General features: G+C 57.4%; 38 protein-coding genes. 16 read left to right on the top strand and 22 right to left on the bottom strand.

Annotation, left to right across the window (positions count from 1 at the left end):
• Positions 1 to 167: 167 nt before the first annotated feature.
• From msrB to ABSE61_RS28680, 5 genes are all read right to left on the bottom strand, one after another.
• The gene (gene msrB / locus ABSE61_RS28700) at positions 168 to 668 is read right to left on the bottom strand and encodes a peptide-methionine (R)-S-oxide reductase MsrB (RefSeq protein WP_423874537.1); all 501 of its coding nucleotides are present in this window, start codon (positions 666 to 668) and stop codon (positions 168 to 170) included.
• 247 nt (positions 669 to 915) lie between these two features.
• Positions 916 to 2,442, bottom strand: coding sequence for an amidohydrolase family protein (locus tag ABSE61_RS28695; RefSeq protein WP_423874536.1), 1,527 nt, complete (start codon positions 2,440 to 2,442; stop codon positions 916 to 918).
• A 119-nt stretch (positions 2,443 to 2,561) separates the two neighbouring features.
• Positions 2,562 to 4,403 (bottom strand): TRAP transporter large permease, encoded by a 1,842-nt coding sequence (locus tag ABSE61_RS28690; RefSeq protein WP_423874535.1) that lies wholly within the window; start codon positions 4,401 to 4,403, stop codon positions 2,562 to 2,564.
• Positions 4,404 to 4,515: 112 nt separating this feature from the next.
• Positions 4,516 to 5,388, bottom strand: coding sequence for a polysaccharide deacetylase family protein (locus ABSE61_RS28685; protein ID WP_423874534.1), 873 nt, complete (start codon positions 5,386 to 5,388; stop codon positions 4,516 to 4,518).
• Positions 5,389 to 5,423: 35 nt separating this feature from the next.
• Positions 5,424 to 6,443 (bottom strand): TRAP transporter substrate-binding protein, encoded by a 1,020-nt coding sequence (locus ABSE61_RS28680; protein ID WP_423874533.1) that lies wholly within the window; start codon positions 6,441 to 6,443, stop codon positions 5,424 to 5,426.
• Between the two features lie 211 nt (positions 6,444 to 6,654).
• Between ABSE61_RS28680 and ABSE61_RS28675 the strand changes: the two genes are divergently transcribed.
• The 3 genes from ABSE61_RS28675 (at position 6,655) to ABSE61_RS28665 (ending at position 8,932) form a co-directional block, all read left to right on the top strand.
• Positions 6,655 to 7,275, top strand: a complete 621-nt coding sequence (locus ABSE61_RS28675) for a glutathione S-transferase family protein (protein ID WP_423874532.1) — start codon at positions 6,655 to 6,657, stop codon at positions 7,273 to 7,275.
• 47 nt (positions 7,276 to 7,322) lie between these two features.
• Positions 7,323 to 8,261, top strand: coding sequence for a glutathione S-transferase family protein (locus ABSE61_RS28670; protein ID WP_423874531.1), 939 nt, complete (start codon positions 7,323 to 7,325; stop codon positions 8,259 to 8,261).
• A gap of 128 nt (positions 8,262 to 8,389) precedes the next feature.
• Positions 8,390 to 8,932 carry a TetR/AcrR family transcriptional regulator gene (locus ABSE61_RS28665; RefSeq protein ID WP_423874530.1) on the top strand — a complete coding sequence of 181 codons (543 nt, stop codon included), beginning with the start codon at positions 8,390 to 8,392 and terminating at the stop codon, positions 8,930 to 8,932.
• Positions 8,933 to 9,088: 156 nt separating this feature from the next.
• On the opposite strand, the gene ABSE61_RS28660 is transcribed toward ABSE61_RS28665, so the two are convergent.
• The 7 genes from ABSE61_RS28660 to ABSE61_RS28630 form a co-directional block, all read right to left on the bottom strand.
• The gene (locus ABSE61_RS28660) at positions 9,089 to 10,753 is read right to left on the bottom strand and encodes an EAL domain-containing protein (protein WP_423874529.1); all 1,665 of its coding nucleotides are present in this window, start codon (positions 10,751 to 10,753) and stop codon (positions 9,089 to 9,091) included.
• A 483-nt stretch (positions 10,754 to 11,236) separates the two neighbouring features.
• Positions 11,237 to 13,378, bottom strand: a complete 2,142-nt coding sequence (locus ABSE61_RS28655) for a protein-disulfide reductase DsbD family protein (protein WP_423874528.1) — start codon at positions 13,376 to 13,378, stop codon at positions 11,237 to 11,239.
• Between the two features lie 52 nt (positions 13,379 to 13,430).
• On the bottom strand, positions 13,431 to 14,024 hold the full coding sequence (locus ABSE61_RS28650; protein WP_423874527.1) for a peroxiredoxin family protein: 594 nt from the start codon (positions 14,022 to 14,024) through the stop codon (positions 13,431 to 13,433).
• Between the two features lie 87 nt (positions 14,025 to 14,111).
• Positions 14,112 to 14,645, bottom strand: coding sequence for a DoxX family protein (locus ABSE61_RS28645; RefSeq protein ID WP_423874526.1), 534 nt, complete (start codon positions 14,643 to 14,645; stop codon positions 14,112 to 14,114).
• Complete coding sequence (locus ABSE61_RS28640; RefSeq protein WP_423874525.1) at positions 14,597 to 15,436, bottom strand: HvfC/BufC family peptide modification chaperone; 840 nt, start codon at positions 15,434 to 15,436, stop codon at positions 14,597 to 14,599. Before ABSE61_RS28640 ends, ABSE61_RS28645 begins: the two co-directional genes overlap by 49 nt.
• Positions 15,426 to 16,346 carry an MNIO family bufferin maturase gene (gene bufB / locus ABSE61_RS28635; RefSeq protein ID WP_423874524.1) on the bottom strand — a complete coding sequence of 307 codons (921 nt, stop codon included), beginning with the start codon at positions 16,344 to 16,346 and terminating at the stop codon, positions 15,426 to 15,428. Before bufB ends, ABSE61_RS28640 begins: the two co-directional genes overlap by 11 nt.
• 23 nt (positions 16,347 to 16,369) lie before the next feature.
• Positions 16,370 to 16,675, bottom strand: coding sequence for a BufA1 family periplasmic bufferin-type metallophore (locus ABSE61_RS28630; RefSeq protein ID WP_423874523.1), 306 nt, complete (start codon positions 16,673 to 16,675; stop codon positions 16,370 to 16,372).
• Positions 16,676 to 16,996: 321 nt separating this feature from the next.
• Here ABSE61_RS28630 and ABSE61_RS28625 point away from each other — a divergent pair, with 321 nt between their 5' ends.
• Complete coding sequence (locus ABSE61_RS28625) at positions 16,997 to 18,697, top strand: methyl-accepting chemotaxis protein (RefSeq protein ID WP_423874522.1); 1,701 nt, start codon at positions 16,997 to 16,999, stop codon at positions 18,695 to 18,697.
• 335 nt (positions 18,698 to 19,032) lie between these two features.
• Here the strand turns inward: ABSE61_RS28625 and ABSE61_RS28620 are convergent, their stop codons facing one another.
• The gene (locus tag ABSE61_RS28620) at positions 19,033 to 19,650 is read right to left on the bottom strand and encodes a TetR/AcrR family transcriptional regulator (RefSeq protein ID WP_423874521.1); all 618 of its coding nucleotides are present in this window, start codon (positions 19,648 to 19,650) and stop codon (positions 19,033 to 19,035) included.
• Between the two features lie 319 nt (positions 19,651 to 19,969).
• On the opposite strand from ABSE61_RS28620, the gene ABSE61_RS28615 reads away from it, so the two are divergent.
• From ABSE61_RS28615 to ABSE61_RS28585, 7 genes are all read left to right on the top strand, one after another.
• Positions 19,970 to 20,815, top strand: coding sequence for an alpha/beta fold hydrolase (locus ABSE61_RS28615; protein WP_423874520.1), 846 nt, complete (start codon positions 19,970 to 19,972; stop codon positions 20,813 to 20,815).
• Complete coding sequence (locus ABSE61_RS28610) at positions 20,812 to 21,213, top strand: hypothetical protein (RefSeq protein ID WP_423874519.1); 402 nt, start codon at positions 20,812 to 20,814, stop codon at positions 21,211 to 21,213. Before ABSE61_RS28615 ends, ABSE61_RS28610 begins: the two co-directional genes overlap by 4 nt.
• A gap of 186 nt (positions 21,214 to 21,399) precedes the next feature.
• Positions 21,400 to 22,152, top strand: coding sequence for an EamA family transporter (locus tag ABSE61_RS28605; RefSeq protein WP_490338378.1), 753 nt, complete (start codon positions 21,400 to 21,402; stop codon positions 22,150 to 22,152).
• Between the two features lie 133 nt (positions 22,153 to 22,285).
• On the top strand, positions 22,286 to 22,993 hold the full coding sequence (locus tag ABSE61_RS28600; RefSeq protein ID WP_423874517.1) for a glutathione S-transferase family protein: 708 nt from the start codon (positions 22,286 to 22,288) through the stop codon (positions 22,991 to 22,993).
• Positions 22,994 to 23,031: 38 nt separating this feature from the next.
• Complete coding sequence (locus ABSE61_RS28595; RefSeq protein WP_423874516.1) at positions 23,032 to 23,838, top strand: SDR family NAD(P)-dependent oxidoreductase; 807 nt, start codon at positions 23,032 to 23,034, stop codon at positions 23,836 to 23,838.
• A gap of 59 nt (positions 23,839 to 23,897) precedes the next feature.
• Positions 23,898 to 24,200 (top strand): putative quinol monooxygenase, encoded by a 303-nt coding sequence (locus ABSE61_RS28590; RefSeq protein WP_423874515.1) that lies wholly within the window; start codon positions 23,898 to 23,900, stop codon positions 24,198 to 24,200.
• Between the two features lie 60 nt (positions 24,201 to 24,260).
• On the top strand, positions 24,261 to 24,881 hold the full coding sequence (locus ABSE61_RS28585; RefSeq protein ID WP_423874514.1) for a glutathione S-transferase family protein: 621 nt from the start codon (positions 24,261 to 24,263) through the stop codon (positions 24,879 to 24,881).
• A 220-nt stretch (positions 24,882 to 25,101) separates the two neighbouring features.
• On the opposite strand, the gene ABSE61_RS28580 is transcribed toward ABSE61_RS28585, so the two are convergent.
• From ABSE61_RS28580 to ABSE61_RS28560, 5 genes are all read right to left on the bottom strand, one after another.
• Positions 25,102 to 25,872, bottom strand: a complete 771-nt coding sequence (locus tag ABSE61_RS28580) for a 2-keto-4-pentenoate hydratase (protein WP_423874513.1) — start codon at positions 25,870 to 25,872, stop codon at positions 25,102 to 25,104.
• A 2-nt stretch (positions 25,873 to 25,874) separates the two neighbouring features.
• A complete protein-coding gene (locus ABSE61_RS28575; RefSeq protein ID WP_423874512.1) occupies positions 25,875 to 26,912 on the bottom strand; it encodes an enolase C-terminal domain-like protein in 1,038 nt (345 codons plus the stop codon).
• A gap of 160 nt (positions 26,913 to 27,072) precedes the next feature.
• On the bottom strand, positions 27,073 to 27,840 hold the full coding sequence (locus ABSE61_RS28570; protein WP_423874511.1) for a haloacid dehalogenase type II: 768 nt from the start codon (positions 27,838 to 27,840) through the stop codon (positions 27,073 to 27,075).
• Positions 27,841 to 27,857: 17 nt separating this feature from the next.
• Positions 27,858 to 29,390, bottom strand: a complete 1,533-nt coding sequence (locus ABSE61_RS28565) for a solute symporter family protein (protein WP_423874510.1) — start codon at positions 29,388 to 29,390, stop codon at positions 27,858 to 27,860.
• Entirely contained in the window at positions 29,387 to 29,710 is a 324-nt protein-coding gene (locus ABSE61_RS28560; RefSeq protein ID WP_423874509.1) for a DUF485 domain-containing protein, read from the bottom strand. Before ABSE61_RS28560 ends, ABSE61_RS28565 begins: the two co-directional genes overlap by 4 nt.
• Positions 29,711 to 29,856: 146 nt before the next feature.
• Here ABSE61_RS28560 and ABSE61_RS28555 point away from each other — a divergent pair, with 146 nt between their 5' ends.
• Positions 29,857 to 30,717, top strand: coding sequence for a LysR substrate-binding domain-containing protein (locus tag ABSE61_RS28555; RefSeq protein ID WP_423874508.1), 861 nt, complete (start codon positions 29,857 to 29,859; stop codon positions 30,715 to 30,717).
• Positions 30,718 to 31,884: 1,167 nt separating this feature from the next.
• The gene (locus ABSE61_RS28550; RefSeq protein ID WP_423874507.1) at positions 31,885 to 33,456 is read left to right on the top strand and encodes an MBL fold metallo-hydrolase; all 1,572 of its coding nucleotides are present in this window, start codon (positions 31,885 to 31,887) and stop codon (positions 33,454 to 33,456) included.
• 346 nt (positions 33,457 to 33,802) lie between these two features.
• Here the strand turns inward: ABSE61_RS28550 and ABSE61_RS28545 are convergent, their stop codons facing one another.
• From ABSE61_RS28545 to ABSE61_RS28535, 3 genes are all read right to left on the bottom strand, one after another.
• Positions 33,803 to 34,660 carry a hypothetical protein gene (locus ABSE61_RS28545; protein WP_423874506.1) on the bottom strand — a complete coding sequence of 286 codons (858 nt, stop codon included), beginning with the start codon at positions 34,658 to 34,660 and terminating at the stop codon, positions 33,803 to 33,805.
• Positions 34,661 to 34,783: 123 nt separating this feature from the next.
• Positions 34,784 to 35,659 (bottom strand): glutathione-dependent disulfide-bond oxidoreductase, encoded by an 876-nt coding sequence (gene yghU / locus ABSE61_RS28540; RefSeq protein WP_423874505.1) that lies wholly within the window; start codon positions 35,657 to 35,659, stop codon positions 34,784 to 34,786.
• Between the two features lie 231 nt (positions 35,660 to 35,890).
• Complete coding sequence (locus tag ABSE61_RS28535) at positions 35,891 to 36,535, bottom strand: peroxiredoxin-like family protein (RefSeq protein WP_423874504.1); 645 nt, start codon at positions 36,533 to 36,535, stop codon at positions 35,891 to 35,893.
• A 183-nt stretch (positions 36,536 to 36,718) separates the two neighbouring features.
• Here ABSE61_RS28535 and ABSE61_RS28530 point away from each other — a divergent pair, with 183 nt between their 5' ends.
• From ABSE61_RS28530 to ABSE61_RS28520, 3 genes are all read left to right on the top strand, one after another.
• Complete coding sequence (locus tag ABSE61_RS28530) at positions 36,719 to 37,498, top strand: TetR/AcrR family transcriptional regulator (protein ID WP_423874503.1); 780 nt, start codon at positions 36,719 to 36,721, stop codon at positions 37,496 to 37,498.
• Positions 37,499 to 37,558: 60 nt separating this feature from the next.
• On the top strand, positions 37,559 to 37,930 hold the full coding sequence (locus ABSE61_RS28525) for a hypothetical protein (RefSeq protein WP_423874502.1): 372 nt from the start codon (positions 37,559 to 37,561) through the stop codon (positions 37,928 to 37,930).
• A 699-nt stretch (positions 37,931 to 38,629) separates the two neighbouring features.
• Positions 38,630 to 38,821 (top strand): hypothetical protein, encoded by a 192-nt coding sequence (locus ABSE61_RS28520; RefSeq protein ID WP_423874501.1) that lies wholly within the window; start codon positions 38,630 to 38,632, stop codon positions 38,819 to 38,821.
• 119 nt (positions 38,822 to 38,940) lie between these two features.
• Here ABSE61_RS28520 and ABSE61_RS28515 read toward each other — a convergent pair whose 3' ends face one another.
• The gene (locus tag ABSE61_RS28515; protein ID WP_423874500.1) at positions 38,941 to 40,836 is read right to left on the bottom strand and encodes a reverse transcriptase domain-containing protein; all 1,896 of its coding nucleotides are present in this window, start codon (positions 40,834 to 40,836) and stop codon (positions 38,941 to 38,943) included.
• Positions 40,837 to 41,583 lie beyond the last annotated feature (747 nt).

Genomic DNA, 41,583 nt, shown 5'->3' with positions numbered 1-41,583 from the left:
GGGGGGATCGAGGAAACGTCGGCATCATGCGAAGCCCGGTCCGCGCCTCGATCCTACCCGACCGGAGGCGGGTGACTGCCTCCGGCGACCCGGTGGGTGGCGTCGCGAGACGCCCCCCTATCCCGATCAATCCTGAATGTCGATCGGTCCTAGCGCGGACCGAAAGCTTAGCTCGCGGTCGACGCCGCCGGGCGGAATTGAAGCGCAAAACCATCCATGCAATAGCGCAGGCCGGTCGGCTTCGGACCGTCGTCGAACACGTGGCCGAGATGACCGCCGCAACGGCGGCAATGAATTTCGCTGCGCAGCATGCCGAAGGTGCGGTCTTCCCGCTTGCTTACGGCATTGTTCAGCGGCTGATAGAAGCTCGGCCACCCGGTGCCGCTCTCGTACTTCGTCTCCGACGAGAACAGCGGCAGGTCGCAGCCGGCGCAGGCGAAGGTGCCTTTGCGGTGCTCCTTGAGCAGCGGGCTCGTGAACGGGCGCTCGGTGCCTTCCTGGCGCAGGATTTCATATTGCTGTGGCGTGAGCTGGGCGCGCCATTCCGCGTCGGTCTTTTCGACCTCGAACTTTTCCGCGGCGTTCGCAGGTTCGCCGCGCAGCCAGCGCAGCGCCGCAAAGCCAAACAGACCGGCAGTGGTAGCAAGCAGAATACGGCGATCGATCATCTGGTATCTCCGTGCGAGGCGTAGCTCGTTTATATTCGCTTATCTTCCCAAATACGGGGGGCAGCCGTGAGAGTTACACTCGTCCGGTAGCTAATTTCTCACTTTCTTGCGACCAGATGAGCAATTCCTTGGTTTGACTCGTATTGGGCAGCCGCGGCGAACTTCCAGTTCCACGCTTGCTGAAAAGCCGCCGAAATCCCAGGGGATGCCGGCGGCATTGTGACAGGTACTTCTAGGCCAATACTTTTTAGGTGAACACGGAGTGATCGATCGACCTGTCCGGCACCACATAGCCGTAGCGGGTGTGGGACGGCTCAGGTCCCGCCTTCTCGTATTCCGCCTTTATCATGGCAAAGCGATCACTCTTGAGTTCCAGCATCGCCTTCTTCGGGTCGATATTGTAGAGCCGCGCGTTGTTGTCGGCGAAGATCGCCGTCTTCACGGGACCTCGGGCATCCCCAAGCGGGGCGAAGCCGTATTTCTTCTGCATCACCTCGGGGATTTCCAGACGCCGCAAGCCCTCGATCTGCCACTGTGGCCCACCGGTCCAGAGCGCATCAGTTCCCCAACAGACGCGATCGACACCCATCCCCTTGATCATGATGCCCATCAACGCCGCGCAGACATTCGGCTCGGCCACGAGCGTCGTGGCGAACAATTGTCCGACGTCGCCGTAAACGTTGTTGACCCCATACTGAGCGGGAATATCGGCGAGATCGCTCGTCCATTGGATTCGCCCCGTGCGCTCGAATTCCGCCATCGCCACCTTGGGGTCGCCGCCAACATGGCGGTAGGCGCCGTGATAGATAATGAAGTTGAGCTGCGGCCAGTCCTTGGCGGCCTGGCCGACGTCGGAGACGTCAACGAAGCCCCGCAGATTGGGGAACTGGTGTTCGACGCTTGGCGCGAAAAGTCCCTTGTGAACGCAGACGTTCTTGATGCCCGCTTTCACCATCTTTTCGTAGCCCTTGTAGGTGGTCTTCTCGTCGTCCATCCGCCACGGATAGCGGCTGGTCTCCTTGTGGGTGTTGTCGCCGATGGTGTAGCCCTTGCAGGACTCCGGATTCAGTGCGAGGCCCGCATCGAGGTTTTCAAGCCAATTCGGCTGCCCCGGTGTGAAGATGCAATGGGCGAACAAGCGCCGCGAGCCGGCTTCCTCGTTGACCTTTTTGCGCGCATCCGCCATCTGCTGATTGGTCAGGAACCAGTCCCGCTCGGTGTCGGAAGGAGCGGAAGAGATCAGCGCGATCTTGGTGTCGCTGTCGAGAAACATCTCTTTTTTATAATTGTTGAACTTCAGATCCTCGATCGTCTGCTCGTGGTCGGCAAGCTGCTTGTTCCAGCCGGCCTTGCCCACCGCCTTGCGCATTTCGACGAAGCCCATGATGCGGGTGTCATCGCGCAGGAAATGCGTGTGCATGTCCATGATGAACTGGTCCTTGAGCGAGTTCGCCCGCTCCTGAGCCATCGCCGGCGTCGCTGCTTCGGCCTTGGTCACCTCGAACAGAGGTCCGTAAACTTCGTTCATCGCGACAAAGGCTGCGGCCATGCCGGCAGCGGTCTGGAAAAATCGACGACGATCGAGACCCTGCTTGCCGCCGAGGTCGTCGGCCATTGCCAGCATTCGCGCCTCGGCCTCGCGCTGCCGCTCGTTTTGCGGATCGGGATAGAATTCGTCGCTGGAGACGATCTGGGTTGGAATCGGCGTCTTGTGCTGAAGCATTTCGGACGGCATCAGCGAGGCAAGTTCTTCTTCTGTTAATTGGTTGCTCATTGTTGGTCTCCCTTTTTGAAGTGTTTTTGGACTGCAAATGCAAGGCATCCAGGTTTCTCAGCCGGCAAGCTTGCTCTTGCGGGCTGAGCAGAAGTAGTTGCGTAATTAAACTCGCTGCATCACCGCGGTAGAAAGCCGGTCGAGAACCACGGCAGGGCCGCGATGATGATGAGGCCAACCAAAAGCGCTCCGAGATAGGGCCATATATCTCGCATAACCGTGCTCGGATCGGCTCGCCCAATCACACATGCAGCGTAATATCCAACACCTACTGGCGGTGCAAAAAGGCCGACGCCCATCGCCAGAATGACTACCATGGCATAGTGAACTTCGTTGATGCCGGTCATACGCGCACTGGGGAACATCAAGGGACCGAAGACAACGATAGCCGGGATGCCCTCAAGCACACTTCCAAGCACAACGAAGGCTGCGATCGTGCCGGCCATGAACGTGAAGGCACCTCCCGGCAATGTGGTGATCGCCTGCGCCAGATTGCGGGAAAAGCCTGATTGGGTAAGTACCCATCCCATGCTGGTCGCGGTACCGATGATGAGCAGGATGGCACCGGACAAACATGCCGTCTCTACCAACATCGGGTAGAGCCTGCGCCAGTCAAATTGGCGGTAAATAAAGATACCTGCAATGACGCAATAGGCGATCCCGATGGTCGATACCTCCGTCGCGGTTGCCACGCCTTCAACCACGGCGGTGCGTATCAGAAAGGGTAACGCCAAGGCTGGCGTTGCGATCACGGTTAGGCGAATGATCTCCCGCGCCGGCACGCGTGTAACATTGCTCATGTCTTCATTTCTGGCACGCCAACGGGCGAGGACCGCCAGGGTTGCCGCAAGTACGAGTGCAGGCATCAGGCCTCCTGTGAACAGAGCAGCAATCGAGACACCCGTGACCGAGCCGATCGTTATGAGCACAAGCGATGGTGGTATCGTTTCGCTCATCGCGCTAGATGCCGCCAGCAAGGAAACAAGTTCGCTGTCTTTCATTCCCCGACGCTTCATCTCGGGTAGGAGCGCTGGTGCAACAGCGGCCATGTCGGCCGCCTTAGCGCCGGAAATTCCCGAAACTAGATACATCGCTCCGAGGAGTACGTAGCAGAGACCGCCACGGATATGCCCGACCAGCGAGGCGAGGCACCGGATCATGGCGCGTGCCATGCCCGTCATTTCGAGGAGAAGACCGAGAAAGACAAAAAGCGGTACTGAAAGCAGGACGAGCGTGCTCATGCCTTCGTCCATGCGCGACACGACGATACTGAGCGGTGTATTGGTCAACGTGAGTAAAAACGCGGTTGTCGTCAGACCGAAGGCGAAAGCGATGGGCACGGACAGGGCAACGCCGGTCCCCCTGAGCAGCACGAAGAATATGATGAGATTCCAAGCTCCCATTGTGCGAATGAGAGGCGCACCTGCGTGAAGAAGCAAGGCAACGGCCGCAAGGCCGCCAAGCGCCGGCAGCCAGCGTCGCCAGCCTAGTCTGAACCAACGGCTGACAGTGATGAATAGTATCAGCCCGATGCTGGCTGGCATTGCTGCTGCACGATAGGTGTTGTGGAGACCAAGGGCGGGCGTTTCGATCGCCCATTCGTCAAGCGCGTATCCGTAGGCCCAAGGCAGAATCAGAATCAAAAAAAGCGCAACGACTGTCTCTACCAAAGCTTGGACGGCCAGCCGCTTTCCCGGGCTGAAGAGCAGGACGAATGCTGTCAATCCCATGTGCTCCCGCCGCAGCAGGGCGACAGTCGCGCCCATCATCGCGAGCCAAAGAAAGCAGATCGAAGCGATCTCATCCACCCACACCAAAGGTTGATGGAATACGAATCTAGAGACGACACCAACGACAAGTACAACGATCTCGATCAGTACCAAGGCGCTCGCAACAAACGATACAGAGCCTTGGATCACCCGCTCGAGCTTGGTGTCGCCATTCGCAGGTGGCTGGCTCATCCGCGCCTTTCTAGCAAAGCGAAAAGTGACTCAAAGGTAGGATCTCGCGCCAAGCGATCGGCTGCGGGTCCGGAGCATGGGCTTGTTCCGACACTCAAAAGGACGAAAGTCGTCAGGCCGGACTCTGGGAGACGTACCAGTCGTGAAGCTGGATTCCGTTCCAGACGACCACACCATCGAACCGAGCGAAGTAGTCGAAAGCTTTTTTCAGGTAGGGAATCCGATGTGGCTGCCCGCTGATGTAGGGGTGCACGGCAACCGCCATTACTTTCACGCGCTCGAGACTTTCCTCGTATAATTGATCGAAAGATTCGATTAGGCGCGTGAGCCAATAGTCGCTTTGATGCTGATGGATCATCATCACGGGGATGTCGTTGTGCTCGACCGTATAGGGCAAAGTAATCAGCGGGCCGTGCGTGGTGGCGATGCGGGTTGGTTCATCGTCATAGACCCAGTCGCCGATGTAGCGAAGGCCGGCGGCAGCCAGATAATCCGGAGTTTCGAGCGTTTGGGTCAGGCCTGGCCCGAGCCAACCGATCGGCCGTGTCCCCGTGAAAGTCTCGATGACCTCTAATGTGCGGCGGATCATCGCCGGTTGGTCCTCCAGCTTGTGCATCGGCACTTGATCGTAGGCGTGCGCCATGAATTCCCACCCCGCATCGCGCGCCTGTTCGGCGACCCTTCGATAATCTTCGCAAACGCGGGCGTTGATCGAGAGAGTCGGTCGAATACCGAGGCGATCAAAAAGCTTAAAGAAACGCCAAACGCCGACGCGCATGCCGTATTCGTGCCAACTCCAGTTCGGGACGTCGGGCATCAAAGGCATGCCATTGGGCGGTGAAAGGAAAGCGCGCGGCATAGGCCGGGAAATGTCCCAGACTTCGAGATTGACGATCGGCCAGATCACCATTCGTGCGCCCCCGGGCAAGGTGAGTTTCGGCCGATCGACGATGGCGGAATAGGGGGCTCGCTCGCGTGGTTGCATGCTCAGCTCTTCTGGTACGGCTTCGTTGCTGTCGACTAGCTCAATTTTCCTGTGTAATGTTCCAGCAAACCCCAAGTTTGTTCACCGAATTTGCTTCGCCAATGTTCGTAAAAGCCGGCAGATGTTAGCTTGTAGCGGAACGGATTCGATGGCGGCGTATTGAAGGCCAGTCCTTTGGCCAAGAGATCGCCCTTAACGCTGTCGTTTAGACCTCTGATCGCGACGCGCTCCTCCATCGTCGCCTGTTTGATGTTCTTGGAGATGATGTCTTTGAGGGCATCGGGAATGCGGCCCCACAGCCGGCCGTTCGCGACAAGCCAGTAGCCGTCCCACATATGATTGGTGATCGAGACGTATTTCTGCACTTCGTACATGCGCAGGATAAGGATCAGCGCGAGGGGGTTTTCGTGTCCCTCAACAATTTTGGTCTGCAGCGCGGAATAAGTTTCGGCAAGATTGATGCTTGTCGGTGATGCGCCGAAAGCAGCGAACAAGGAGACCCATAACGGGCTCGGCGGAACGCGAATCTTGAATCCCGCCAGATCTTCCACCTTTTCGATCGGGTGCGAACTCGACGTGATTTGGCGGAAGCCGTTGTCCCACATGTGTTCGAAGGCGTAGAGGTTAAGTTTGGAGATACCGTCGCGGACGTGTGCGCCGAGATCGCCATCCATCGCATCCCAAATCTGGTCGTAACCTTGCCAAGCGAAGCCTACACCGTGGATGGCCGCGACGGGCGCCAGGGTCGAGAGAACGAGGCCCGATAGCGCGAAGAGCTCTAAGGCTCCGCTGCGAACCTGCGACAGCATGTCCGTGTCGGTGCCAAGCGAGCTATTCGGAAACAACTGAAGCTCGACCCGTCCTCCGCTTTCCTGTTTGATGCGATCCGCCGCTTTGCCCATCGCGACGATCATCGGGTGACTTTCGGGATTGTTGTTGCCGAATTTCAAAACGAATTCGGAGCTTTGAGCGCGCGCGATACGCAAGGGAGGCGCGGCGAGGGCTGTTGCCCCGATAGCCGCTTTCAGGAGATGCCGACGATGGAGTGCGGCCACGAAATTCCTCCGCAAAATTATGGAGCAGTCATTCCAGCAATTATCATGCCATCTCGGTTGGTAGCCGCCTCAGTCTTACTCAGATCGACCAAGAATAAAGCCATTTTCCGCGAGACGATCATAGGTATTGAAAATCGGCCAACGGATGTTATGGAGTGATCATTCTTTTAAGAACCTACCCATTTCTGGGCAGAGGTAAAGGGGTTTTTCAATGATCACCGTATGGGGGCGCGCAAACTCCACGAATGTCATTAAGGTTCTGTGGTTGTGCGAGGAACTGAATCTTCGGTTTTCGCGCAAGGATGTCGGAGGACCGTTCGGTGGTCTGCAAACACCGGAATTTTTTGTTTTAAATCCCAATGGGGTGATCCCGGTCATCGAAGATGACGACGCGGTCGTGTGGGAAAGCCACTCGGTTCTACGTTTCCTCGCCCAGAAATACGGTTCAGGCGGCCTTTATCCAGCCGACCCCGCGGGTCGTTCCCAAGTCGAACGCTGGCTCGATTGGCACATCAGTACGCTGGCGCCAGCGCTTAATCCGGTGTTCTTCGCGCTCTACCGCGCGCCTGCCGAGCAGCGGGATCAGGCAGCGCTCAAGATGCTGATCGAGCGGTTGACTGCCGTGATAAGTCGACTCGATGCCCATCTGAGTGCACAGCCTTTCATCGCCGGTGCCTCATTCTCGATCGCCGATGTAGCGTTCGGCAACTCGGTGTGGCGCTGGTTCTCGTTCTCCTTCGATAAGCCGAAGTTCCCGCATCTGGAGCAATGGCAATCGCGCGTCTCCGATCGGCCGGGGTACCAGAAGTATGTCGCTCAACCTTTGACTTGATCTGAGCGAACTTTAGCGTCGCAAACATCCGGAAGAGCTCGGACGCCATGGACAAGATCATCATACACCACTACCCGCAATCGCCCGTATCGGAGAAGATCCGCAAGGCGATGGGCTTAAAGAAGCTTTCGTGGCGCTCGGCCGAACAGAACAGATTTCCGGACAGACCCGAACTCTTCGCCATGACGGGGGGGTACCGCCGCCTGCCTGTGCTTCAGATCGGTTCCGATCTCTACTGCGATACGCAGAGCATATTTCGTGAACTGGAGCGGCGCTTTCCGTCTCCCAGCCTTTTTCCTAACGGCGAAAGGGGCTTGCCATTTGCGCTGTCGCGCTGGACGGACAACACGATGTTTGATCTGGCGATGCGCGTATCGTTCGCCCCGATTGCGGCGACGCTGCCCGCTGCACTCGTGGAAGACAGGGCAAGACTGTATCTCGGGCCGGACGGCGACTTTAAACGTGAGATCGCCGACTTGCCACACACTGTCGCGCAGCTTCGGACGCAGCTCGGTTGGCTGGAAGAAGCCTTATCCGGAGACCGGCCTTTTCTGTTCGGCTCACAGCCGGGTATGGGGGATCTTCTAGCCTGGTTCATCGTCTGGTTCATCCGAGGTAAGAACGACACGACGGACCGGCTGCTGCGAGAGTGCCCGGCTGTACTGGAGTGGGCATCGCGTATGGATGGTTTGGAATACGGTCACGCCGAGCCGATCTCGCCGGCCGAAGCATTGGCCCAGGCGCGCTCAGCCGAGCCCGCCGTCATTGATAGCGTCGATGTAGCCGATCCGCTCGGGCTGCGGCTCGGCACGACCATCGCGATCCTGCCCATTTCCGACACAGGTGAAAAGCCCATCACCGGCGAACTGGTCGCGTCATCGCGCGATACCGTCACCTTGCGACATTCGGCGCCGGAATGCGGTACAGTTTCGCTGCATTTTCCCCGGGTCGGTTATCGTATGGCGCCCGTAGGAGACGCCAAGTGATAGAATGACGGGTTCTAAGGGCCTCGCTGATAGGCTAGATTCGTGCCGTTGGCGCGAAAACGTCGCGGCGATCTGATTGGAAAGGAGTTCTGCTAGTGGCGCGGCCACGTAATTTCGATTCGGGCAGGGTGGTCGACGGTGCGATGCACGAATTTTGGCGCAATGGCTTCAACGCCACGGCCGTCGAGCGTCTGTGTGCCGTCATGGAGCTTAGCCCCGGTAGTCTTTACGGCGCATTCGGCGGAAAACGCGAATTGTTCATCGCGGCGCTCGATCGCTATATGGATCAAATATCGAGCGATGCCATTCGGAGAATTTCCGCGCCTGCGTCCGGTATGGAGGGAATTCGCGCCTACTTCTCGAACTTGATTGACGCGATCGCGGAAGGCCGACGGGCGCGAGGCTGTTTCCTCACAAATTCACTCATCGAACTGGGGCAGAGTGATCCCGAGGTCTCAAGCAAGATCGCGACCAACCTGGCGAGACTGGATGCCGCGTTCGCATCGGCACTCACCAGAGCGAGTGTCGCAGGTGAAATCGCTCTAGAGCCGGGTGCTAAGTCGTCAGCTTATCTTGTTTGCTTGGTACAGGGGCTAAATGTCCTGGCAAACACAAAGCCGAACCGAAGTTTCCTCGAAAATATTGTCTCGTCGGCTTTGCGAGCGCTTTGAGAAACACCCGACTTCTCCGAAGTGCGTGGGTAGAGACAGAGCAATTGATGTCGTCCCCCTTCGTTTCGGAGGTTCGGCGGCCCAAATAGATTCGCAAACGTAGGCCGTAGGGTCGGTTACGGAAAGCCTCGTGGCGCCGGCGAATCAAGAGAAATTTCAAGTCAGAGTTCTGAGCGGCTCATAGGCTCTAGGTTGCGCGGCCATTGCCGGTTCGGGAGGGACCTGGCGATCGCCGGCAGATGCGAGCAAGTCTCCCGAGGCGTTGAATAGATCCCGTAAGTCGGCAATTGGGAGAGGCCGCGATAGCAGAAAACCCTGGCCCTGATCGACTCCACATCTCTTTAGCGAGGCGACCTGTTCTTCTGTCTCGATCCCCTCGGCAACTGTCGTCATTTCAAGTTCGCGGGCGACGTGAACCAACATTTCCACTAGGACCTCTGCCGAATGGCTAGTCACAATCGAGTCGACGAGGAACTTGTCGATCTTAATAACGTCAGCTCCAAGCTTCTGTAGATAAGATAGTCCGTTATGTCCCGTGCCAACATCGTCGAATGCAACGCGAAACCCGCGATGGCGGAGTTCCGACAAAACCGCTTCGGCTTTGGACATATCGGAGATTTCCTGCCTCTCGGTAATTTCGATGATGATCTGACGCGGAGAGACTCCAGCCTCCACAACAATCTGTCGGAAGGTGTCGACGAAGCCGTGCGACAGAAGTTGTGCGGGAGAGATATTGAACGCTGCTTTGAATTTGCGGTCACACGAAAGCGGCTCACGAAGCCCTGCTAAAGCAGTCCTTGCCAGTTGCCAGGTTAGTGGAATGATTCTACCGCTGGCTTCGGCCGTCGGGATGAATCGATCTGGAGGGATAAGCGTTCCATCGGCACGCCGCCATCGGGCTAGTACCTCAACGCCGACCATTTCACGGGTGGTCAATGAATAGATCGGCTGAACAAATGGTAAGAACTCGTTCCTCGAAAGACCCGCATCGATTTCGGCGATGGTTCCACCACTTTGGACGGCTAGTGTTGCCGCAAATATCCCAAAGAAAAATCCGATTGCGGAAAACAGCAGCACAGTTGCGATGAGGGCTTCGTGGTTCGCTTTGGCAAGTGTATCGAGATCGACTCCTATTGAAGCGATCAGCGGATATCGGTTGGACGTCATGAAGACGCGATGCAGTCTTTCGGAATCGACGGACTGATTGGACTCAGAATCGGCTACTGGACGTCCATCGGAAAGAGTGAGAGATGCCGTTCCACACTCGCGGAGATCTTGTGGCAAAATGTCGAATAGCAACGAACTCGTGCTCATGACTGCATCCAGCGACGTGTTATCGTCGAGACTCCATTTGATGTCCACGGCAACATTGCCCTTCTCACTCACCGGGGAAAGGCTGATGTGGCGGTTTACAGCCGACAGAGACGGTTCGGGATTCTCGGCTACCGCTCCCGTATCGATGACCTCAGGATACGCGGAGCAAAGCATCTTTTGCGAGGAAAAGACTCGAACATCCTTCAGGTTGCTATAGCGATAAATTGTGTTCCTCATCTGGACGATCGACAAGGTGTCACAGTCGGCGAATCCACCTTCATACAATTCTGCCAACGCAAGAAGCGCGTGATCAGCCGCAAGTTCGGCTCGCCTCAACAGTTGGGCGTTGAGCGCTCGCATATTTCTCTCATTGAGGGAGGGGATGACGGCAAGAAAAGCCAGTAAGGAGGCAATGCCGAACGCTGCAGAGAACAGGAGAGCGATAACCCAATATCCGTTACGCCGCACTGCGATGCGAGCCAACTGTAACGTCCAAGGCTGCGTCATGTAGCTCTCCGCGCAAGCCACTCAGTCTATGTCGACATTGTTTAAGAAGGGGTTTCGCGAAGCAGCTGAGCCAACTGCGGCAATACAATTCGTCACTTAAATTGATCAACATTGGTTGCACCGAGCCGAAGCGTCTTCTCTCAACTGCCTAGAGACCACAACCGCGGCAGGCGTCCGGTTGAGTGCCATGGTACAGCTGCGACAATCAAAAGGCCGATCGATGGCGCTCCGAGATAGGGCCAGATGTCCAGCACGATGACGCCCGGATCGGTACAGCTTGGAGCGATAGCTCTATGAACTCGCGACGTGCCCTGCAAGAAAAAGGGCCTATCGGATTTCCGAGAAAATCAGCTCCAGCGCTCAGCACGCGATGTCCAGCAAAAACGCGCACAGACGCGACAGATTTCGGCACTCTCGCTACTACTACGAAACCCGGGCTTGCTTCACTCCTTCCAAGATCGTCTGAGACTTGCCCGTCTTCACTTAATTGTTTCCGATGTCGCGAAGGACAGCAGTGGAAGTGAGAATTTGTGGCAACACGACGGGCGGCCTCTTATCACCATTTGCAGTTGCGGGCGGGTAGAATAAATAGAGCGGCACGCCAGCGTGGCCACTCGCCTCAAGGACCTTCGTGATTCCAGGATCCTGACGGGTCCAATCCGCTTTCATCGCTACAATTCCGGCGCTCCGGAATGCATTAGCCACGGTGGCGTCGGCAAGTGCTATCCGCTCGTTCACCTTGCATGTGATGCACCAAGCCGCTGTGAAGTCCACAAAAACAGGGTTGCCTTTTGCGCGCAGTGCCTCAAGCTTTTCTGGGTCGAACGAGTGCCATTCGATAGCGTTCTTGTCTGGTTCGCTCGACAAATTCTGTAATTGGCCGCTGTCCTCAACTAGCAGAAGCAGGCCGACCGCAGCAGCGACGGCGAGCGTCGAAAAGCCAACTCCCCAACGCCGCCACTTGTCCTCACCAAACCATGTGACGTTGTATAGCCATGCGGCGAAGCCGATCAGAACGAGTCCCGACAACGTCACCGTGATCGCGTAGGCATCAGCCAGTTGTGAAAGAACATACATGAGCCAGACGGCGGTGCCGTAGACGGGGAACGCAAGCATCTCCTTGAGCTGGACCATCCATCGGCCGGGCTTCGGTAGCAGGCGGCGAGCCGTAGGACTGAACGTGACGAGCAGATAAGGTAAAGCCAGTCCGAACCCGATTGCTTCGAGAACAACGAGCGATTTGTACCACGGCTGAGTCAGCGCATAGCCGACTGCTGTCGCCATGAACGGCGCGGTGCAGGGCGTAGCGACCATCGTTGCAAGCGCGCCGGTAATGAAAGCTGCCGAATAACCCGAGCGTTGGGATAAGTGAGATCCGGCACTCGCCAGCCGATTTCCGATCGAAAACACGCCTGAGAGATTCAGTCCAACCGCGAACAACACGTAAATCATAAAACCGACAAAAAGGGGCGACTGCAGCTGGAATCCCCACCCGATTCCCGCACCCGCAGCACGCAAACCCACGAGGGCACCTCCAGCTACTGCGAAACTTACGAGAACGCCCGCACTATAAGCGAGGCCTTGAAGACGCATCTGATTCGGCGTTAGTTCAGCGTGCTCAAGCAATGCTATGACCTTGATCGACAGCACCGGCAACACGCACGGCATCAAGTTCAGCACCATTCCACCGATGAGAGCGAACACAATCGCCGCCGCCAAACCCAGGCCTGTGCCGTTTGCCGCGAGTGGCGAGTGAACTGGCACCGAAATCAATATGGCACCTGGCGCTCCAGCCGCCTGTGTGGCCAGATCGCGATAAGCAAGAACCCCCTTGAGCACGGCGGGTAGCGTCTTGGACTCGTTGCGTCGAAGAGCGATCGATAGCCCGTCCGAACCAGCTGTGATAGACTGAGCGGCGTCGTCGTCTATGACGTCCGGATCCTGCGGGAAAAAGGTTATACCGGTGAGTCGAGTGGCATCGCCGATTGCGATCTGAAGAACGATCTGATCGCTTGAGGAAGTCGTTGTCGTTGGGAATGGGTTGGTTATCGGCAACTTGGCGCGCGCCGCGGCGAAGACGTCGGTCAAGAGCGGATCAAGCCTCGGCGTGTCGCCGACTGGAACGGACAAGCTAACATCGGCCTCTTCGGGCACACAAATATCCGAGCAAGCGAGCCAGCCGACATGGGCGCTTAGCGTAACAACGGAGCCTGGACGCATGGCGGACAGTACGTCAATTGCGATCGGTAACAGTACCTCGCCCTCGTAGCCGTAGCTGACGACTGGCCCTGCCTTAAACCGCTCCGGAGTTGGCCACGAGACCGGTGTAGCGGCGAACTCCTTTGGAAGCGACCAGCTGATTGTCGTCGGAAGACCCGACTCTCCGGGGTTCGACCAATAGGTATGCCAGCCCGGTTTAATTTGCTGCCGTAACGCCACTTGAAACGGGCGCCCCGGAACGACGTTGGTCGTTTCGCCAATCAGGGTAACCATCACGTGATTGCTCGGGGAGACAATGTCTTGCGAAAGCGCGATGACGCTGCCTGCGGTCAACACGCCGCTTCCCAATACGAGTCTGGCAAAAAACCCGAATAACCAATGTGACCAAAAAGAGTGCTCGCGCATTTACCTTGCCTTCAATTTAGCCACGGCCCGAAGGCGAACAAATAAGGTCGCTTCAGCCCTTCGTCCCGAATGCGTCGATCGCTCCAATGACAGCGCTGACGGGCGGTCTCACCTTGAACGATTCTTCGTAAAGCTTCGTTCGGATGACGCCATTTTTGTCGAGGATGAAAATAATCGGTCTCGGTACGCCGTAAGCTCGATTGCCGGGCGGATATTGCGGGTCGCGTAACTTGTAGAGGTCGATGACCTCCGACTTCGGATCAGACAAGAATGTGAAGGAGATGTGCCGCTTGTCCGCAAACGTCTTTAAAATCTCGGGGCTATCGTAGGAGAGCGCAACGATCCGATAGCCGCGTTTCTCGATCTCCGCTGCTCCGCTATTCATGTCGATCAATTGGGCCTGACAATACGGACACCAATCGGCGGAACGAAAGAACATCAGGACCAGTCCCTTACTGCCCATCGCATCAGTTAGGGTACGGGGCATACCAGTTTGATCTAGACGCTTGCCGATGTCTGGAGCGGTCACGCCGACCGGCGGCCCGAGCTCTTCAGCTCTCACAGGTTTAGCCGAAGACACAGCGGTAAATATTGTCAACGTCACCATCAACTTAAACAGCTTCGTGGTTCGAAAAACGACGGCCATGCGCTCCTCCATTTGCCCTTTCGTAGGTTAGGGACCGAATAACCTATAAAGTGCATCACACGCTGCGAGCCTCACTAAAGAGGCTCGCTATTCGGTTGTTGCTCCGCCGGGAACATGACTGGCTGATCGCACAGAGCAAAGGGCGCGATCTGCGGAAAGCTGTCCCGGCCCCCAAGCCATTATTGCTAGTGCCATGGCGGCCCAGGTAAGATGGACGGGCCAGCCATCAGGGATCGTCAATTCCACGACTAATGTCATGAACAGCAGGCCGGCTGCGACAAAGCGCGTCCCCAACCCAAGAACAAGAAGCACCGGAAATAATATCTCTCCGCAACCGGACAAAAATGCCATGAGCGCCGGCGCTGGAAAATCATAGGGCCCCCCAGGAAGATGCAGCTTGAACTCGTCTGTAAAGAGTGTGACGGCAGCGTCGTTCAAATGCAGAAAACCGTTCCATTTGAGGATGCCCGACTTCCAAAACGGTACCGCCAAAGCGACTCGAAGCACGAATTGTGTCAGCGAGGAAAAGGCGATGAAGCCGATAACCCCGATCGCCCGATCGGTAGTCATCGTCAGGCGTGAAATGGCGCCGCCATAGTTCCGCTCGCTGACAGCCTGCATCGTCGCTCTCCGTGTTGAAATGCGGTAAAAACGCCGGCTTCCATCACCCTCGCTATGGCTGCCGGGAAGTCGAAGGATGGTATCTCGTCAAGTACCGCCTCTGCGGCAACAGCCAGCGGATTTCCGTTAATCAGGTTGCCGAGAAACGCGGCTTCGCCTGGTGCCAGAAGCCTCACTTCGACTTCTGTGTCGGGCCGAGTAACAAGCGCATCTTCTGCCGAGCTAGACCTCAAGGAACTAACGGGCTCCTCACTGCGGTTCATTGCGAAGATCGCCACCGCAGGATAATCCGATTTCACGATGCGCGTTGCCGGATGAGCCACGAAGATCAACTCGCCGACACGATCGGTGGAAACCTCGGTTAGGGCAGCCGGGGTCAGTGGAGGCGCGTCGCCGGCATGATACGCGTCCAACCATGCCCGCTCGATGCGCGCGACGTCAGCGAGCCAGGGCATATCTTGCGCGTACTCATAGCTTCTTACAAAAGCTGGAAAATCACGACCGTACTCAAACAGCAGCGGAGATAATGGCGGTGTCGCACGGACATGAAAACGGGCCATCGCCCTAAAGAAGTCGACGCCAGTGATCCTCTGGGTGGCCGGATATATCGCAGCCAGCGCATCGATAAGGCTGACGGTAACGTTGTTGCGATAGACATTGTAGCGCTTGGCTGCCGCCTTGCCGGGTGGACCCACTACTCCAATTGGAACTGGAAGCGATGGAATGGTGAGCGCAGGCGCAAAGTGATCTGCGAAGTTCCTGTGCAAATCATCGTCCCGGTCAGGCCGCATGTTCGGCCATCCCGTTGCCGTCCAAAGCCCGGTCCAGGATAACCTGGGCAGCCGCAGCTTCAGCCCTGAGGATCGGCCAATCGGGGATCTTGCTGTCCCACTCGATCAGAGTGGGAAGAGGACCGGACCGCAAGATGATAGTCGCGTAAAGCTTCCACACGGCATCGGCTACAGGCCCATCATGGCTATCGATCAAAAGGAGCTCTCCCTCATCGTCAGTTTGCTCGGCATGGCCGGCGAGGTGAATCTCTCCGACGGAGTCGAGGGGAAAACTCGCGAGGTAGTCGAGTGCCGAATTGCCGTGATTGGTAGCGGAAACAAAGACATTGTTAATGTCCAGCAACAAGCCGCAGCCCGTACGCTGTACGACTGCACGAAGGAAGTCCGTCTCGCCTAGCGTTGAGGAAGAAAACGCAACGTAAGTCGAGGGGTTTTCCAGCAAGATTCGGCGGCCAATCGCTTCTTGCATGTGATCGATGTGCGAGCATACGAGATCGAGCGTTGATTTCGTGTATGGCAACGGCAGGAGATCATTGAAGAATATCGACTGGTGCGTCGACCAGGCAAGATGTTCGGAGACGAGTTCGGGCTCGTAGCGTTGGACCAAGGCCCGAAACCGTCTCAAATGCGCTTGATCCAGAGGCTGAGGCCCGCCGATCGACATACACACACCATGTAATGAGAGAGGGTGTTCGCGACGGATGCGTTCCAAGGACCGATGAGGCGGTCCCCCGGCTCCCATATAATTTTCCGCGTGAACCTCAAAGAATCCCCGCATGGATCCATCCGCTAGGATGGCGTTGAGATGTTCGGCCTTGAAGCTCGCCCCGGCAAGCCCCCAGAGCGGCAACGGGGAGGGGAGGAGACGATTGCCAGGGCGTGTCTGCTGCTTTTTACGATCTGGATTCATCGTCGTCTCCACCCCTCGCAGGATCAGATGGGGCTCAAGGAGCCATGCTTTCCGCCGGGAACTTCGATGCTCGTGCAAGTACCGCCACGAACAAACTTCCAAGAGTTCCCCTGGAAGTCCATCGTCGACGTTCCCTGACACGTCGTGCCTGGGCCGGCGGCGCAGTCGTTCTGTGCTTTGAGGGCAACTCCGTAGCATTTCTCCTTGTGAGCGGCCGTAGCGGCTGCGCCCTCTTCCTTGGTCAAGGGCGCGGCGCTTGCCATCGTTGCCGCGGCGGTCGCGATGGCGCTGGCAAGAAGGGTCGAACTGATAATGGTTTTTGCGGACATGCAGTCTCTCCAGATTACGGTAGCGCCCCAATTGGGCACGGTGATGTTACGTTCCCTGATTGTCAGTGTTACGCTGCTATTGCTATAGGACGATCAACTTTAGAGAATTTCAGTTATAGAACAAGTGGTTCAGAATTGCCTCGACCCGCTCGTGATATCGAGATTGTATAGGGCTGCCTAGACGGCGACGAGCCTGACGATGGCAACTCAAGACTTATTTTTGATCATATGTTTAAAAATATAGGAAATCTTAATCGGCGCAAACGAAATTCCTCGTTCAAATGTTTCTTGCCTGGTGGGCGGTTTTTCGAGGGGCAATGGATGGCCTTGTTCAACAATTTGAAAATAGTCTGGAAAGTGGCTGTCATCGCGGCTGTACTTGGGGTTGCGAGCGTCCTCTCCGTAGGCTTCGCCGCAATAAAGATCCATCACGTTGATGACGCCTATTCTAACCTGGTCAACCGCGTTGACGTTGCCACCGTCTCGGTGGCCAGGGGAAGCCGCAATATCGAGAGCTTCGTTTCCCTGGTCTATCAACTGGTCACAGAGCCATCGGCTGAGGGCAGTTCCAGGTTGTTGGCCCGAAACACCGAGGAAAAAAACGGATACGAAGAACGGTACGCTGAGGCGCTCCGGCTGATTCCAGAGAAGGCTGATGAACTTGACCGGCTTCATGAACAAGCAATAGCGATGTTTAAAGGTTGCGCGTTGGTCGTACAGGTTGTTGCCAGCGCTGACACGCCCGAAGAAACCGCGAAGTCGGTCGAAGTGCTGAAATCGCAATGCGCGCCGTTGGCGGCGGCGGTGCTGGACGAACAGACGAAAGTATTGGACGATCTGGTGGCCTATGCGAGAGCGACTGCGAGGCGTGTTTCAACGGAAGCACGGTTCGGCGTCCAACTGGCGATCGCACTGGTGATCGCAGGACTGGCCACATCGTTTGTTGGAGCAATGTGGGTAGGGGTTGGCGGCTTGTCGCGCCCGATAACCAACCTGAAGGTGGTCATGGAGCGATTGGCCGTAGCGGATTTTCACGTAACCGTACCCGAAATGGACCGGCGCGACGAAATCGGCCAGATGGCTAGGGCGGTTGAGGTCTTCAAGACCAATGGCATTGAAATCGAAAGACTTAAGGGCCAGCAGGCCGCAATGGAGGAGCACGCGGTACAACAGAGAAGACGGGATATGGAGCGGCTAGCGACGGCGTTCCACGATTCGGTAGGTGAGATCATTCAGAATGTTTCTTCGGCAGCGGCGAGGATGGAATGTTCCGCCAATTCTCTGACCATAACCGCCGAAAAAACGGCCGCGCGATCATCGGTCGTTGCTCAGGCGGCGGACGCTGCGTCTTTGAACGTTCGGTCTGTCGCTGTTTCCGCTGAAGACATGGCCTCCACCGTTCAGGACATAAGTGCGCGCGTCAAAGAGTCGGCGACTATCGCCGGCCAAGCAGCAACGCAGGCTCAGCAGATAAACAGCGGAGTGGAAACGCTTTCCGAGGCTGCGACACGTATCGGAGACGTGATAGAGGTTATCAGCGCGATTGCAGGTCAAACCAATCTTCTTGCCCTGAATGCGGCGATAGAGGCCGCGAGGGCGGGAACGGCGGGCCGGGGATTTGCTGTCGTCGCCGCCGAGGTCAAGTCTCTGGCCGAGCAGACAACAAAAGCGACCGGCGAGGTCGCCCAACAAATATCGGCGATTCAAAACGCTACGGAAGCGTCGGTCTCTGCGATCAAGGAGATTACGGAGACCATCAGTCGCGTCTCGGAGATATCCTCGACGGTTGCAATCGCGGTTGAGGAGCAAGGGGCTGCCACTCACAGAATCGCGCAGAACGTGCAACAAGCATCCGAGGGAACGAGCACAGTTGCGTCAAATATAAGCGACGTCGAAAAAGAGTCGAAGGAGACGGGTACCGCGTCCGCCGACGTGCTTGCTGCGGCGGAGTCTCTTTCGGCACAAAGCCGGCGATTGGAAACCGAAGTTGCGACGTTTCTCGCGACCATACAGGCCGCTTGAGCCATTCGCCAGCTTTTGCGCCTTGTCGGGTTGCGTTGCGGGCAGAACCAACTCGTCGATGCCGTTATCAAGGATTTGACGGCTACGTTCGATCCCGTCACGCAACGCGCCTCAAATATCCGCCGAAGGCGGGCTTTGCGCACGACTTGTACACGTTAGCCGGAATGTTTCGCCTCAGACGAGATCAGGCGTCGTCAACGCGATCCGGCAAGCGGCGCTCGCCGTCGGCTGGAGGAGTCCCTTCGATCATTCGCGGCAGACAGCGGCTCGCAAAAGCTCTGTTGCGACTGGACGTAGAAATGATAGTGATTCGCTCGTTTAGGCATCGGTGTCATCTATCGCGCGGCACTGCGTCGTCGAGTGGGACGAGTGTCGTCTAATAATCCCAGTATGGGTCGCAGGAGACCTTCGAGTAACTTACGCTCCGGTCTAACGCGTGCGAGCACTCTAATACCAAGGAGAACGCTTAGCAGAGATCTGGAAAGATCCTCCGCCGATTGCGTTTTCGAGATCGTACCTTGCTTTTGACCTTTTGAGACGCATCGAAAGAAGAATTCTTCCACCTCGTCGAGAAATGTGCCGACAATATCGAGAAATGCGCTGTCGTGTGGGGCGCTTTCGATAGCCGAATTCACAAGCATGCAGCCGCGCCGTTGTTTATCTGTGAGGGACCGTTTGATGATTTCCTGGAGAAAGGCGACAATGGCCTCGCGGGGAGGGAGGCTAGGTTCAATTCGCCCAATGCGCTCTCTAAACGTCTGATCCAAATATCGATTTAGCGCTCGCTCATACAACGAGCGCTTGTCGCCAAAGGCGTTGTAAAGACTCGCGCCCGCGATGTTCATTTCGTCGGCGAGGTCACGGACCGACGTTGCTTCGTAACCGCATTGCCAGAACTTCTGGATTGCGGCGTCCAGTACCGCAGCCTCGTCGAACTCTCGGGGCCTCGCCATCGTCGCAGGTCTCCAACCGTCAGGCCCCCCATCAACAGGATGCCTCTGGTCTCCTTTAACACTTGAAACAGTTGGCTGACAATCGCCGAGGTGCCCGCATGTCTCACCCCCAACCTTCCCGATCAAAACGCGGAGAGGCGGCCTTTCATTATAAATCGATCGATCTATAATCGCTCTCGCGGCGTTGTCGGACGGGAAGAGCCGGGAGCGAAACTATGCGGAGGGAACCGTGACCGTACACTTGGAAGGAACGCTACCGGCAGCCTTACGAGCCAGTTGGCCGTACGCTCCGCATTACGCGAATGTCAATGGCTGGCGTATGCACTATATCGACGAGGGCAAGGGCGACCCCGTCGTGCTGCTCCACGGGAATCCGACGTGGGGCTTCCTTTATCGTGAAGTGATAGCCCCACTTGTTAGTTCAGGACGACGCGTTGTCGTCCCGGATATGATTGGGTTTGGTCTTTCAGAAAGGCCTACCCGTGAACATGCGCATTCCCTCGACGGGCATATAGCCAATCTGACAGCTCTCATGCGCCAACTCGGCCTAGAACGGATAGCGCTCGTCTGCCACGATTGGGGCGGTCCCACCGGGCTTTCGTTCGCGATGAGCAATCAAGCTCTCGTTCGTGCGCTCACGGTGATGAGCACGTGGGCTTGGCCTCTTCCTCCTGCAGAGTTCCACACGCGCATTTTTCCTTGGCGCATGATGCATGCTCCACTGGTCGGGCCTTACCTCCTCGGCAACCATTGTGCTCTTGCCGGCCGTGGGGTCTATCTCTCGGTGGTCGATCGCGAAAAGTTTTCTAGCAACGCTTCGTGGGCCTATGAAGCGGTACTTCCGGATCCGGCTACGCGACTCCTCACCTGGGTATGGCCGCGTTGGATTCCGCTCGACGAGAACGCGAGGGCGTTTGAGCGCTTCGAGTGGCTCGAACGGCAATTGTCCGGTTCGAAGCTTCCGACCTTAATCATCTGGGGACGCGAGGACGAAGTATTCGACCCGGCCACGTTTTCGAATCGTTTCAAACAGCTGCTTCCTCACGCCGAGGGACCGCATCTCGTCACTGGTCGCCATTTTTTGCAAGAGGATTCTGGACGTGAGATAGCGGACCTGATCCGTTCCTTCTTGGACCGTCTCGACGCAGAGGAGGACGGCCTGTGACCGAAGTGGCAATCATCGAGAAGCCCGATCTTCGGGGAAAACGCCTCTCCTTCGCGCTGGCGGAAGACCGGGTATCGCACTATCCCGAATTCCGAGATTTCTTTGTCCGAACGTTTGACTTGGACCGCAAGGGCCTTGCGGAACCGGCATTCGTTCGTGCCCCGTCCGGCTTCGCCTACGCATTCATTTTCATCGGTAGAAGCGGCGAGCCGTTCCCGTCAGGTCTTGAAATCCATGCTGTCGTCGACGCGATGGAGCCTATCGAAGGGACGACCATGGATCGAGATATCTGGTCGATCTTGCGCTGGATGATCGGCGGCATCGGCGGTCCCTGGACGGTCGAGGATTTCGACCAGACCGGACGTTTGTATCGCGTACCCGCAGCTCCAAAAGGTTGAATAGCCGGGCAGATGTCCTGTCATTGACCGGCCGCAAGGTCCAGAGTGTCGAGCTATGCGATTAAATGATGACACTGTTACTCCGAACAGCGCTTGATGAATTTTAGATCGTGTGATCTAAAAGATAGCGCTGGTTACCGGCCGCGAGCACCTTCGGATTGAACTACTCGAATCGCGGCTGGCAGGATGCCCAAACAATCGAATTCGTCTGGGAGCGTCTCTTGGCAGTTCGTGCAGGCTATCGCTTTGCGCGGTCCGGGCGTTGCGATTTTTCCGAGTCGGTTTGTCCCGACGAAACTGGAGCTTCGCCATGATCTTCGAGTTTGGGACGTCATCGCGTTTCGCTTTGGAGAGGGGGTGCTGCTGACGCCGGCACTGCCGACAGGTCCATCGCGGCTACGGCTTGACGCGTGGCGCGAGGGGATGGTCCTAGCCTGGCTGTGGCGAGCGGTGCTTATCATTCTGGTTGCGATAGGCCTCAAATTGACGTCGGCAGCTTTGGTTTCGTCCGTACCAAGAGCGTTGATGCCGCTATTTGCGGGACTGATCGCGTGGCGCTTCTTGTGCGAAGTCCCACACAAAAGAGAGCTGTTCGGCTGCGGAATGATCGGCACCGGGTTCGTGACGCTGGTCTACTGTTGTTTTCGGGCCGAAAGCGTTCTCGATACCGTCGGCGTTGCGGCTCTCGTAACGGCTGCTACCATGTGGGCATTCTATAGTTTGGAGGTGCATCGCGCGGCGCTTACCTCGCGCCAAGCGACATCGCTGGTCCGTTTCCGGTCCGCGCTCCTCTATCCGCCATTCTCTTTCGGACTCGGGCTGTTGAACCTGATGCGGGCCTCGGGTGAGGGCGTAGTAGCGCTGTTCTCGCTCAATTGCACCGTCGCCCCGCTCGGCCGGACGCCGCTGCTGCGATTATTGCGCTCGTGCCGATCATGACGACGCTGTTGGCGATACCGGTTCTCGGCGAATGGCCGTCGTGGTCATCGTCGGCAGTCGCCTGCCTCGTTGGGCTGGGAGTCGCTTTCGCCGCCATCTCGCCCATCCAAAGTAGCCCAAAGGGAGAAAGCTAATGATCCGCTTCTATTATCATCCGACGCCCAATCCGGCGAAAGTCGCGCTTATGCTGGAGGAGGTCGGCTTGGCCTATCAGTTGGTGCCGATCGATACTAGCAGGGGGGAGCAGCATGCGCCCGAGTTCCGGGCGGTCAATCCAAACGGAAAAGTGCCTGCCATCGTCGACAGTGACGGGCCTGGCGGAAAAGAAGCCCGAGTTTTCGATTCCGGTGCGATTCTGCTCTATCTGGCGGAAAAAACCGGACGTCTTATGGGGATGCCCGCCGACAGACCCGAGCTGCTGTCATGGCTTTTCTTCATCGCAACCGGTATCGGGCCCTTCTCCGGACAAGCCGTGCATTTCCAGCACGCGGCGCCTGAGAAGCTCTCTTATGCTATCAATCGGTATCGTCGCGAAGTCGAACGGCACTACGAAGTGCTCGATGTTCATTTGAAAGGCCGCGAATTCGTCGTCGGTAAAGACTTCTCGATTGCCGACATCTCGGGATGGGGATGGGTCGAGCGTGCGCCCCGCGTGCTGCCGGGCGACACGCCCCCTCTTGCGGCGTTCCCTAATATCGAACGTTGGTATCGGGAGGTCGACGCCCGTCCGGCGGTAGCGAGAGCCCGGGCGGTAGGAAAAGATCATGCCTTCAAGAAGGAAGTGGATGAGGACACGCGCCGAGCGCTTTTTCCTTCGAACTATCCCAAGGCCTCTCGGTAGAGCACAGTAGAAACCTCCAAACATGGTCGGATGGCGAAATGAAACTTCGAGGAAAACGAGCGCTGATTACGGGCGGTTCGAGCGGCATTGGTTTTGCGATCGCCGAGGCGATGTTGGCCAGAGGCGCAACGGTCGCCATTACCGGACGACGATCGGAAGTCCTGGCCGAAGCGGCCAATCGGCTTCGTCAGAATGGTCACGATGTCGAATCGGTCGCGGCGGATGTCGGCACGGAAAAGGGTCGTCAGACCACGCTTGAGCACGCGTTAGACAAACTCGGCGGACTGGATATCCTCGTGAACAACGCCGGCGGAGTGAGAGCCGGCCGGCTCGAGGACACGACTGAGGCTGAAATCCGGAAGATGATCGAGGTCGATCTTGTGGCCCCGATCATGTTGACACGCGCGGCGTTGCCTTCGCTGCGCGCGAGCGGCGACGGTCTGGTCGTCAACGTTACTTCGGGCATAGCGCTTGTTGCGGCGCCGTTTTATGCGACGTATGCCGGAGTCAAAGGTGGTTTGGCGAAATTTGGAGAATCGCTTCGACGCGAGCTGAAGGGTGAGGGTGTACAGGTCATGACGGTATACCCGGGAGCGACCGACACTCCCATGATGAGTTCGTCTCGCGCTGGACCCGAACTCGGCTTTACACGAGAGCCGGCGAACGCGGTCGCCGTGGCCGTGGTGGAAGGAATCGAGCAGGATGCCTTCGAGGTGATCCGTGGAGGCGAGGCCCGAGCGAAGATGATCGCCTTAAATCGCGACGACCCGGCAGCCCTCGACAAACGCTTTCTAGATCTCAAGCCGGCGCTCGCGGAAGCCGTCCGCGACCATTCGGCACTTTAGTCCGGAATAAGGTTTCGCTGTTGGCGTACTAAGTAGCATTGCAACAAGGGAAACCTCCAATGACACGTTTCGCACTCTACGTCGAACTGAAGGCAAAGCAGGGCCGGGAAGAGGACGTCGCAAGTTTCTTGGCTAACGCCCGGAATCTTGTCTTGGCCGAAGCCGGCACTGTTGCCTGGTTCGCTGTGCGCTTCGACAAGACGACCTTCGCGATCTTCGACGCCTTTAACGATGAGGCCGGGCGAACCGCACATCTGAACGGTGCCGTGGCGGCTGCGCTGATGGCGAACGCGGCGGACCTGCTTGCCGCGCCGCCTGAGATCCGTCAGCCAGCAGTGCTTGCGGACAAGCTTCCAACCTGACTCTGGTCATCCGTCGAACGCTCGATTGCAAGCGAGCGGATCGATAACGGGATTATCGCGATGCTAACGATCTGGGGACGGGCCAATTCCGTCAACGTGCAGAAAGTGCTGTGGTGCTGCGGCGAGCTTGGCTTGGCGTATGAGAGGATCGATGCGGGCAACGAGTTCGAAGTGAATAAAACCGCCGAATACCGCGCACTCAACCCGAACGGCCTTGTGCCCACGATCGAAGACGGAGAAATTAAGCTTTGGGAATCGAACGTGATCGTTCGATATCTCGCTCACAAAAACGGGAATGGTTTGCTGTGTCCCCCGGACATCGGGACGCGCTTTGACGCCGAGCGTTGGATGGACTGGCAAGCGACCGTGTTTTGGCCGGCGTTGCGCCCGTTATTCATCGAACTAGTCAGAACAGCCCCGGCAAAGCGTGACCCCGCGGTTGTCTCAAAGGGCATGAAGCTGTGCCTGGCCGCTGTCCGAATTCTCGATGAGCGACTTTCCGATCGAACTTTTCTCGCCGGCGACGCTTTTTCGATGGGCGACATCCCGGCAGCTACGACCATCCATCGATGGTATGCGTTATATATCGATCATCCGGAATTGCCCAACGTGCAGCGGTGGTACAACCTCATGAAACAGCGCCAGCCATTTCGTGAAGCGGTGATGACGCCGTTGAGTTGAACGACATACCGGTTGGGAAACGGCGGACTTCATAGGCGATATCGCGCCCAAGTTTCGGATCGGCATAGCTCGAATCGAGCCGCGAGCGCGCCCGGCGGGCGTCCCCCGATATGGTGGAGTCGCGACAGTGGCGGCGGTTTCCAAGATGATTGTGAGTCGCATGTTAGACGCCAGGCGCTCGACTCGCCAGGTCCGAAACGGGGCCTTCCGGTCCCAACGCCTACGCGAAGCCGCAATGTAGGTATTCGCGATTGTCGATGGAAACGGCGACATGATCGCCAGGTCTCACGGGGTGCAGACCGAGCGGCGTACCTGCAAGCACGATGTCTCCCGGTCTCAAGATTTCACCAAAGCGATCGAGATCGCTCTGCAACCAGTCGATGGCTTCGGTCGCGCCGCCTTGCATGGCCCACAACGGTCCGGCATCAACGGTCGTACCATTGATGGCCACCGATAGGGAACGTGCGTTTTCCCACTTCTCCAGCGGCGTCGTCTTGAGTTCACTGGATACGATCACGCCGGCATTGATCCCGTTATTGGCCACCAGTTCGGCAAGTGTCCTACGCGGCGCCCTGAAGACGAATTGATGTAGTTCGATCACGGGAAAAGCCCCCGCGATTCGTCCGTTGTCGCCGATTCGAAGGGCCATTTCTCCCTCGATCGCGGGATTTGTGAATGCCGTATGTCGAAGCTTCTCACCGCCGTTTCGGATTTCACTTCGAAACAGGCGTGCGTGGATAGGTCCGCTCATGCCGAACTGTTCGACGACGCCGGCGCCGATGCAACCGACCTTGTATCCAGCGATTGCGTCTCCGGCGGCGCAGCGCAGGCGCGCAGTCTCCATTTGGATCGCATAGGCTTCATCCAACGTCACCGACAATTCCGGATCGGCGAAGGAACTGCCCGGCTCGGCCCGCCGATAGTCGTGCCATTGCCGAGCGGCCAAAGACTTAAGCCGCGGCGTCAGAGGGATGACGTTCTGCGCCGTCATCGCTAAGCCAGCCGATATTTAGCGACGGCATCAGCATCCCAAGCGAGCCCGTTGCCAGGACGGTCGGAAGGAATTGCTAAGCCGTTCTCGATTCGCAGCGGCTGCTGCAGGATCGGATTGGCCCAGTCGACGTATTCGAGCCAATGGCGGCCTGGCGTTGCCGCCAGCAAATGTGCGCTTACTTCGGGAAACAGATGCGAAGATACTTCGCGGTCGTACGCCGCTGCGAGACCGGTTGCTCGCTGCCAGCCGGTGACGCCGCCGATCCGGACGAGGTCAAGCATCACGTAGTCCGATGAACCCGCCTCCAGAGCCGTTGCCATCGGACGTAGCCCGGTGAAATTCTCTCCGATCTGGATAGGCGTTCTCGCAGCTTGAGCCAGAAGCGCCATGTGATGGTAGTCGTCGTGTCGGATCGGCTCCTCGATCCAGTAGATTCCCTCGTGATCGAGCGCGTACGCAGATTGCAGTGCATCCGCAAACGTCAGCGCTTGGTTGAAGTCGACCATGACCCGCACGTTATCAGGTAGCCGTCGTCGTACCGCTCTAACGGTCGCTAGGTCGTACTCGAAGCAGCTTCGTCCGAGTCTCAACTTGACAGCGGTAAAACCACCTTCCAACAACGCTTCAGCTTCATCGGCGGCGGCATCCGGCGGCATCAGCCCGAGCCCGTTGCTGTTGTAGGCCGCGATCGGCTTCAGGCTCGCCCCGAGATAGACCGCAAGCGGCACATTCGCCGACTTGGCGACGGCATCCCAAGCCGCTGCATCGATGGACGAGGCGACCATAGCCAGAGGCCCGCTCAGGCCCGGAAGCCTGAAATGCCGCGAAACTATAAGAGCGATGTCAAGCGGAGCCAGAGGTTCGCCTTCCAATAACTCGCTTAGCTCAGCCACCACGGGCAACAGCGAACGCGCGATCGATTGCTGGTAGCAAAACGCGTATCCGTGACCCCGAACGCCGTCCCGCGTCAGAAGGTCGACCAGCAGCAGACAGGCCTCGTCGATGCTTTTGGCGCTCGTTCCAAGAGGCCGTTTCATGGGCAACTTCACCGCTGTCGCCGTCAGTGAACGGAGCACTGGCGGGCTGATGCGCGATATCGGCGACCCAGATGACAAGGCCAAAGGAACTCCGTTTTTACCTATTATTTAACGATCGATCCAGAATTGCGCAAGCCATTCCCTTCGTCGATGGCAGCACCTAGACTTGCACGGAGGAGCTTATTTCAGGGTTCGTCGGCAAGATGTCGGAAAGCGCCGCGAGGCCATTGACCTTGTAGTCGGGCTCGAGGCCCAGTTCGTCCATTTGCGTTCGCAGCGCCCTGAACATGGTCAAGGGCGCGACTAGATCGGCTCTCTCGCATGCCTTCTGCATGGCTTCTGGTGTCACCCTCTCGATCCAGGCGACCTTCAGCCCGACGGCCTTTGCACCGATCGCATCCCAAGGATTGGACGATACGAAGAGGACGTCGGAAGGCCTTACGCCAAGTCGAGATTCGATCAAAGAATACGCATCGGGGCTCGGTTTGAAAATCCGATTGGCATCGATACTGATTGTCGCGTCCAAAATAGTATCGAGGCCGGTATTTCGCACCAAACTCGCGAGCATCTCAGTGCTGCCGTTCGATAGAATGGCTCGCTTGTAGCTCTTCAAGGACAGCAACGCCGGTTTCGCATCCGGATACAGATCGAGATGGACATACTTGTCCATGATCTCCTCGAAGATGCTCACGTCGCACTTCAAACCCAGGATTTTCAGCGTGTAGCTCAAAGACTCTCTTGTAATGACGGAAAAATCTGCGTAGCGCCGCATCAAGGATCGAAGCCACGTATATTCGAGCTGTTTGACGCGCCAGACCTGGGTGATGAGTTCTCCATAGCCCGGGAACGTCTTGTCGGTAACGGCCGCAACGGATTGGATGTCGTAGAGAGTGCCATATGCGTCGAAGACAACTGCTTTCATAGTCACGAGGGAAGCTTTCTCTATTATGAGGATCGTTCAGGGACGATGCCGGTATGGACTTGCAGCAGAAATGCGTCGAAGCGCTTTTCGTTCTCCAAGTCGCGACCGGCGATCAAGGTGCCAAAAACGGCCCCGAGAAAACCTAACGGTAGAGATATAATCGTGGGATTGACGAGCGGCCAAACGGCATCGCTTCCGCGCATGGCCGGACCGATCATGGCCAACACGACGGAACTGATCAGGCCCATGGCCATTCCACCGACGACACCCCCCGTGTTGAAGCGCCGCCAGAACAGCGAGAGCACCAGGACCGGGAAGTTCGCGCTGGCGGCTACGCAGATGGCAAGGATCACGAGAACCGCGACGTTTATTCCCTGAGCAAGAATGCCGAGTGCGATGGCGAGAAGTCCGATAACGACTGCCGTCACGCGCGCTATCCGAACTTCGCGCCGACCGTCGACCTTGCCACCTTTCATCCAGTTCACGTAGAAATCGTGCGCGATGGTGCTTGACGTCGACAAGGTGAGCGCCGAGACGACTGCGAGGATAGTCGCGACCGCCACCGCCGCCACGAACCCGAGCATAAGTTCACCGCCAAATGTACCTTTACCGCCGCCGAGATATTGAGCCAACAAGGGTAGCGTGAGATTGCCACCCTTGTCGGCGGCACGGATCGTGTCCTGTCCGACGAAGTCGGCGGCCGCGAGCCCGAACAGCGTCGTCGCCGCAAAAAACGCTCCGGCCAAAAACATGACCCAGACCACGGACCGTCGTGCTGCGCGGGCGTCAGGAACCGTATAGAAGCGCGTCATCACGTGCGGCAGGCCCGCCAGCCCCAGAGTGTAGCCCAATCCCAACGAGATCTGATCGAAGGGGTTCTTGAGATAGTTGCCCGGAAGGAGATATTTGGCGCCGTATTTTGCTTCGTCGTCCGCAAAGAAGGTGAGCGCATCGAAATGAACCAGCGAAAGCGCCATGAGTAGCATGATAGCGCCGGCTCCGAGCATCAAAACCGCCTTGACGATCTGCACCCATGTGGTCGCCAGCATGCCGCCGAACGCGACATAGACGATCATGCTTAGGCCGACGAAGACCACGGCCCAATCGTACGATATACCGGTCAACAATCGAACCAGCACGCCGGCGCCCGCCATCTGGGGCATCAGGTACGCGAAGTTGACGATGACGGTTCCTGTTATCGCTGCGAGAAGCGAGGTGCGGGTTTGCATGCGGCTGCGAATGACGTCGCCGAGCGTGTATTTTCCGGAGTTGCGAAGAGGCTCCGCGATCAGGAACAGAACGGTGCAGAAGGCCACGAGCGGCCCCAGCGCATAGAAAGCGCCGTCCATACCGTATAGCGCGGTCAGTCCGGTAAAGCCGAGAAAGGCGGCGGCGCTGCACCAATCGCCGGCCAGAGCGAAACCATTCTGCGCCGCTGTAAGACCACTGTCCGCGGCGTAAAAGTCGCTGGTCGTGGTGGTCCGCTTGGCAGCCCAATAAGTGATGCCAAGGCTGATCAGCAAAATCGCGATAAAGATGGTAAGCGTGATGCTCACGGGTCCGACCTCCGGATCGAAGCCTGATCCGCGGCCTTTGAGGCAAGCGGGTCGAACTTGTTGTTGGCGATGCGCTCATAGACAACCGCGAGCACCCACGACATCAAATAATTGACCCCAATCAGGGTAAAGCCCAGGTTCAAAGAGCCGACGATCTTCAACGACATCAGATCTTTGGCGAAGCCAGCCAGCGCAGTCAATCCGATGTAACCGGTCATGAAAGCGACGGTCATGGGTACGAGAAACCTGACCTTCTCCGCCACTAACAGTCGAACGAACTCTCGCGCGGCTTCCGGCCGCGCCTCGCTACCAGACATCATCCCTCCCATATCGCCCGCTTTTGCGCAGGTTGGCCTCCGCCAGTTTTCGTACCGATGGGGCTTGCCATCTTTACGCAGGCGCCCGCTAGTGGCAAAATGAATTATAGCGATACTTGGTATCGGATTTAGCGATTGTGGAGACGGCGATGAATCTGGATATCGATTGCCTTCGTTCGTTTCTCGTGGTCGCAGACGCCATGAGTTTCTCGCGTGCGGCCGAGGCGGTTGGTCGCTCGCAGTCGACCATAAGCCAGCAGATCGCGAAACTTGAGACCCAGGTCGGCCGGCCCCTGCTTTCTCGGCGCAAGGGAAGGGTATTGGAACTGACGACCGAAGGCGGCCGGTTGATGCAGTACGCGCGACGGATACTCAAGCTCAACGACGAGGCCTACGCCTCCATGTCCGACGATCTGCTGACGGGCTTCGTGCGTCTTGGTGTCCCGCTCGATTTTTTCGGCCGGGATTTTGCGGCCTGGCTCGCGCGGTTCAAGGCGAAACATCCGATGGTCGGACTGGAAGTCGAGGCCAACCAGTCCGAAAGCTTACAGAAGCGCAGCGCTCGTGGAGACTTCGACCTTGCTTTCTTCAAACAGGAGGCCGGGGCAAAGTTCGGCACCGTAGCGCTGCGCGAGCAATTGGTTTGGGTCAGCGGCCCGAACTACACCGCCAACGATTCGGATTCTCTTCCTTTGATTCTGTTTCCCGAGGGATGCACGTATCGCCGCATCGCCATCGCTTCCCTGAAGGATCATGGTCGTCCCTGGCATCTCAGTTTTGTCAGCCCGAGCTTCGAATGTCTCAGATCCGCCGCCACGGAGGGCATGGGAATAACGGTTCTCGCTCGAGCCTTGGTTTCGGCTCCGCTCAAGATCGTTCCTCACGGCAGGCGCTTGCCGCAGTTGCCTTCGATCGAACTCGTGTATTCGTTTGGACGGCGCAGCAATTCCCGTGTCGTCGGCGAACTCGCCAATCATTTGGCCGATCGTTTGGCCTCGGTCGTCCCGTAAAATCTGCTGATCTCCCGTTTGGAGGCACGAAGCTCCGTTCCACCAAAATTGCCTCTTCAATCCGCAGGGGACATTGTTCGCGAGGCGCCGCACGGGCGGAAAATGATCCATCTTTCGGGCCTTAAGCGACTTCGGTAAGGTCGCGGACGGCAGGTGTTTTCGGAGGGGTTACTGATCTTGACGACGAAGTCTCTGATTCGAATTCATTTTAGGAGCCAGCTTCGTCTAAAAGCGGCTAAGCCTGCCGTTACGAGGACGCGGATATCGGCGAAGTGTTCGCGCAGAGGCGGTCATCGAACCTGCGAGCCGAACGCTCCTCCACATGTGAGATGGTCGGGAGTTAGTCGCTCGGGATGAAGCCGACGGCGAAGACGCGACAGCTTGGTCGGCGATCTTACGCGCATCGTTCCACATTCCACACGCAATCCCTATTGTGAAGCGCGGCCCGATCGACGCGTTTTGCCGTTATTGGCGAGCAGAGATCTGTGTTGAGCTGGAGACCTGACACTTGTTCACATGCCGCCTGCGCCTCCGGCCTTTCGATCAGGATCCTCATCTATCGAAGGAGGCCACTGCTTGCAGTCGAAGCTTCGAGTTGCGCCGGTGCAGACCACGTCTGCTTGACTGGAAGGCTTCGTAATAGGCCGCGCCTGGCCGGACAATCTGTGATCGCTGAAGTGAATATTCTCCCGGGTCTTCTCTTCCGCTCGGGCGTTCGTCGCGGCCTTGGCTGGCGCGATGAAGGGAACCAGAACCAGCGCTGTCGCGCCTATGGATAGTGTCAAAAGCCGGGTCGCAGATTTTCCCATACGTCTCTCCTGACCTGAGCCGAGCAAGCTTGTGCTGAAGGTTCGTTTCACCGGAACGAATGTTACGGCGGAAATCGCACTTGTTTTCTCGTAAACGCCCTTAAGGCCGGCGTTGAAGATGTTGACAGCGTTGGAAGACGAAGCTGACAGCGGGACGGTCTTTCAACTCCAAAGGCGCCGTTCGGTGATCCGTGAGATCGCGGGTAACCCTGGTTTGCGACCGCACGCCAACCAGGCTCGAAGATCGAGGACGCCATCGATTGTTAAGGTTTCACGCGATCGTTATGCGGTCTCGGCATCCCGAATAGCTACGTTGACGGCCCGGTTCATCGGCAGTTGGGCGTAGGAGGATTGTTGCATGAAGCGTTTCTTTTGCTTCGGTAAGTTCATGCTATCTGCACTAACCGTGCTGTCTGCTTTAGCCGCGCAGTTGGCCGCGCACGCGCAAAGCGCTTCTCCTGTCGAGGTCGTCGAGCAGGCCGTAGCGGCCGTTGGCGGTGTTGCGGCGCTCCGCTCCGTGAAGGGGCTTTCGCTTAAGGCGGACGCACAGTTCTGGGAGCCCCAACAGAGCTACGTCGCCGACGGCGAGCCTCGCTTTATCGGCGATTCCAGACTCTCCCTCACGTGGGACGGTGAGAAGGATTTGTCGCGATCCGATTGGGACCGCAAATTCGAATACCCGTTCGTCGAAGAGAAAAAATACAGCGAGATTGTTAGCCCGAGATACGGCGCTGTGTCGACGGCGAAAGGTGAGGTACCCATGTCCGATATTAGAGTCGCAGCCTATCGGCGCGAGCTCGAAGGGGCCTCACCGGTTCTGCTCTTGAAAGCGCTTGACGCGCCGCAGAAGCTTTCATCGTTGCCCGATCAAATCCTCGACGGCAAGCTGCTGCCTTCCGTCGTTTTTTCGGACGGTGACTTCAAATTCACGGTCTTGTTTGATCGTTCGACCAAGTTGCCGGCCGCAGTTCGTACGCTCGACGACGACTGGGTTTACGGAGATGTTAATTACGATCTCGTATTCGACGATTGGCGATCGGTCGACGGGGTAAAGATCCCATACTCTCAGACATACAAGGTCAATAACACCGTTGTTGGCCGTGTAAAATACCGAGAAATAGAGATCAACCCCCCCATCGCGGCTGACACCTTCGCGATATCCGATGAGGCTCGAAGGGATGCGATAACGCCAGCTCAAGGATCGGTACCCTACCAGTGGGTGATTCGCCGTCTGTTTCTCGGCCGCTTTCTTGATAGCAACACCGTAAATTATCCTTCGTCCACAACGGGGCTCAAGCTCGTCGAACTTTCTCCAAACGTTCAATTCGTGACTGGCGGTTCCCACAACAGTCTCATCGTTGCGCGTAAAGATCACCTAATCGTATTCGACGCGCCCATCAATGAATGGCAGTCGCGTTGGACGATCGACGCAGCAAAGGCAAAGTATCCCGGTAAACCAATAAAATATCTCGTGCTGACACATCACCATAACGATCATACTGGTGGAGCGCGAACGTACGTGGCCGAGGGCGTCGCCATCATCGTTGCAGCTCCAAATAAAGCGCACTTTGAGACGGTGTTTCTCGCGCAGCACACGATTAGCCCCGATGAACTTCAGAAAGATCCGAAGCGAGCCAACATAATCGAATTCGACGATCACGTGACGCTTGATGATGAATTTGGTGAGATCAATTTATACAAGATCGTAAATCCACATGCCGAAGGCATGCTGATAGGACACCTGGTTAACGAGAACATCGTCTGGGTTACAGACCTCTATTCGCCGATTCGTGACGAGGATCGTTCGGAGATGTTCGTCTCCTTCTACGAGGGCTTGAAGAAGCTGGGGATTGCGCCGGGACGCATCGCCGGCGGCCACGGCGGAGTCGTGCCCCGATCGGAAATGGAAGCGATTATGGCTAAGCGATGATTTCAGTCATCGGAAGTAGGTAACTGGTTGCAATCGGTAATATTCCGCAAATCGAACTCCCAAACGACTCCGTTGATCGACGGCGACATCATGTGAAGGCAGCATTGGGCTTTTTCGCGAAAGACAGAAGTCCCTCTCTGAAATTCGACCCATGGCGCGCGACCGTCGGCACGCCCGACAAGTTCTGATCTCGCGATAGATCGCCCGAACCGACTCGGGCGCGTCGGCCTCGCTCACCTCGGCAAAACGCCTCCGTCTGTCACATCGTCGAATTCAGCTGTCATGTTTAGGATTCATGCTATCCAGCGCTGCTTCTCCTAAGAGATTGGTCGTCCCGATACCGTCCTCAAACCGTGGTGACTCGCGGCGTCGCACAACCGATGAGCGCGCAAACGCCAGTCATTCTTGCGATCGGATGGCGTACAAAACGGCGGACCGAGTGGAGGACCGGCTCAATTTCCAAGCGTGGCGCTGTCGTCGAAAGCTCGCTGGCCAAAGCCGCGCCCAGGCTATCCCCAATCCGGCGAGTGGCGGCCACGAGCACCTGCAACTCCCCAGACTCCTGAAGCGGCACAAGCATCGTCCTTACGAGGGCTAGATAGGTAGGCCAGTGCGCGAGATGTCGATACATGCTGGCGACGAGAGCGGTGTCCCCATCCTCGCCAAATCCGTTCAATTCGTAGATCAGGTTTGCAAGCGAGGGACGCACCTCGGTCATAGGTATGAGCCTCGGCAGAGCGACGCGGCTTGGTGGAATGTAGGATTTGTCGAAGTCAACCGGGAATAGAGTTGCCTTCTGCGAAGCCTCGGCGCTCTGAAAACGCGTGAGAAAGGCGGAAAAGCAGACGAGGGCAAGAGCATTTGTGTGTTGGTAGCTATCCAGGATGGCCCGAATCGTGGATAGAGCCGAGACATCCAATCCGGCAGCGCGAAGTGTGTCGCGGGAAAGAGGCGGGAGATGAGGCAGCGCCAGAGTCTTGCGGATATTGTCGGCAGGTAAGATCGCAGGGCCTAGATATAATGGCTTTAACGAAGCCCATACCCATTGGAGAGCCCCTGGAAAATTTGCGAGATGACGCCAAATCAAGTTGACGACCTCCACGTTCAACGTGCTGCGGATATCCGCGAATATTTCGGCCGTTTCTCCGGTGGCGGCCTGCTCGCCGATTGCCGGCACCGGGTCGTTATCTACGAGGCTTGTCATCCCGTTCTGCTCCAGATCCCGGATCGATAGCCGAACAACTGCGTGCCCTCGAACCCCCGGGGATATTTGTCCGTCCGCCGGAAATCCGTCCGCGAGAGGGCCCGTCCGCCTCGTTCGATCCGCTCAGTAGGTAGCCGCGAGCTTGTCTTGCGTCATGGTCTCGAAGTCACCCGCGTCATGGCGTTCACGCAACTGTGTGGAGGGCTCGCCACTGACGCGATTGACCATGCGTCCGCGCTGCACGGCCGGCCGTTCGAGGAGCATATCGGCCCACCGCTGAACGTTCTTGTAGTCCTGTACGCTCAGAAAATCCGCCGCACCGTATTGCCAGCCCTTCGCCAAGCCTCCGTACCAGGGGAGGATGGCCATGTCGGCAATTGTATAGTTATCGCCCGCGATGAAATCGTACTCCGCCAACCGGCGATCGAGTACGTCTAGCTGGCGCTTCACTTCCATAGCAAAGCGGTCGATGGCATATTCGATCTTCGCCGGAGCATAGGCGTAGAAATGGCCGAAACCGCCGCCGAGATAGGGCGCGCTTCCCATCTGCCAAAACAGCCATGAAAGGCACTCGGCGCGCCGGGCGACGTCAGTCGGCAGGAAGGCGCTGAACTTCTCCGCGAGATAGCACAGAATGGACCCCGACTCGAACACGCGGATTGGGATCGGGCCGCTACGATCCAACAGGGCCGGGATTTTGGAATTGGGATTGATTTCGACGAACCCGCTACCGAACTGGTCACCTTCGCCGATCTTGATAAGCCACGCATCGTATTCCGCACCGTGGTGCCCGAAGGCAAGCAACTCCTCAAGCATGATCGTGACCTTCACGCCGTTCGGCGTACCAAGCGAATATAGCTGCAAAGGATGACGCCCGACCGGCAGCTTCTTATCGTGGGTCGGACCCGCGATGGGGCGGTTGATGTTGGCGAAGTGACCGCCGTTTGGCTTGTTCCAGACCCAAACCTTCGGCGGCGTATAATCGGATTTATCACTCATCTTCGTCCTCCGGATGTTCTCGGGTTTGATGTGCCGTCGGCCTGCCGACGGATAGTTGAAAGCAGGAGCGCGCGCCTCGTGGTAGTCGACCTTCTTGACGTCATGGATCCTGCCGGGGCCCTCGCTCGGACTACGGTGGAAGACCGAAGCGGGTCATCGTATCTCCTTCGTCGGGAGTAGGCGGCATAAAGGCGATAGCTTGTTGCATGAAGCGTCGAGGGCCTGTTTCGCTCATCTCGATTTTAGGGATTTCAGGGCCATCAAGATCGCATCGGGCTCTACACGTTTGCGATAGTCTACCTCGATCGCCGCTAGCACCACCCGACCATCGCGGGCAATCACATAAGTCGCTGGCACCGGCAATTCCCAGCTTTCGTCGCCGTTTATTTCGGGCAAGGCCTTGTTGTTCGAGCGGAGTGCCGCGCGCAGCTCTTCGGGCAGAGACCACACAAGTCCGTAGGAACGGGCGACCACGTTGCCAACGTCGCTGAGGACATCGAAGGTCAAACTGTTCGCCTCGGTAGTCGATAGCGAGCCGTCCGGGAGTTGCGGCGAGATAACGACTAGACGCGCGCCCAGCGCCGGCAGAATGGCCTGATAGGCTCGGAGTTGGATGTTGCAGTAGGGACACCAGCCGCCGCGATAAAAAGTTATGACGATGGGGCCGGTCTTCAAAATATTCTTCAGCGAAACGGGTCTGCCTTCGGGATCCGGCAGTGTGAAGTCCGATGCCTGGTCATCGACTCCGATCGCGTTCTCGGCGGCGAAGTTCGCTCGCAACTCTTCGATCTTTGAATCGTAGAGCGCGGGCCTGCCGACAGGCGCAGTGCGTGCGAACTCGGCCTTGAACGCATCCAGTTGCTCTTGCAACCTCATCAGGCGGTGCCCTCCGTTGCCGGCTCGGACCCTCGAAGAGCGTCAGGCAAGCCTGCAAGGGATTTTAGTACAATCGTTCTAAAATACAAGATGGCAGTGGATCGCCGGCCAAACGTGTGGCTCGGCGGCCGGCGGCAGTCCCTATAAAGCAGATCCAACCCATTCCGAGGCGGACTGGAAAGCATGCCGCCGGCTGGTATTCTGGCGCTATCGGCAGATGGACATCGGCCTGAGTATCCGCAACAGCTTGCGTCGTTCGACGGAGAAGCCGTCGGCCATTGTTCCCACGAGCCGATTGCCCTTTTGGCATCTGAAGCGAAGCGGTGGTCTGGAGTGACTTGCCATATTAGATCAAATGGTCTAATAAGCTACATGAGAAGCAAAGAGTTTGATCCTGACGATGTTCTGCAGGAAGCGCTGAAGACGTTCTGGCAGCAGGGCTTCGAAGGGACCAACATGCCTGAATTGCTCGATTCAATGGGTGTGGGACGCGCCAGTTTTTACAACGCGTTCGGCTCCAAACGAGAGGTGTTTCTGCAAACCCTCGATTTGTATTTCGTGATGGTGCGCACTCATCTCGAAGGCTTGATCTTGGATGTAAGAGATCCCCGGACCGCAGCCGCATTGCTGATCGACGGAATCCTTGCCGTTGCGAAAAGCCCGGAGGCCAATGCGACGGGTTGGCGCGGTTGTCTGATCGGAAATACCGCGCTGGAAGTCGGCGGCAACGATGAGGAGATAGTCGATAGACTGAAAGTCGGTGTCGAGATTCTTCGGGCGTTGTTTAGGAAGGCGATCTCCTTGCCCTCGAGCGCCGGCGTGAGACGTTCGAAGCGCGAGATTGATCAGATTGCCCTGCAGCTCGTCGCCAATGTTCAGGGCTTGTTAGTTTTGGCGAAGTCCGGCCTGTCCGAAGCCGATATCAAGCTCGCGCGATCCGCAATGCTTGCGACGATCCGTTAAACGCAGCCGTTACAAGGCGCACCCTTGCGCTCACACAGTTCGTCAAAGGGAGAAGAAAACATGAAGGTCGTTTCCGATAGGACGCATGGAATACTGGACTACTTAACTGTTGCAATTTTCGCCTTGGCGCCAAGCGTCCTTGGCCTTACCGGCTTTGCTGCGCTTGTCTCATACGCGCTCGCCGCCATTCATCTTGTCATGACCCTTCTTACGGACATGCCGCTTGGGGTTTTAAAGATCATCCCAATGCGGCTCCACGCACTTGTAGAAATGCTTGTAGGACCTGTTCTTTTCGTGGCAGCGTTGGTGTTGCCGACCATTCTCGGAGATCAGCGGGAATTCTTTTTGGTTATGGGACTGGTGATTTCGGCGGTGTGGCTGCTGTCAAGCTACGGCCCTCCGGCAGACGCTCCTCAGCCGCGTTCGACCTGACCGACGCGTGCTAGCCAGCTTGGAATGAAAACGTCGCGACCGATCGAACGCGAGTGCCCGGAGTGTAAAGGGACTGGGGTTGCGCCAGTAGAGCATCCGACGCGACCGGGCGTCCGGGTCTATCCGCCCCCGTGCAAAGAAAGAATGCCTCGGCAAGGGAAGGGTCGCCGATTGAGCCGTCAACTAATGACCGACGCCATGCGCCGGCCAGACCCGGCCCGGCGGCCACAAACACCGCTGTTTCGATCGTCGTGATAGTCCAACCAATCGGCATGTGGATAACCCCAATGTCCCCGCCGGATCTTTCATAATCCCAAAAGAACACCCTAGGCCGCTAATTTGGCCTTGTGAATAACTTATGTCCGTGGGGCACCTTTCACGACCTCGCCAGCCGACTGAACTTGGCAAGAATGTGATAGTTCCCGAGCAGGCGAAAGTCCGACGTCATCTGTCCCAAGTGTCACGCCGGCTACCCGAGTAGCTAATCTACCTTAAAGGTTACATTGAACTGGTTTGTAGCATTAGGGAATCTTCTTTTGATCTATGCGACCGATTCTGTGACCGGTTCGAGAGACGCTGGCTGCACGGTGGGGCGTTCCGTCCACCGGTGCGGCACCAACGCCGAGGCGCTGGTGCGGCGCGGGCGACTCGGGCTAACCAAGCATCGTCGATCGTCTCGGCTTGCACAAAAGGAAAGACATGGCTTCAGCCACGCGTGAATTGCCTGCCTCCGCTTACGCGCTTGAAGTGGACGGCCGGACGAAAGCTGAATTTGCCACGAGGGACGGCGCCATGGCAGGTGGAGAGGAGCTGAAGAAGCGCTTTCCCATGCTTCAGATCAAAATCTATGACGCGCAGACAAGCACTCGAGAGGAAATCCAGATTCCCTGAGGCCACGCATTTCCGTTTCCCGTTATGCGCGTGCGGCTGGCGCCGCATCGGGCTTTCGTGAACCGAGCCGCTCCGCGTCTCGGTAGGGTAGGCGTGGAACACCTCCGCGGAGGATGTTCCTACGCCTCCCCCCAAACCGTGCGGGCACCTTTGCGATGCACACGGCTTTCCATATGCGAGTGCTCTCGACCGGAAACGGTCGCCCGGCACGACGGGCACAAGACGATGGTCTTGCGCCGCAAGCCAGATCGTTTCCAGACTATCAGCGACCCACTTCGCAGGTCTCGAACACGGCGGAGGTGATGCATCTCGAACGGCCCCGTCGTGCCGCCGCATGCTTCGCATCGGCGAGCATTCAACCGGTCGATTAGGTCATTCGAGTTTCTGATCCACCACGCACCCCTTGTGACATCGTCAATTACTGGACTTATCCAAAAGGTTCGCGTGAGGTGCTTCAGTCTCCACAGTTTGATTGTGCGAAGCTTGCCCCGGACTACAGAACTAACCTCGTAGTCCGTGCCTTTCCACAGACGGGCCATGATCCGCGCCCTCGTCGTTCGATGTCGCAACGCCAGCGTCTTGATGAGGCTGCGGAACACAACAAGCTCCAACACTCCCAAGGCGCGTTTGTTGTCATCGGCAAACGAGTAATAGTTCGCAAAACCACGGAACTCTGAGTTGTAGGCGAGCACGGTCGCAGAGTCGCTGGTGACCAGGAACTGCTCACGAGCACGGCCGGTCTTCTTGGCGAGGTCGCCATAGCCGTTCCGTTTGCAGAACTCGGTTATCCGCTTTCGCGGCACACGTAGGCTAATATTACCGGTAGTCGGCCGGCGCGTGATACGCCATGTCCGTGCTGCCGGTCCCTTGCGGTTGGACCTTCGTCCACCCCCGTAGGACGTGTACGCTGCGATACGATAACCGAGGAAGGTCACTCCCTTTGAGGCGGCCTGAATCCCACTCTTCTCAGGCGAGATCGCGAGCTTCAGCGTCTCCGTCAAGAATCGTTCGACAGAGGCCATGGCTTCACGAGCCTCCGCCTTGCTGCCGATAATGCCGATCAGGAAGTCGTCGGCATATCGACAGTAGCGGAGCCTTTTGAAGTTGGGGTCCATGGGATCGACGGAAAGCACTTTCCGTCTCTCCTTGTTGATGGCTTTGATCTCTGCCATTGCGGCATTGATCTCGGCCAGCTCCGCGCCATCGGTGCGCAGCCGCTCAATCTTCCGGCGGAGACCAAGGACGCGCCTTTGCAGCGCCGCGTACGGCGGGAATGCGCGTCGGTCGCGACCTTTATCGAATCCCGCCTTCATTTTCTGCATGTGCTGGTCCAGCTCGTGCAGATAGATGTTGGCGAGCAAGGGCGATACTACTCCGCCCTGCGGCGTGCCGCTGTACGTGCGTCCAAGGACCCAATCTTCCATGTAGCCTGCTTTCAGCATTCCTTCGATCAGACCGATGAATCTATCATCATCGATCCGCTTCTTGAGAAGCGTGAGCAGAACGTCATGGTCGATGTTGTCAAAGAACCCACGCACGTCCACTTCGATCAGCCACTTGCAACCCGTCCAAGTCTTCTTGATGAGGTTTAGAGCGGTGTGACAGGACCTCCTCGGGCGGAACCCATGCGACTCATCGAGGAACACAGGTTCATAGATTGCTTCGAGGATGATCCTGACCGCCTCCTGAACGAGCCGGTCTTCCACCGTGGGAATTCCCAGCGGTCGTGTCTTGCCGTTGCCCTTCGGGATGTAAACCCGGCGGACTGGCCGGAAGCGATAAGTGCCATCTGCTACGCGCCTCGCAATGTCGGCGAGCTTCGTCAGCGACATGCCGTCGAAGGTCTTGCCGTCAACACCTGGCGTCAGTGCTCCCTTGTTGAGGGAGACCTTTTCGTAGGCCCGCTCGAAGAGATACGGATATCTCATCAAGCGGTGAAGGCCATTTATACGCTTACCCGACCGCGACAAAGTCGGCAGTGATTCAATTCTCCTCTGGATGATGACGGCCTGCATCAGCAGAACCTCTCCGTCGAAGAATCTTCTCTACGCATACTGCAAATGCCGTTATTGACGGCATCGTCCTTCCCCCGATCGGAGGCGCTTTCGATCCGGTCACCCGGCCTTATACGCATGATCGTCCGCCTTGCGGTGGCTGTCCCAGCCATTACGCTGGGCATTTGGGTACTACGACGGCTCCGTCGCCATACAGGTTCGCGGACGAACCTGCTGCAGGCGATCCCGTAGTTACGTGTGTGGGGAGTTGCGGTGTGTTTAGGTGTCCCATTCGCTTCCTTGACCCTCCGATGGAGGTCGTCCCACGCGGACTGGTGGCAGATCGCACTGGCCGGTGCGATTTGCCCCGCGTGGCGTAGCGTGTCAGCCGCGTTCGCTACCGCCAACCCTTTAGCAACTGGAAACTGGGATTCAGGCAATACAGCTTTCACCATGCACACCTTACTCTGTGTTCTCCACCGGGCTGCGGCGCCCGATTTCGAGACGTTTCCCGACATGCTCTGGTCCCGTTCCTCTTTCGAGGTCTCAGTCGTTTCCGACACCGGTAAGTCGGGCAAGTAAGAGCCAAACCAGTAGGCTCCATTCTTCCGAACACTCCCTTCTTCTTCACGCCACAACGGCGCACGCCCTTCGGGTAACGATCGCTATCGCAAGCGCTCGCTTCGCTCGCAAACAGTGGGGGGCGCCGCATGTCAACTGCCAAGTCGCGGCGCCTCTTTCGCAATGAATCGGCCGCCAGCCGACGTG

Source organism: Bradyrhizobium sp. (assembly GCF_049519115.1).
Classification (GTDB): domain Bacteria; phylum Pseudomonadota; class Alphaproteobacteria; order Rhizobiales; family Xanthobacteraceae; genus Bradyrhizobium.
Note: the sequence above shows the minus strand (reverse complement) of the source record. Positions and strands in the feature narration are given on the sequence as shown.

Excerpts from the sequence above, each read along its gene's own strand:
- ABSE61_RS28520 (WP_423874501.1), top strand. The coding sequence starts at position 38,630 with ATGGCTTCAGCCACGCGTGAATTGCCTGCCTCCGCTTACGCGCTTGAA.
- ABSE61_RS28675 (WP_423874532.1), top strand. The coding sequence starts at position 6,655 with ATGATCACCGTATGGGGGCGCGCAAACTCCACGAATGTCATTAAGGTT.
- ABSE61_RS28585 (WP_423874514.1), top strand. The coding sequence starts at position 24,261 with ATGCTAACGATCTGGGGACGGGCCAATTCCGTCAACGTGCAGAAAGTG.
- ABSE61_RS28560 (WP_423874509.1), bottom strand. The coding sequence starts at position 29,710 with ATGATGTCTGGTAGCGAGGCGCGGCCGGAAGCCGCGCGAGAGTTCGTT.
- ABSE61_RS28590 (WP_423874515.1), top strand. The coding sequence starts at position 23,898 with ATGACACGTTTCGCACTCTACGTCGAACTGAAGGCAAAGCAGGGCCGG.
- ABSE61_RS28580 (WP_423874513.1), bottom strand. The coding sequence starts at position 25,872 with ATGACGGCGCAGAACGTCATCCCTCTGACGCCGCGGCTTAAGTCTTTG.
- ABSE61_RS28600 (WP_423874517.1), top strand. The coding sequence starts at position 22,286 with ATGATCCGCTTCTATTATCATCCGACGCCCAATCCGGCGAAAGTCGCG.
- ABSE61_RS28515 (WP_423874500.1), bottom strand. The coding sequence starts at position 40,836 with ATGCAGGCCGTCATCATCCAGAGGAGAATTGAATCACTGCCGACTTTG.
- ABSE61_RS28605 (WP_490338378.1), top strand. The coding sequence starts at position 21,400 with ATGCCCAAACAATCGAATTCGTCTGGGAGCGTCTCTTGGCAGTTCGTG.
- ABSE61_RS28630 (WP_423874523.1), bottom strand. The coding sequence starts at position 16,675 with ATGTCCGCAAAAACCATTATCAGTTCGACCCTTCTTGCCAGCGCCATC.
- ABSE61_RS28655 (WP_423874528.1), bottom strand. The coding sequence starts at position 13,378 with ATGCGCGAGCACTCTTTTTGGTCACATTGGTTATTCGGGTTTTTTGCC.
- ABSE61_RS28555 (WP_423874508.1), top strand. The coding sequence starts at position 29,857 with ATGAATCTGGATATCGATTGCCTTCGTTCGTTTCTCGTGGTCGCAGAC.
- ABSE61_RS28690 (WP_423874535.1), bottom strand. The coding sequence starts at position 4,403 with ATGAGCCAGCCACCTGCGAATGGCGACACCAAGCTCGAGCGGGTGATC.
- ABSE61_RS28550 (WP_423874507.1), top strand. The coding sequence starts at position 31,885 with ATGAAGCGTTTCTTTTGCTTCGGTAAGTTCATGCTATCTGCACTAACC.
- ABSE61_RS28530 (WP_423874503.1), top strand. The coding sequence starts at position 36,719 with ATGCCGCCGGCTGGTATTCTGGCGCTATCGGCAGATGGACATCGGCCT.
- ABSE61_RS28685 (WP_423874534.1), bottom strand. The coding sequence starts at position 5,388 with ATGCAACCACGCGAGCGAGCCCCCTATTCCGCCATCGTCGATCGGCCG.
- ABSE61_RS28545 (WP_423874506.1), bottom strand. The coding sequence starts at position 34,660 with ATGACAAGCCTCGTAGATAACGACCCGGTGCCGGCAATCGGCGAGCAG.
- ABSE61_RS28575 (WP_423874512.1), bottom strand. The coding sequence starts at position 26,912 with ATGAAACGGCCTCTTGGAACGAGCGCCAAAAGCATCGACGAGGCCTGT.
- yghU (WP_423874505.1), bottom strand. The coding sequence starts at position 35,659 with ATGAGTGATAAATCCGATTATACGCCGCCGAAGGTTTGGGTCTGGAAC.
- ABSE61_RS28615 (WP_423874520.1), top strand. The coding sequence starts at position 19,970 with ATGCACTATATCGACGAGGGCAAGGGCGACCCCGTCGTGCTGCTCCAC.
- ABSE61_RS28595 (WP_423874516.1), top strand. The coding sequence starts at position 23,032 with ATGAAACTTCGAGGAAAACGAGCGCTGATTACGGGCGGTTCGAGCGGC.
- ABSE61_RS28650 (WP_423874527.1), bottom strand. The coding sequence starts at position 14,024 with ATGGCCGTCGTTTTTCGAACCACGAAGCTGTTTAAGTTGATGGTGACG.
- ABSE61_RS28535 (WP_423874504.1), bottom strand. The coding sequence starts at position 36,535 with ATGAGGTTGCAAGAGCAACTGGATGCGTTCAAGGCCGAGTTCGCACGC.
- ABSE61_RS28645 (WP_423874526.1), bottom strand. The coding sequence starts at position 14,645 with ATGCAGGCTGTCAGCGAGCGGAACTATGGCGGCGCCATTTCACGCCTG.
- ABSE61_RS28670 (WP_423874531.1), top strand. The coding sequence starts at position 7,323 with ATGGACAAGATCATCATACACCACTACCCGCAATCGCCCGTATCGGAG.
- ABSE61_RS28695 (WP_423874536.1), bottom strand. The coding sequence starts at position 2,442 with ATGAGCAACCAATTAACAGAAGAAGAACTTGCCTCGCTGATGCCGTCC.
- msrB (WP_423874537.1), bottom strand. The coding sequence starts at position 668 with ATGATCGATCGCCGTATTCTGCTTGCTACCACTGCCGGTCTGTTTGGC.
- ABSE61_RS28640 (WP_423874525.1), bottom strand. The coding sequence starts at position 15,436 with ATGCGGCCTGACCGGGACGATGATTTGCACAGGAACTTCGCAGATCAC.
- ABSE61_RS28620 (WP_423874521.1), bottom strand. The coding sequence starts at position 19,650 with ATGGCGAGGCCCCGAGAGTTCGACGAGGCTGCGGTACTGGACGCCGCA.
- ABSE61_RS28525 (WP_423874502.1), top strand. The coding sequence starts at position 37,559 with ATGAAGGTCGTTTCCGATAGGACGCATGGAATACTGGACTACTTAACT.
- ABSE61_RS28625 (WP_423874522.1), top strand. The coding sequence starts at position 16,997 with ATGGCCTTGTTCAACAATTTGAAAATAGTCTGGAAAGTGGCTGTCATC.
- bufB (WP_423874524.1), bottom strand. The coding sequence starts at position 16,346 with ATGAATCCAGATCGTAAAAAGCAGCAGACACGCCCTGGCAATCGTCTC.
- ABSE61_RS28660 (WP_423874529.1), bottom strand. The coding sequence starts at position 10,753 with ATGACGCAGCCTTGGACGTTACAGTTGGCTCGCATCGCAGTGCGGCGT.